Raw genomic sequence first — 55,321 nt, forward strand, 5'->3', positions numbered from 1 at the left:
GTCGAGCCCGATCACCGGGCGGCCGAAGAACTCCTGCGCCTCGCCGTGCGAGAGCGGGCTGGCCCGGAAGCCGCGCCCGGCAAGCAGGTACGAGGCGGTGACGGCGAAGTCGCCCTCGCCCTCGTTGATGTGGGCGGGTTCGTGGATCTCGGGGTAGCCGTGCCCCCTGAACCACTCCAGGTGGGCGGCGGCCTCCTCCTCGCGCTCGCGGTAGGCGAAGCGCGCGCCGAGCACGCGGCCCTCGACGACGGTCGCGCCGTTGGCGGCGAAGACCATGTCCGGCAGGCCGGCTCTGGGGGTGAGCTCCTCGACGGTGTGGCCGAGTGAGCGGTACCGGTCGCGCAGGTCCTCCCACTGGGCGATGGCGAGCGGCACGTCGACCGGCTTGGCGGGGTCCATCCAGGGGTTGATGGAGTACGTGACCTTGAAGTGTGCCGGCGGGCACATCAGATAGCGCCGGGGTGTGGCGCACCGAGGAGAGCGAGGAAAACGGGACAACGAAGGCTCCTCACGTACCGCAGGGTCAGCTGCTCCCCGTGTGGGGGGCAGTTGCTGCCCATAGTGCGGTGTGCGGAGCCTTCGCGCTGTGCACCGAACGGGTGGTTGCGGCACCACCCGGTCCACGGTTCATGACCTGCCGTGCGTCTCGCGGCCTTCCCTGAGCTTGCGCAGCAGCTCACGCTTCTGCTCCTGGGGGCTGAGCCCGCCGCCGACCCGGCCGTCGCGGCCGCCGCCGCGCAGGGTCGTGCGGGAGAGATTGCTGCGCGTGCCGCCGACGCCCAGCATGTTTCCGGATCCGCCTCGCGTCATCGTCGTACCTCCGTGTCGGGAAAATCAGCGAGACGGTTCGTCTCGCTTCGCCCTCCACTTTGAACGAGACGATTCGTCTTGTCAAGACGGAACGTCTCGCCTCGCTCGCTGCTACATTCGACGGCATGGCCCAGAAACCAGCCCCAGACTCCACGCGCCGCAGCGAACGCTCGCGCCGCGCGATCTACGACGCCGCCCTCGCCCTCGTCGGCGAGGTCGGCTACGGCAAGCTGACCATCGAGGCCATCGCGGCCCGCGCGGGCGTCGGCAAGCAGACGATCTACCGCTGGTGGTCCTCCAAGGGCGCCGTCCTGCTCGACGCCTTCCTCGACCTCGCCGAACAGGCCTCCAGGGAAGCCAGTGAGAACGCGGGCCGGGAGGAGATCGCCACCGAGATCCCGGACTCCGGTGATCTCGAAGCCGACCTCAAGTACGTGATGCGGGCCACCGTCGACGAGTTCAACGACCCCAGGTACGACGCGCCCTACCGCGCACTCGCCGCCGAGGGCCTGCTCAACCCCGAACTGGGCGCCGAGTTCGTCGAGAAGCTCCTCGAACCCCAGCTCCAGCTCTTCGTGAAGCGGGTGCGCAGGGCCCAGGACGCCGGCCAGGTCGCGCCCGGCGTCGACCCGCGCATCGCCCTCGAACTGTGGGCGGGCCCGCTCGCCCAGCGCTGGCTGATGCGCTCGGGCCCGCTCACCCACGCCTACACGGACAAGCTCGTCGAGTACGCGCTGTACGGCATCACGCCGCGCCCCGCCGCGCCCTGATCGCCGCCGTCACCGACGCGTCGACCGGGGTGCGCGCGAGCAGCCCCGGCGCGTCCGTGATGATGCCGTTGCAGCCGAGCCGCAGCGCCCTGTCGCGCTGCTTGGGCGTGGTCACCGTGTGCGCCCAGACCCGCGGGACGCCCGAGTTCACCGCGCGCACCAGATCGCCGTCGCGCGCCTTGTAGTCCACGTCGAGCACGTCCACGTACGACGACCAGCGCTCGGGGCTGTCCGTGCGCATCTGCGTCTTGGAGCGCCACAACTGCGCCAGCAGGCCCAGCTGGTGGGCGCGCCTGGCCACCGAGGGGTTGTTGGAGTTCACGAAGACCGAACGGGTCAGGCCGCGCATCCGGATCAGCTGGGCAAGCCGCTTGAGGCTCTGCGGGTCCTTGGCCTCCAGCATCAGCATGATGCGGCCGCCGAACCGGTCGAGCACCTCGGCGACCGTCGGCGGGCGCTCCGGGCTCCAGTACCCCGGCAGATCGAAGCTCGGCCGCACCAGGACGTCCTGCCACTCCGCGGCGTCCAGCATCCGCACGGGGCCCGTCTCGTACGTCGTGCGGTCCAGGGTCGCGTCGTGCATCACCACCAGCGTTCCGTCGCGCAGTATCCGGGTGTCGAAATCGATGACCTGCGCCGTGCCGCGCCGGTACGCCGCCAGAAGGCCCGACATGCTGTTCTCGGGCACCTCCAGGGCGCCGCCCCGGTGCGCGGTGTAGACGACGCTCGGGAGCGCGTCCACGGTCAGGGGGCCGCCGCCCCATTCGATCGGGGCGAGGAAGCCGTTCGGTGCCGTGAGGGTCAGCGCCGTGAGGGCGCTCAGCACAGTCCTGATGACCATGGCGCTTACCGTAGGCGGGTAAATCCCCTCTTAGTACGCAATGACGCGCGAAGCGGCCCGGCGCCTTGGATCACCCCAGGTACCCCGGTTGTGGGCTCCGGCCTCCCGGGGCGCAGGATGGTGGGACCATGGGTCATGCTTTCGGCACAACGGCGAGGTGAGGGGCTAGATGGGCGCGGAGTACGGTAGCCGGTCCGGCGTACAGGGCAGGATTTCCCAGTGGCTCCGGCGTCGCCCCAAGGACACCGTGGACGACGAGCGGGTCCGCGAGGACCTGCTGCTCGCCGCGGCGGCGGCAGGGCTGCCGCTCGCACCGGCCGCGTATCCCTCGGGCTACCGGTGTTCCTGCGACCGCATCGGCTGTCCCACCCCCGCCCGGCACCCCGTCTCCTTCGCCTGGCAGACGCAGTCCACGACCGACCGCGGCCAGATCGAGCGGTGGGCGCGGCACCAGCCGCAGGCCAACTTCATCACCGCCACCGGCATGGTCCACGACGTCCTCGACGTGCCGCTGAGCGCCGGGCAGCAGGCCCTGGAGCGGCTGCTCGCCGCGGGGATCGACGTCGGCCCCGTCGCGCGGTCCGGCGACGACCGGATGCTCTTCTACACCGCCACCCGGGGCACCCCCGAGGACGAGGACGAGTGGTGGCCCTGCGAGCTGGACTGCCACCCCGAGACGATGGACGAGCACCCCGGCCTGCGCTGGCACTGCCGCGGTTCGTACGTCCTGGTGCCGCCCGCCAAGCTCCCCGGTGAGCTGGACGTGCGCTGGGTGCGCGGCCCCGAGCACCCGCTGCCCGACCCGCTGACGCTCCTGGAGACGCTCACCGACGAGTGCGCCAGGGTCGCGGGCGAACCGCAGAACGACGTCGCGGCCTGGCCCTCGCGGGGCTGAGCGCGGCACGGGCCGGGCCCGCGGGCCCCTTACTCGCCCTTGGCGCCCGTGAGTCCCTGGATGCGGCCAAGGAACGCGACCTTCTCGCCGCCCGACTTCTTCGGGTCGAGGACCACCTGGTTGGACATCCTGTTCAGCGTCAGGGACTGCTTGACCTCGCCCTTGAGCAGGGCCTTCGCGTCCGCGTCGACCTTCGGGCTCAGGCCCTTGGACGCGGTCTGGCGCTCGTAGTGGCGGGTGGAAAAGAACACCAGCGCGCCGCCGTCCTCGGTGCGCAGCCCCAGCGGCGCGAACGTGCCGCCGTTCTGCGGCTCGTCGATGTACTGCACGGCCAGGCCCGCCCGCTGGGAGTTCCGGTCGCGGAACGCCTTCCAGCGCGTGGTGTGGTCGCCCGGCGCGAACGCGTCGCCGCCGGACTTCAGGTACGACGTGTACCGCTCGCCGAGGTCGGACGGCGCGAGCGCGAGATCCTTCGCACCCGTCGTCACCGGCTGCGCCCAGCCGTCCGCGTCCTTCTTCAGGGCGGGCATCTTCTGCGGCGAGACCAGGTTCAGATAGGTCGCGCGCCACTGCTCGTCGGGGCCGTTCTTGGTGAAGACCCAGAGCCAGCGCAGGTCCGCGCGGCGGGTGGCCTTGGAGTCGGCGAGGAACCAGCGCGGCCAGCCGGCCTTCTTCGGGATCGCGTACTTCACGTCCGTCAGCTCCAGCGGCACCGCGCGCGGATTGCCGCCCGGGTGCTGCACGCCGCGCGACTTCAGGCCCGCCTGGTTGATGGCGCCCAGCGGGCCGGTGATCCGGGGGGCGTCCAGGGCCGGGTCGTACGCCTTGTCCGCCTTGTTGTACGCGGTGAGGAAGTCCTTGAGGGCCTTGGCGGCCTCGGACTTGGTGGCCGAAGGCACGACTTCACGCTCGCCGTGCACGGTCACGCATCCGCTCGCCGTCAGCGCGAGGGCCGACACCGCCGCCGACGCCACGAGAGGCCGATTGAGACCGCGAACCCTGCGAACCTTGCTCATCGGAATTCCTTCACCTACCCCTTCCGGGGCCGAACCTTATCCGGCCCCGGGAAAGGGCGTGCGGTGCGGGTCAGTTCTCCTGGAGGAGCATGCCGTCGACCCAGCCGCGCTTGCTGGTGCCCGGCAGATCGCCGTAGTACCACTGGGTGCCGCGCTTGACGGTGTAGCAGCGGACGTAGACCTGGTCGAACCACTGCAGGCTCTTCACCTTGTGGTACCCGTTGCCCGGTCCCGTGCGCGCGGTGGCGCCCACGTTGATGACCATCATCTTGTGGTTCTTGACGTTCTTGGTGCAGGCGCTGCCGCCGACCGCGGATGCCGTGGGGGCGGTCATGAGCGAGGCGCCGAGGGCGACCGCGGTGGCCGCGGTCAGCGTGGCGAGACTCTTCCCGAGACGGGAGTTACGCATGGGGGGATCCTCAGATGTCGAACAACTGGTGAACGGCGATCATAGGCACGGGAGTTCGGATCGCCGCCCGCCGGGTCAGCCCTGTTCCGGAACCGTTGCCTTCTCCGTCGCCGGGGCCTTGTCACGGGCCGCCCGCCGCCCCGGCGCGAAGAAGAACGCCAGCGTCGGCACCAGGTAGAGCAGCCAGATCACGACCTGCAACACCGTCGGATCGGGCTGGAAGTTGAAGACGCCCTTCAGGAGCGTGCCGTACCAGCTGTCCGGCGGGACCGTCGCGCTGATGTCGAACGCCTTGTCCCGCAGGCCGCCGATGAACTCCGCCTCCTGCAAGTCGTGCACGCCGTACGCGAGGACGCCCGCGGCCACCACGACCAGCATCGCGCCGGTCCAGGTGAAGAACTTCGCGAGGTTGATGCGGACCGTGCCCTTGTAGAACAGCCAGCCGAGCGCGATCGCGGTCAGCAGCCCGAGGACCACGCCGATCAGCGGCGCGTGCGAGCCGTCGCTGGAGGCGCGCACCGACGCCCAGACGAACAGGGCCGTCTCCAGGCCCTCCCTGCCCACCGCGAGGAACGCGGTCGCCACCAGCGCGGCCGTGCCCATCTGCAGGGCCGCGTCCAGCTTGGCGCCCAGCTCCGCCTTCAAGTGCCGCGCGGTGCGCCGCATCCAGAAGACCATCCACGTCACCAGGCCCACCGCGACGATCGACAGGGAGCCGCCCAGCGCCTCCTGCGCCTCGAACGTCAGCTCCTGCGAGCCGAAGGTGAGCGCGCAGCCGAAGCCGAGCGCGAGAGCCACCGCGACGCCGATGCCGATCCAGATGGGCAGCAGCGCGTCCCGCCGCCCGGTCTTCACCAGGTACGCGATGAGGATGCAGACGACGAGGCTGGCCTCCAGCCCCTCGCGCAGACCGATCAGATAGTTGCCGAACATCGGCTCACGCCTCCCGGGTGAACAGGCCCCTGCCCCACCAGTCGTCCTTGTCGCGGACGCCCGGCGGGACCGCGAAGACCGCGGAACCCACGTGCTGGATGTACTCGTTGAGCGCGTCGGAGCGCGCCAGGTTGCGCTGGACGGGGATGAACCCCTTGCGCACGTCCCGCTGGTAGGCGAGGAAGAAGAGCCCCGCGTCCAGGCGGCCGAGGCCGTCGGTGCCGTCCGTGAAGGAGTAGCCGCGGCGCAGGATCGTCGCCCCGTCGTTGGTGTCGGGATGGGCGAGGCGGACGTGCGCGTCCGGCTTCATCGCCTTCAGGAACGGCTCGTCGCGCTCCTTCGCCTTGCCGACGGGGGCGCCCTCGCCCTTGTCGCGGCCGAAGACGTCCTCCTGCTCCTGGAGCGACGTCCGGTCCCACGTCTCGATGTTCATCCGGATCCGGCGGGCCACCAGATAGGAGCCGCCCGCCATCCAGCCAGGACCGTCCTGCCGCCCGACCCACACGTGTTTGACGAGCGCGTCGGCGTCGGTGCCCGCGACGTTCCTCGTGCCGTCCTTGAAGCCCATCATGTTGCGCGGCGTCTGGGCCTCGGGCGTCGTCGACGAGGTCTTGCCGAAGCCGAGCTGGGACCAGCGCACCGCGACCTTGCCGAAGCCGATGCGCGCGAGGTTGCGGATGGCGTGCACCGCGACCTGCGGGTCGTCCGCGCACGCCTGGACGCACAGGTCGCCGCCGCTGCGCGCCTTGTCGAGGTTGTCGCCGGGGAACTTGGGGAGGTCGACCAGCGCGTCGGGCCGTTCGTCCTCGAGCCCGAACTTCTCGAACAAGGAAGGCCCGAAGCCGATCGTCAGGGTCAGCCGGGACGGCCTGAGGCCGAGCGCCTCGCCGGTGTCGTCCGGCGGCGCCTCGACGAGCCCGCCGTACGCGCCCTCGCCGACCGTGTGCCCCGCGGTCATCCGCGCGGCGGCCCGCGTCCAGTCCTTGAGGAGCTGCACGAACTCCTCGCGGTCCGCGGTCTTCACGTCGAACGCCGCGAAGTGCAGCCGGTCCTGGACGGCGGTCGCGATGCCGGCCTGGTGCGCGCCGTGGAAGGCGACCGCGGCCCCCGAGTCGGCGGCGGGCGCCACCTCGTCGCCGGACCTGGCCATCGCCACCGCGCCGCCCGCCGCCGCCGCGCCGAGCGCGAGCCCGGCGCCGCCCCAGCCGAGCAGGGAACGTCTGGACGGCGCGGGGGAGCCGCCATCGGCGGGGACCGCTTCGGGCGCGGTCCCCGGCTCGTCCGTGCTGGTGTCGGTCATCGTTCCCCCTGCCGCTACTTGGACTTGGCGACGGCGGCCGCGAGCTTCGACAGCGGCTCCGCGAGCGCGTTGACGCCGTCGGAGAGCTCCTTGCGGTCCGCCTTGCCGACCTTGTCGTACGAGGTGAACTCGTAGGAGTCGGCGCCGCCCTCGCGGTACTTCTCCAGGAGCTTGTCCAGGGCCGCGAACTGCTTGTCGAGCTCCTTGGCCAGCGCCGGGTCGTTCTCGGCGGCGACGGGCTTGAGGAGCTCGTAGGACTTCTCCGCGCCCTCGACATTGGCCTTGAAGTCGACCAGGTCGGTGTGCGAGTAGCGCTCCTCCTCGCCGGTGACCTTGCCGGTGGCGACCTCGTCGAGGAGCTCCTTGGCGCCGTTGGCCATCGAGGTCGGGGTGATCTCCGCCTTGCCGACCCGCTTCTGCCAGTCCAGGAGGTCCTTGTCGAGCTGGGTGGCGAGCGTCTTCTCGCGCGCGCCGATCTTCTTGTCCTGCCACAGGGCCCGCTCCAGACGGTGCCAGCCCGTCCAGTCCTTCTCCGGGTCCTGGCCCTCCTCCAGACCGTCCTCGCGCACGTCGACCTTCGGGTCGATGTCACCGAAGGACTCGGCGACCGGCTCGGTGCGCTCCCAGCCGATGCGGGAGTCGGCGTACGCCTTCTTGGCCGCGGCCAGATCGCCCTTGCGCACGGCGTCGGTGAACGTCTTCGTCTTGGGCAGCGTCTCGTCGGCCTGCGCCTGCGCGTAGGCGCGGTACTCGGCGACGGCCTTGTCCAGGCGCGGGTCACGCTTCGCGGTCTTGCCGCCGCCGGTGACCGTGACCTTCTGGCGGATGCCGTCGCCCTTCATGCCGGGCTTGCAGGCGATCTCGTACGAACCCGCCTTCACCTCGGCGGTCAGCTTCTGCTTGGTGCCGGGGCCGATGTTCTCGCGCTCGCTGACGATCCGGTCGTCGGGGAAGAGGATGTAGACCTCGGTGACCTTGGAGCCCTTGTTCTCGATGGCCAGCTCGACGTGACCGGCGGAGAGCTCCTTCTTGGAGACGTCGCACTTGTCGTCGGTGGCGGTCACGCTGACGCTGTTCGCCCCGCCGCTCTTGGCGTCGCTCTTCTCCGTGCAGCCGGTGACGGCGGTCAGGGCCGCCGCGGTGGCGACGGCGGTGACGACGGAGACACGGGCGGGTCGCACGGGTCGCATAGAGGACTCCAAGACGGTTCACGAACGGGCGCACGCCCCACCGGGGGCCGGTGAGGCGGACCTAACTTAACCGAGCCTTACCTCAGTGATACCCGCCCGTTCCGTGATTCAGCTCTCAAGCCGCCGCGCCGCTCACGGAGCGATCACGGACCGCCGATGGGGCGCCCATGACCTGGTAAAGCGACGGTCAAGATGCCGGGTCCGGGCCCCTGAGCGGGGCGACCACGGGGGCGCCGGTGCGCGGGTGCGGGAAGACCTCGACCGGCTGCCGGTACACCTCGGAGAGCAGTTCCGCCTCGAACACCTCGGCGGGCGGGCCCTCCGCGGCGACGCTCCCCGCGCGCAGCACCGCGACCCGGTCCGCGTACGCCGCGGCGAGCCCCAGATCGTGCAGGACCACCACCACCGCGTCGCCCGCCGCGGCCCGCTCCCGGCAGATCCGCAGGACCAGCTCCTGGTGGCGCAGGTCGAGCGCGGCGGTCGGCTCGTCGAGCAGCAGCAGCGGGGTGCGCTGGGCGAGCACCCTGGCCAGCGCGACCCGGGCCCGCTCGCCGCCGCTGAGCGCCGAGAAGGGGCGGGCGGCGAAGTCGCCCACCTCGGTGGCGGCCATCGCGTCGCGCACGATCCGGTCGTCGTCCTCGGCGAGCCGCGTCCCGGCCCAGGGCGCGCGGCCCATCCGGACGACGTCCTCGACGGCGAAGGGGAAGGAGAGCGCGGCGGACTGCGGCAACACCGCGCGCCGCAGGGCGAGTTCGGCGGCGGGCCACTGCGCGGTGGACCTGCCGCAGACGCGCACGACGCCCCCGTCGGCGGGCAGGTCCGCGGCCAGCGCCGCCAACAGGGTCGACTTCCCCGCCCCGTTGGGCCCCACCAGGGCGAGCACCTCACCGGCGCGGGCCGCGAGCGAGACCCCGCCGAGCACCTCGCGTCCGCCGAGCCGCACCCGCAGGTCCTCGGCCTCGGCGAGCACCTCACCCGGCGTACCGGGCCCCGGCAGCGCGCGCTCGCGCCCCGCGAAGAGCCGTCTGCTCAGCTGCCCGATCATGCCCAACCACCTTGCTTGCGACGGGTCCTGCGCAGCAGCCAGAAGAAGAACGGGCTGCCGAAGAGAGCGGTGAGCACGCCGAGCGGCAGCTCGGCGGGCGCGGCCACGGTGCGCGCGGCCAGATCGGCCGCGACCAGGACGAGCGCCCCGCCCAGCGCGCTGCCCGGCACCAGGAAGCGGTGTCCTGGACCCGCGGCCATCCGCAGCAGGTGCGGCACGAGGAGCCCCACGAAGGTGATGATCCCGGCGACGGCCACCGCGGCCGCGGTGAGCAGCGCCACCACCAGGACCAGCACCAGGCGCAGCCGCTCCACGTCCACGCCCAGGTGGCGCGCGGGGCGCTCGCCGAGCGCGAGCAGGTCCAGCTTGCGGGAGTAGAAGGGCGCCACCGCGAGCCCGAGCAGCGCGCACGGCAGCACCGCGAGCACCTTGGGCCAGGTGGCCTGGGCGAGCGAGCCGAGCTGCCAGAAGGTGATCTGGCTGATCTGCGCGTTGTCCGCGAAGAAGATGCACAGTCCGATCAGCGCGCCCGCGAACGCGTTCACCGCGATGCCGGTGAGGATCAGCGTGACGACTTCCGTACGGCCGCCCTCGCGCGACATCGCGTACACGAGGAGTACGGTCGCGAGCCCCGCGACGAACGCGCAGACTGTGATGGTCCAGTTGCCGAAGAAGTTGAGGCCGAGCGCGATCGAGGCGACCGCGCCGACCGCCGCGCCCGAGGAGATCCCGATCACGCCGGGCTCGGCCAGCGGATTGCCGAACACGCCCTGCATCAGCGCGCCCGCGCAGCCCAGCGAGGCGCCGACGAGGAGCGCGAGCACGACGCGCGGCAGGCGCACGTTCCACAGCACGCTCTCGCCGACCCGGTCGAGCGCGGCCCCGCCGAGCCCGACCCGGTGCTGCACGGAGGCGAGCACGTCGCCGAGCGGGATGCGGTAGGCGCCGGTGCCCGCGGAGATCAGACAGAGGAGTACGAGGACGGTCACCAGGCCCACGGTCAGCGGGAGCGCGGTGCCGCGCCGGCGGCGCGGGGCTTCGGCGGGCGGCGTGGGGGCCGTGGCGCCGGCCGTCTTGGTCAGGACGCTCACCTGGCGTCCCCGTAGAGCTGTGTCACCAGGGACTTGAGCACCTGGTCGGTGCGCGGACCGTAGTTGAGGAGTACGCCGTCGTCGATCGAGACGATGCGCCGGTCGAGGCCCGCCGGGGTCTCGGCGACGCCGGGCACCTTGAGCAGTCCGTCGACGCCGTCCACCGACTCCAGTCCCTTGCGCATCACCAGGATCGCGTCGGGCGCCGCCTTGGCGAGGGCCTCGCTGGTGATCGCGGTGAAGTCCTTCTTCAGGCCTGACTCCTTGCCCGCGTCGACCGCGCCCGCCGCCTCCAGGAGCGAACTGGCCCCGGATTCGCGGCCGCCGAGCAGATAGACGGAGGCCGAGCCGCGCAGATAGAGGAAGGCGACCCGGGGCTTCTTCTTGCCTTCGCCCGCGGGGATGTCCGCGCGGACCGCCGCGATCCGCCGCTCGGTCCGCTTGGTCAGTTCGGTGCCCGACTTCTCCACGCCCAGGGTCTTGGCGACCGCCTCGATGCGCGGGCTCACGTCGTCCAGGCCCTTGGCCGGGTCGAACACGACGAGCGGGATGCCCGCGTCCCTGATCTGGTCGACGGCCTCGGTGGGCCCGGTCGTGGTGTCGGCGAGGACGACGGTCGGCCGCAGCGAGAGGACGCTCTCCGCAGAGACGTCGTGGGCACGTGTCACCACCGGCAGCTTCTTCGCCTGGTCGAAGGTGGCGGTGATGTCGCGCGCCACCACGTTCTCACCGAGCCCGAGCGTGAACACGATCTCGTTGAGGCTGCCGGTGAGCGGCACGATCCTGCTGGTGTCCTTCACCGTCACCTCGTGCCCGTCGGCGGAGGTGACGGTGGCGGGAAGGGCGGGCTTGGGCGCGGCCTTCAGGGGCTCGACCCGGTCGGGAGCGGCCGCCTTCGCCTGCGCCTTCGGTGCCACCGTGCCGCCGCCGTCCGATGTCTGGCACCCCGTGAGGCCGAGGGCGAGTACGGCGGCCCACGCGCCTGTGATCCGGAGTGAGCGCGGCATACGCACCGAAGTCCACCGTCCTGTCGTGCTGTTGAGGTCCGAGGTGCCGGGGTTCCCGGTGGTGGGGTTCCGGCAAGGATGATCGTAGTTTAGGTTAGCCTTACCTCATTAGCTAGACCTGGAGGGGTCCCCATGCCGTCGTCGAGACAGGCGCGCGCCACCGCCCGCGCCGGATCCGTGGCCGTCCTGACCGCACTCGTCGGAGCACTGCTCCCGGCGGCCACCGCACACGCGGAGAGCCGCACGGTGCAGGGCGGACGGCTCGACTGGGGCATCAAATCCTCTTTCCAGAGCTACGTCACCGGGCCCATCGCCCAGGGCGGTTCGACGCTCCAGGGCGGCGCCGCCACGGTCGGCGGCAGCCAGTTCCGCTTCCACTCGGCGAAGGGCTCGTACGACCCGGACGGCGGCGCCTTCAGTGCGGGATTCTCCGGCGGGGTGCGCTTCACCGGGCACAAGAAGGGCGGCTCGTACGAGCTCGACCTCACGATCAGCCGCCCCACCGTCAAGATCTCCGGCGGCTCCGGCACGCTCTACGCCGACATGGTCAGCAAGCAGAAGGGCAGTGGCAAGGTCACCTCGACCGCGCAGATGCCGCTCGCCTCGCTGAACATCTCGGGGATCAACATGAAGGGCGGCACGGGGCCGATCGCCCTCAACAACCTGCCCGCGACGCTCACTTCCCAGGGCGCGAAGGCCTTCGCCGGCTACTACACGGCGGGCACCGCGCTCGACCCGGTGAGCCTGTCCACGGACCTGGCCGCCGCGAAGCCCTCCGGCAGCGATGACCCCGAGGACGACAAGGGCAAGAAGTCGTCCGACAAGGATTCCGACAAGCAGGAGCCCGGCAAGAAGAAGGCGAAGGCGGGCCGCATCGAGGACGCCGCCGTCGACTGGGGCGTGCGCCGCACCTTCCGTGAGTACGTCACCGGATCCATCGCCAAGGGCGAGTGGAAACTGACCGCAGGGGCCCAGGACGGCGGCGCGCTCTTCCGCTTCCCCAAGGGCGAGGGGACGTACGACGAGAAGAGGGGCACGCTCACCGCTGACTTCGCGGGCACCGTCCGCTTCACCGGCGAGCACGGCCTCGACCTCGCGCTCGGCGACGTCGCCGTCCAGGTGAAGGACGGCAAGGGCACGCTCCTCGCCGACGTCGAGAGCAAGGGCGACAAGGGCGTCTCGCTGAAGAAGGCGCCGCTGGTCACCTTCGCCGCCCCGGCCGAGGACCTGAAGCCCGCCGACGGCCTGGTCGCGCTCACCGAGGTGCCCTCCGAGCTGACCGCCGACGGCGCCAAGGCGTTCGGCGGCATGTACAAGGCGGGCTCCGCCATGGACCCGCTCTCGCTCGCCGTCGCGCTCGACGGCGACGCGAAGCTGCCCGCGCTGCCCGACCTCGGCTCGTCCGCGAAGCCCACGCCGGAGCCGGCGAAGGCCGCGGAGCCGAAGACCGAGAACGCCGCCGAGTCCTCCGACTCCTCGTCGAACGCCGTGCCGATCGGCATCGGCGCGGGAGTGGCCCTGCTGCTCGCCGCGGCGGTCGCGTTCGGCGTCGTACGCAAGAAGCGCGGGGCGCCGGACGCCCCGACGTCCGCGGACTCCTGACCGCCCACCCGCCACGACCCGCCCACGGGTCGCCCCCTCACCTCCCCGTATCTCTCAAGGAGAAGCCTGAACATGGCCGCCAACCGTCGACCCATAACCCTCGCGGCAGCCGTCGCCACCGCCGTGACGCTCGGCGCGAGCGCCCTCGCGCTCCCGGCGCTCGCCGCCGACGGCGACAAGGCCGCGCCGCCGAAGCTGGAACTGAAGAACGGCACGCTGGACTGGGGGCTCAAGGAGTCCTTCCGCAAGTACGTCGCGGGCACGGCGCACGGCACCATCGAGGCCACGGACGGCGCCAAGCAGGCCCCGGACAACGGGGTGTTCACCTTCACCGAGGGCAAGGGGACGTACGACACCGGCCCGACGCACGCCGTGAACACCGCGTTCAAGGGCAGCCTGCGCTTCGTGTCCAAGATCCACACCTTCGACATCAAGATCGCCGATGTGAAGGTCCGCACGGAGGGCAAGAAGGGCGCGATCCAGGCCGACGTCACCCTCAACGGCGCCACCCAGAACGACATCGACCTCGCCGCGCTCGACCTGAGCACGGTCCGCCCGGGTGCGGGCGAGGGCGGCGCGATGGTCTTCAAGGACATCCCCGCGACGCTCACCGCGGACGGCGCCAAGGCGTTCAACGGCATGTACGCGGCGGGCGAGAAGCTCGACCCGGCCACGCTCACCGTGACGGCGGGCGGCCCGGTGACCGAGGAGCCGACCAAGCCTCCGACCGACAAGCCGACCGAGCCCACCGAGCCCCCGAAGCCGACGGACAAGCCGACCGACAAGCCGACGGACAAGCCGACCGAGCCCACCGCCAAGCCCACGTCCGGCACCGAGCGGCCCGCGGACAAGATCGTCGAAGGCAGCCTCTCCTGGGGTCTGAAGGAGAGCTTCCGCAAGTACATCTCCGCCGGTGGCAGCGTCTCCGTCGCGGGCGGCGCCAAGAAGGCCGCGAACGGCTACACGTTCCCGTACGCCAAGGCCGACGTGGACTCCGACGCCAAGAAGATCGACGCGTCCTTCGGGGGCAGCGTCCGCTTCGCCTACAAGGCGCACGGCATCGACATGAAGTTCAGCGACCTCAAGGTCAAGGCGAACGGCTCCGCAGGCACCCTGCTCGTCGACGTCACCACGCCCCAAGGCACCAAGAACGACGTGGAGTTCGCGAAGCTCGACCTCGCCAACGCCTCGTACACACCGAAGAACGACGTCGTCGTGCTCGACAAGGTCCCCGCGACCCTCACCGAGGCGGGCGCGCAGCAGTTCGCCAACCGCGGCAGCCGCCCCTACGAGCCCGGCGAGAAGCTCGACCCGGTGACGGTCGCCCTCTCCTCCAAGGCCGGCGCGGACCTCCCGGCGGGCGGCGGCGAGGTGGGCGACAAGACCCCCATGGGCGGCTCGGGCAGCACGGGCTCGGGATCCGTGGGCGGCGGCTCGGTCGGCGGCGGAAGCGGCGACACGGGCTCCCTGGCCTCCACCGGCGCCTCGATCCCCTCGACCGCGCTGCTCGGCGCGGCGGGCGCGGCGATGGCGGCAGGCGCGGCAGCGGTCTTCGTGGCCCGCCGCAACCGCAAGACGGAAACGGCCTGATACACGACGACGCCGGAGGGGCTGAGAAATCAGCCCCTCCGGCGGTCTGGTAAATCAGCCCCTCCGGCGGTCTGGTAAATCAGCCCCTCCGGCGTTTGAGGAGCGGGGGCCCGGGGGCGGAGCCCCCGAGACACCAGCCCCCTCAGGCAGAGAGCGGAAACTCTTCCCCGAGCTCCCGGAACACCGCCGTATTCAAAGCGAAAGCGTTCTTGCACTCGTCCACCATCCGCTTCCTCTCCAGCTCGTCCGTCACCACGGAGTCGATGCCGTCCAGCAGCTCGCGGTAACCCCGCTTGAACGCGGCCGGGTTGGAGATGCCGTCGAAGACGTAGAAGCGGACGCCGTCGCCCTTGCGGTCGAAGCCCCAGGTCTGCTCGGCCTTGCCTCTGATGATCTGGCCGCCGGAGAGGTCGCCGAGGTAGCGGGTGTAGTGGTGGGCGACATAGCCGCCGGGCCAGCTGCGCGCGCACTCGGCGACGCGGTCCGCGTAGGCGGCGGTGGCGGGCAGCGGGGTGAGGCCCGTGCGCCAGTCGGCACCGCGCAGGTGCGTGAGGTCGCGCTCCAGGGCGCTCACGCGCAGCAGTTCGGGCTGTATGAAGGGGCCGGCGACCGGGTCGTCGCGCAGGGCCTGGGCGCCGTCCTCCAGGGCGCGGTACACGAACCACAGCTGTTCCGTGTAGCGCGTGTAGGCGTCCACGCCGAGCCTGCCGCCGAGCAGGTCGCTCATGAACGTGGAGGTCTCGGCCTCGGTGTGCTGCTCGTGCGAAGCGGTGCGGATGACCGTGGAGAAGGGCGTGAGCGGCGTGTCCATGAGGGACCTCCTGAGGGAGCCGGGCGATGACGGGATGGCGGGAACCGGTGCGACCCCTGCAGATCATGGCAAGTTAGGCTTACCTAAGTCAACTGGTTCCCGACGTCCTGTCGGTAAAAAAGTTACCCGCTCCCCGCCCCCGGAACCACGAAGATCCGGATCCTGGGCGGATCCGGATCTTCGACGGGTGTTCCCGGACGGGGCGCCCGCGGCGGGGCGGGTCGACTCAGGGCAGCGTGAGGATCTCCGCGCCGGTGTCGGTCACCACGAGCGTGTGCTCGAACTGGGCGGTCCGCTTGCGGTCCTTGGTGACGACGGTCCAGCCGTCCTCCCACATGTCGTACTCGTGCGTGCCGAGCGTCAGCATCGGCTCGATCGTGAACGTCATGCCGGGCTGGATGGTGGTCGTCGCGTGCGGGCTGTCGTAGTGCGGGACGATCAGCCCGGAGTGGAAGGACGTGTTGATGCCGTGGCCGGTGAAGTCGCGCACCACCCCGTAGCCGAAGCGCTTGGCGTACGACTCGATGACCCGGCCGATGATGTTGATCTGCCGGCCGGGCTTCACGGCCTTGATGGCGCGGCTGAGGGACTCGCGGGTCCGCTCGACGAGCAGCTTCGACTCCTCGTCGACGTCGCCGACGAGGTAGGTGGCGTTGTTGTCGCCGTGCACGCCGCCGATGTACGCCGTGACGTCGAGGTTGATGATGTCCCCGTCGTTCAGGACGGTGGAGTCGGGGATCCCGTGGCAGATGACCTCGTTGACCGAGCTGCACAGCGACTTGGGGAAGCCGCGGTAGCCCAGCGTCGAGGGGTAGGCACCGTGGTCGCACATGTACTCGTGCGCGACGCGGTCCAGCTCATCGGTGGTCACGCCGGGCGCGATGTGCTTCGCGGCCTCTTCCATGGCACGGGCGGCGATGCGGCCCGCGGTGCGCATCAGCTCGATGGTCTCGGGGGTCTGCACCTCGGGCCCCGTGTACGGGGTCGGCGCGGGTTTCCCCACGTACTCCGGGCGCCTGATGCTGCCGGGTACGGAACGGACGGGGGAGAGCTCCCCTGGGACGAGCGGTGACTGGCCAGACATGCCAGCGAGTCTAGCCAGCCGACGTGGGGCAGCATGGCGTCAGAGAACGCGTGACGAGAGGAGCGGGTCATGGCGCTGTTCAAGAAGCGGACGGTCGGCAAGCCGGGCGAGTGGTTCTACTGCCTGGAGCACCACAAGGTCGAGGAGGGCCCGGACTGCCCCGGCAAGGACCGGATGGGGCCTTACGCCTCTCGGCAGGAGGCGGAGCACGCGATGCAGACCGCTCAGGAGCGGAACCTCGAGTGGGAGAACGATCCCAAGTGGCACGACGCCGCTGCTCGCGGGGAGGGTGACGAGTAGCCTCCCGCGGGCCGCGGGCCGCGGGGCCTGTGCGGCCCGCATGGCCCGCAGGGGCGGAGGGGCTTCTGGGGCTCGGGGATATCCGCGGGCCGGATGGGGCTGGTCGCGCAGTTCCCCGCGCCCCTTACGGGGCCCGAGCTCGCAGTTCTCCGTGCCCGCTACGGGGCCACCTGCTCCGGCGTGCCCGTTGTGCCGCGTTCCTTGCGGCGCAACGCGTCCGGGTCCGTCGTCGCGTCGTACGAGACCAGGCGCGGCAGGGCCGCCGCCAGGATGCCCACCGAAGCCACGCAGGCCAGGCCGCCGGACCAGATGGCCGAGCGGGTGCCGGTCCAGCCCGCCGCCGCGCCCGCGCGGACCTGGCCGAGCTGTGGGCCCACGCTGTAGGAGAGGACCTCGATCCCGGCGAGCCTGCCGCGCAGCTCGTCGGGGATCGTCTGGTTCCAGATGGTCGAGCGGCCGAGCCCGCTCAGCATGTCGCCCGCGCCCGCGAAGGCGAGACAGCACAGGACCACCCAGACGTTCGAGAACCAGCCCGCCGCCGTGATGGCGAGGCCCCAGCCCGTCGCGCCGAAGATCACGAGCAGCCCGTGCCGCCGCACCCGCGAGGTCCACCCGCTGGTGAGGCTGAGCAGCAGCGAGCCGACCGCACCCGCCGCGTACATCAGGCCGAGCGACCACTCCGCGTCCAGGTCGTCCGCGAGGAACGGGAAGATCGTGTTCGGGAAGGCGAAGAACATCGCCGCCATGTCGATCGCGTAGGTGCCGAGCAGCACGGGCCGCGACCACGCGTACCGCGCGCCCTCCGCGAGACCCCTCAGCGACGGCTTCTCCGCGTCGTGCGCGGCGGGCGCGGGGGAGATGCGGGTGCACAGCGCGACCGAGACGGCGAAGCAGCAGGCCGTGATCGCGTACGCCGACGCGTGGCCCGCGTACGCCACGACGATGCCCGCGAGGGACGGCGCGGCGATCGCGCCCACGTTCCAGCGCAGCGAGTTCAGCGCGGCGGCCGCCGTCAGCTGGTCGTGCGGCACGATCCGCGCCATCAGCGAGTCCAGGGCGGGCCGTTGCAGCCCGGCGAGCGCGGAGACACCGGCCGCCACGACGTACAGCGGCCACAGCAGCGGCTCCGCGAGCAGCGCGTTCACCAGCAGGACGACGGCGAGCAGCCCGAGGCCCGCCTCGGTGAGGAGGATCACCTTGCGCCGGTCCACGGCGTCGGCGAGCGCTCCGCCGTACAGTCCGAAGACGATCAGCGGCACGAGCTCCACCGCGCCCATCGCGCCGACGGCGACCGGCGATTCGGTCAGCTCCTTGATCTGCAGCGGCAGGGCGACCAGGGCCATGAAACTGCCGAACGTGGTGACGAGACCCTGCACCCACAGCAGACGGAAGTCACGGGTGGACCGCCAGGGGGAGAGGTCGGGCAGTATCGCGGAGAGAGGCACGAGAAGCCATGCTCAGCGGCTCCACGTGCGCGGGCAACTCAATTAACGCCGCAGAGGCGGCCGCGCGCGTCACCAGCGGGTCGGCGGCGGCGCCGTCAGCTGGTCGGCGAGGCGCGAGAGCCGGTCCCTGAAGCGGCGCCGGGTACGGGCCGCGGGCAGCGCGTTCTCCCCGGTCGCCGCACTCACCAGGTGCTGGACCGTGTCGAGATCGAGGTCCGTGCCGTCCGGCACGGCGAGCGCCTCGTGCGAGAGCGCGTCCAGGTCCCGGTCGCCGGAGCCGAGCGCGAGGACCGTCGCCCCGGCCCGCCGCGCGTCGTGCACGCGCGTGAGCAGCTCCGGGTCCGGCGCGTCCGGCGCCACCACGAGCAGCGTCTCGCCGCGCCGCGCCGCCTCGATCCGGCCGAGCCCGGTCGACAGCTGCGCGGGATCGCCGGGCAGCACCCGGTGCCGCACCAGCGTCGGGGTCAGCTCGGGCGTGCCCGACCAGGCCGCCTCGTCCACCAGGTGCGCCGCCATGTGCCACGGCTCGTACGCCCGGGTGCCCACGAGCAGCAGTCCGCCGCCGTGCGGCAGCACGCTGGAGCGCAGCGTCCCCGCGAAGCGGCGGGTGGCGCCCGGCCACTCGGTCCCTGCGAGCACTTCGCGCAGCAGCGCGACCCGTACGGCGTCCATGGCGTCGCATCCTGCCCGAACGGGCCAGTCGTGACCGGGAGTTCACCGGGAATTCCCCCGGAGCGGGGAAGGGCGGGGGATGACTGTTGAGACATCTGTTCCCTTCCGGGCGGGCCGCGAGGGATACGCGAGCTTCCGCATCCCCGCCGTCGTGAGAACCGCCGCAGGCACCGTCCTCGCCTTCTGCGAGGGCCGCGTCGGCTCCCAGGACGACTTCGGCAACATCGACGTCGTCCTCAAGCGCTCCGCCGACGGCGGCCGCACCTGGGGCCCGCTCCAGATCGTCGGCAAGAACGGCGCCGACCTCGCGGGCAACCCCGCCCCCGTCGTCCTGGACACCGGACGCGTCCTGCTCGTCCAGGTCAGGAACGCCGCCGCGGCCACCGAGGACGCCATCAGGCGCGGCAAGGTGTCGGCGGCCGACGGGCGCCGCGTCTGGGTGCAGCACAGCGACGACGACGGGCTCACCTGGTCGACCGCGCGCGAGATCACCGGCCAGGTGAAGAAGGCGAGTTGGCGGTGGTACGCGACCACGCCGGGGCACGCCGTCCAGCTGACCACCGGCCGCGTCGTGGTCCCCGCCAACCACTCCCTGCCCCCGAGCGGCACCGACACCGGCACCGAGGGCAAGTACAACGGCGGCCACTGCCTGCTCAGCGACGACGCGGGCGCCACCTGGCGCATCGGCTACATCGACGACAACGTCGACGGCTACGTCAACGTGAACGAGACCACCGCGGCCGAACTCCCCGACGGGCGGCTCTACTTCAACACCCGCAACGACTCCCCGGCCCCCGGCAACCGCGCCGACGCGTACTCGGCCGACGGCGGCCAGAGCCTGGTGAAACCCTTCCGGCCGCAGGCGGGCCTCACCGGACCCGTCGTCGAGGGCAGCGTCCTCCAGCTCGGCGACCCCGACGTGCTGCTCTTCTCGGGCCCCGCCGACCCCGGCTTCCGCGCCCTGCTGACCGTGCGCCGCAGCGCCGACTCGGGCACCACCTGGGAGACCGCGCACACGGTAGACGGGCTGCCCGCCGCGTACTCCGATCTCGCACGCGTCGACGACGACACGGTCGGACTGCTCTACGAGACGGGAGACTTCAGCGCGTACGAGACGATCACTTTCCGGCGGATACCCGTGCCCCGGCTGACCGGGGCGACCGGTGAGTAAGGTCGCCCCATGACCTCTACAGACAGTGCGCAGAACGCCCCCGCGAAGGCCCCCGCCAAGGACCCCTGGGAGCTGCCCGACGTCTCCGGCCTGGTCGTCGGTGTCCTCGGCGGCACCGGCGACCAGGGGCGCGGGCTCGCCTACCGGCTCGCCAGGGCCGGCCAGCAGGTGATCATCGGCTCGCGCGCCGCGGACCGGGCGCGGACCGCCGCCGACGAGCTCGGCCTCGGCGTCCAGGGCGCCGAGAACGCGGAGTGCGCGCGGCGCAGCGACATCGTGATCGTCGCCGTGCCGTGGGACGGCCACGCCAAGACCCTGGAGTCCCTGCGCGAGGAACTGGTCGGCAAGCTCGTCGTCGACTGCGTCAACCCGCTCGGCTTCGACAAGAAGGGCGCCTACGCCCTCAAGCCCGAGGAGGGCAGCGCCGCCGAGCAGGCCGCCGCCCTGCTGCCGGAGTCACGGGTCACCGCCGCCTTCCACCACCTCTCCGCCGTCCTGCTCCAGGACGCGTCGGTCGAGGAGATCGACACCGATGTGATGGTGCTCGGCGAGAGCCGCGCCGACACGGACGCGGTGCAGGCGCTCGCCGCCCGCATCCCCGGCATGCGGGGCGTCTTCGCGGGCCGACTGCGGGGCGCCCACCAGGTCGAGTCGCTCGTCGCCAACCTGATCTCCGTCAACCGCCGCTACAAGGCGCACGCGGGCCTGCGGGTCACCGACGTATAGGGACGTGCGGGTCACCGACGTATAGGGACGTGCGGGTCACCGACGTATAGGGACGTGCGGGACGCCGGCGGGCATGGGGGACACTGGACGCGTACGCATCCACGCTTCATCGACAGGAGCCGACCCCCATGCCCCGCCTCGCCCTCTACGCCCTCGTGGTCTGCGCACTCGCCGTGACCGCGGCCGTGATCTCCTTCGCCCAGGGCAGCTGGCTCGGCATCGTCTGGGTGCTGCTCGCGGGGCTCTCCTCGAACATGGCGTGGTTCTACCTGCGCAAGGAGAAGGCCCGGCGGGCGGCGTCCTCGCCTACTGGATGATCCCGGAGGGCGAGGGGATCTCCTGCGAGCCCTCCCAGAAGCGGTACAGCTGCTGGCCCCAGTAGGTGTCCCAGTCGCTGACGCCGAGCCCGCGCAGGATCGCGTCGATCGCGTCGAAGAACACGTGGTTGACCTCCGGGATCCACAGGATGCCGAAGACCGCGATGAGACCGAACGGCGCGAACGGCTCCACCTGGCGGCGGACCTTGTACGAGAGCCAGGGCTCGATGACGCCGTACCCGTCCAGGCCCGGGATGGGCAGGGAGTTCAGGATGGCCGCCGTCACCTGGAGCAGCGCGAGGAACGCGAGCGCGTAGCGGAACGCGTCCGGCACGCCGTCCAGGGCGTCGAGCCAGAACGGCGCGGTGCACACCACGGCGAACAGCACGTTCGTCAGCGGGCCCGCCGCCGAGATCAGGCTGTGCTTCCACCGGCCGCGGATCCGGCCCCGCTCGATGAAGACCGCGCCGCCGGGCAGGCCGATGCCGCCCATGATCACGAAGAGCACCGGCAGCACGATGCTCAGGAGCGCGTGCGTGTACTTGAGCGGATTGAGCGTCAAGTACCCCTTCGCGCCGATGGAGATGTCGCCGCTGTGCAGCGCCGTACGCGCGTGCGCGTACTCGTGCAGGCAGAGCGAGACGATCCAGGCGGCCGTCACGAAGAGGAAGACGGCGACACCCGGATTGTCGGCGAAACCGGTCCAGGTGGCCCAGCCGGCGACGGCCGTGACGGCGGCGATCCCCAGGAAGACCGGACTGATCCGCCGGTCACTGCTGCGGGTGGGGGCGGTGGTCATGGGGTGGGGCTCCTGGAGTGCGAGGGCCTGGCCTGCCCGACCGTACCGGGCCTACGCGGAAAACGTCTCGCACTCGGCCCTGAGTTCCGGGGAGGCTTGGAGTCATGACACTGCGCCGGGTGTGGAAGGTCAGTTACGCGGACTGGCAGATGGAGTGCTGCGGGACACCGTTCGCCGTGGGGGACGAGGTGGCGTGGCCGCTGCTCGTCCTGAAGGACGCGGGCAGGGGCTGGGAGGAGGAGTTCAGCGAGATCGAGGGGCGCGTGGTGGCGCTGGACCCCGAGGACGACGGGGGCGACGAGGAGCCGTGTGAGGAGGCCGCCGTCGTACGGGCGCACGGGGTGACGGTCCCGTGGAACCACGCGCCCCCGTGGCCCGAGCGGACCACGCTCAGGGGCCTGCTCTCCGTGGAGCGCCACGGCGGCCGCTGGCCGGACACGGTCGGCAGGGTCCGTGCCCTCCACGTGGTGACCCAGGGCTTCGCGGAGACGTCCGAGGGATCGAGGACGTACGAGCCGGTGCCCGGCGAGCGGTGGCTGCGCCCGGTCGAGCTCTGCCCGAAGTGGTTCCAGGAAGAACGTCTCTCGCGGACGTCGCAGGGGCCGGGATACCGGCGGAGCGAGACCGGGGTGCTGGTGGAGCTGGAGGTCGCGGTGGACGAGGGGGATGCGGGGGGCGCGGGGGACGCGGGCTGAGTACGGGGGACAGGGGCGGTCGGGGCCGAGGGGGAGACGGGGGACCGGGGTGGGCCGGAAGTGCGGGGGACGGCGGGGTGAGCGACCGCGGCGCGGCCGGTGCGCGGGAGGCGTGCGCGGGGCCGGGCGGAGTCCGCGGGGCCGGTGTCCCGGGAGCGGGGACGAGGAGGTGAACGGGCGGATGGACCCACAGGTGGACGTGCGGCGCTCCGGGGACGGGGACAATGGGTCGGTGCGCTACCGCGTCCTCGGCACCACCCAGGCCCTGCGCCCCGACGGCACCGTCCTGCCCGTCGGCGGCGCGCGTCTGCGCGCCCTCCTGACGGTGCTCGCGCTGCGCGCGGGCCGTACCGTCTCCGCCGCCGTCCTGGTCGGCGAGGTCTGGGCGGACAGCCCGCCCGCCGACGCGACGGGGGCGCTCCAGGCGCTGGCCGGGCGGCTCCGCAGGGCCCTCGGCGCGGACGCGCTGGCCTCGGCGGACGGCGGCTACCGGCTGTGCGCGGCGCCGGACGACGTGGACGTGTTCCGCTTCGACCGGCTCGTCGGCGAGGGCACGCGGGCCCTGGCGGACGGCGACGCGGCGAAGGCGGCCGCCGTCCTGGACGACGCGCTCGCCCTGTGGACCGGCGAACCGCTGCCCGACCTGCCCGAGCGCACGGCGGAGGCGGCGCGCTGGGCGGCCCGCCGGGTCGACGCGCACCGCGCGCGGGTGACGGCGGCGCTCGCGCTCGGCGAGGCGGAGCAGGTGCTTCCCGAGCTGACCGCGCTGTGCGACGGCCATCCGCTGGACGAACCGCTGCAGGCCCTGCGGCTGCGCGCCCTGCGCGACGCGGGCCGCCCCGCGGAAGCGCTCGCGGCCTACGAAGACATCCGCACGGTCCTCGCGGACCGCCTCGGCACGGATCCGGGTCCTGAACTGCGGGCGCTGCACCAGGAGTTGCTGTGCGGGGACCGGGACGGGGGCGGGGACGGGGACAGAGGTGCGGCCGGGGGGTCCGGGCGCGGGCCTGACGCATCGACCGGACCTGCCGTACGCGCCGCAAGCGCCGTACACGCCGCACCTGCCGCTCCCGTCGCGCCCGGCAGCGCTTCTCCCGGGCCCCGCACGCCGCCCATGTCCGGTACGCCGAGCGGCAGTTACGCCAGCACCGGGACCGGGACCGGGACCAGCACCACCCCCCGAACCCCCCGGTCCCCCCGAACCCCCCGCCCGCCCGGCAACCTCCGTGCCCGGCTCACCTCCTTCGTCGGGCGGGAGGCGGACATCGGGGCGCTGCGCGGGGACCTCGGGCAGGCCCGCCTCGTGACGCTGATCGGGGCCGGCGGGGCCGGGAAGACGCGGCTCTCGCAAGAGGCCGCGGAGACCGTCGCCGCGGACGTGCCCGACGGCGTGTGGCTGGCCGAACTCGCGCCGGTCGAGGACCCTGCCGACGTGCCCGCGGCCGTCCTCACCGCGCTCGGTGCCCGCGAGACCGTGCTGCGCGGCGCCGGTGCCGAGGAGCTGCGGGTGATCTCGGAGCGGAGCGGCGAGGACCCCCTCGCCCGGCTCGTCGAGCACTGCGCGGCCCGCCGCATGCTGATCATCCTGGACAACTGCGAGCACGTCATCGACGCGGCGGCCCGGCTCGCCGAGGAGCTCCTCGCCCGCTGCCCAGGTCTTACGGTCCTGGCGACGAGCCGCGAACCCCTGGGCGTACCGGGCGAGTTGCTCCGGCCCGTCGAGCCGCTGCCCGCGCCGGTCGCGCTGCGGCTCTTCGCCGAGCGCGGCGCCGCGGCGCGGCCCGGGTTCACGGCGGCGGGCGATCCCGCGGCCGTCGCCGAGATCTGCCGCCGCCTGGACGGTCTGCCGCTCGCCATCGAACTGGCCGCGGCCCGGCTGCGGATGCTCACGCCGCGCCAGATCGCCGACCGGCTCGACGACCGCTTCCGGCTGCTCACCAGCGGCGCCCGCACGGTGCTGCCCCGCCAGCAGACGCTGCGCGCCGTCGTCGACTGGTCCTGGGACCTGCTCGACGCGCCCGAACGGGCCGTACTGCGCAGGCTGTCGGTCTTCGCGGGCGGCTGCGACCTGACCGCGGCGGAGGAGGTGTGCGCCGCCGAGGGCGACGCGCACGAGGTCGCGGGGCTGCTCGGCTCGCTCGTCGACAAGTCCCTCGTCGTCGCGGCCCCTTCCCCGGTGTCCGGCGGCGGCATGCGCTACCGGCTCCTGGAGACCGTCTCGGAGTACGCGGGGGAGCGGCTCGACGAGGCGGGCGACCGCGCGGCGGCCGAGCGCGCGCACCTCGTGCACTACCGGGAGGTCGCGCGGACCACCGACCCCGAGCTGCGCGGCCACGGGCAGTACGCGGCGGTGGAGCGCCTGGAGGTGGAGTACGAGAACCTGCGCACCGCCCTGCGGCACGCGGTCGCCGCCGGGGACGAGCAGGAGGCGCTCTGCCTCGTCCTGTCCCTCTCCTGGTACTGGCAGATCCGCGGCCTGCGCATGGAGACCCGCAACTGGTCGCTCGACGTCATGTCCCTGGGCCCCGACCCGTTCGTGCGCCCGGTCACCCCCGCGCCCCCGCTGGAAGAGCCGTGCACGGCCAAGCCGCCGCCGATGAGCCCCGAGGTCCTCGCGGAGGCCCGTCGTGGCGCGCACCTGCTCCACCTCTCCTGCATGGACATGGAGGTGGACGTGACGCACTGGCAGTCGCCCGAGGCCCAGCGGAAGCTGCTCGGGATCAAGGAGGCCTACCGTCCCGGCCTCCCGCAGACCTGCCGTGCGCCCGGCAACCTCTGGTTCTTCGCCGTGCTGCTCAGCGGCGACATGGGGATGCTGCGCGAGATGATCGACGAGACCGTCGCCGCCTGCCGCGCGTTCGGCTACGAGTGGGAGCTCGCCGCGGCCCTTCAGATGCGCGCCAACATGCTCGCCAACCGCAGCGACTGGACGGGCGACGCCATGCGCGACGCCGACGAGGCGCTCGGCGTGTTCCAGCGACTCGGCGATCTGTGGGGTGTCGCGGAGGCGCTCTCCGCGCGCGGCGAGGCACGGGAGCGGCGCGGTGAACTGGGCCTGGCCGCACAGGACTTCTGGGCCGCCGTCGAGTACGCCGAACAGGTCGGCGCGCCGACCCAGGTGGCCCTGCTCAAGGCGCGCCTCGGCTCGCTCCTGACGGACGTGCCGGAGCGGCGCGACGACTTCGCGCGGGGCGAGGCGATGCTGCGGGAGGTGATCGACAACCCCGGCCGCCAGCACACCGGCGAGGCGCTGCCCGCCGCCCGGATCTATCTGACCATCGCGCTCGGCCGCACCGGCAGGCTCGACGAGGCGCGCGAGCATCTGCGGCTCCTCGGCATGGAGTTCAGCGCGATCGGCTACGCGGTCTTCGAGAGTTCGGTGCTCGGCATCGGGGCCTGGCTCGACGCGCTGGACGGGCGGTACGAGGAGAGCGTCGCCAGGATCGGCGAGGCCTTCACGAAGGCGCTCGACCCGCTGTCGCGGATGGTGGCCCCGCAGATGGTCTCCGTCCATCTGTGGGTGGCCGCGTTCGCCCTCGCGGGGGCGGACGACGGCGCCCGCGCGGACGACGCGGCCAGACTCCTGGGGATGGCCGCCCGCGAACTGCCGCCCGCACACGTGGCGAACAGCATGGAGCGGGAGATCCGCGCGGCGGCGGAGCGGGCGGCGCGGGCCGCGCTCGGGGACCAGGCGTACGAGGCGGCGTACGCGCGGGGAGGCGGCCTCACCGTCGATGAGGCCGCCGCCCTGTGTGGAGTGCCGTCCGGCTGATCCGGTGACCGGGGGCCCGGTCCGGGCCGAGGCCGGTGTGCCGGTCAGCTCTTCGTGCGGAACTTGTGGATCGCGATGGGCGCCATCACCAGCGTGAGCGCCACGGACCAGCCGACCGTCACCCACAGGTCGTGCGCGACGGGGCCGCCGACCATCAGGCCGCGCGCGGAGTCCGCGAGCGAGGACAGCGGGTTGTAGTCGGTGAAGCCCTGGAGCCAGCCCGGCATCGACTGGGTCGGCGCGAAGATCGACGAGCCGAACTGGAGCGGCATCAGGACCAGGAAGCCCATCGCCTGCACGGACTGGGCGCTCTTCATGGAGACGCCGAGGACCAGGAAGATCCACATGATCGACGTGCCGAACAGGGCGGAGAGGCCCACGGCGGCGAACAGACCGCCCCAGTTGGTGATGTCGAAGCCCACCAGGACACCGACGATCATCATGATCGTCGTCGCGATGAGGAGCCGCATCAGCTCCACCACGATCTTGGCGAAGAGGACCGAACCCTGGCCGATCGGCAGGGTCCTGAAGCGGTCCATGATGCCGTTCTGGAAGTCCTGGTTGAAGCCGGTGCCGACGGCCATGGCGATGTTCATGCTCATCATCGCCATCATGCCGGGCACCACGTACTGCACGTACTGGTCCTGACCGCCGCCGAGGGCCTGGCCGATGGAACCGCCGAACACGTACACGAACAGGAGCGTGAAGACGATCGGCATCAGGACCGCGTCGAACATCGACTCGGGGTCCTGGCGGATCCAGAGCAGATTGCGGCGGACCAGGGCGCTGGTGTGCCGGACGTGACCGCGCAGGCCGATCCGGGCGTCGGCCTGCCCCGCCTTGAGGGGGGCCGCGAGAGTGGTGGCGCTCATACGGCGGCCCCTTCGAGTTCGTTTTCGCTGGGGCGGGCGTCCTGCGGGGCACTGGCCTTCTGGCCGGTGATCGACAGGAACACTTCGTCCAGGCTGGGGAGTTCGGTGGCTATGGAGCCGATCGTGATGCCGCGCGCGGTGACCGCGCCGACCACGGCGGTCAGCTGCTCGTCGCTGAGGATCGGCACCAGGACCGTGCCGGACTCGGGGTCCACCGTGGAGGTGGCGATGCCGGTCAGGCCCAGGTCGTCCAGCGCGTTCGCCAGCGGGTGGAGCTCCAGCGGGTCGGCCGGGCGGACCCGCAGGGTGCGGCCTCCGACCTTCGCCTTGAGCTCGTCGATGCCGCCGTTGGCGATGACCTTGCCGCGGTCGATGACGGTCAGCTCGGAGGCCAACTGCTCGGCCTCCTCCATGTACTGGGTGGTGAGCAGCACGGTCACGCCGTCGTTGACCATGCGCTTGACCTCGCTCCACACCTCGTTACGCGTACGGGGGTCGAGGCCGGTGGTCGGCTCGTCCAGATAGAGGACGGCCGGGCTGCCGATCATCGACGCCGCGAGGTCGAGGCGGCGGCGCATGCCGCCGGAGTAGGTGCTCGCCGGGCGCTTGGCCGCCTCGGTCAGCGAGAACCGCTCGAGCAGGCCGTCGGCGCGGGCCCTGGCGTCCTTGCGGGACAGGTCGAGCAGCCGCCCGATCATGTAGAGGTTCTCGCGGCCCGAGAGCTTCTCGTCCACCGCCGCGTACTGGCCGGTCAGGCCGATCACGCGGCGCAGTTGACGGGGCTGCTTCAGCACGTCGTAACCGGCTACGAAGGCGGTGCCCGAGTCCGGGGTGACGAGGGTGGAGAGGCAGCGTACGAGTGTGGTCTTGCCGGCGCCGTTGGGGCCGAGCACGCCGAGGACGGTGCCCTCGCGTACGTCGACGTCCACGCCGTCCAGTGCCTTGGTCTCGCCGTAGTGCTTGACCAGTCCCCTCACGGTGACGGCACTCTCTGCGCCGCCGGGGTTCTTGTCGATTCGCGTCATGGGTACAAGGTGCCATCCCCCACCGACAAACCACCGACATCCTGCCGACAGGGGCCCGGGGGGCCGGGGGCGGGGTGGGGGGCTTCTCGGTGACGGGGGGTGCTGGGCCTGCGGGTTCCTGGCTCGGCGAGGCGGTCCCATGCCCCCCCCGTGGACCGACCAGTGGCTCACCCCCACCCGATCCCTCTACTCGACCGGGGCTGGCCCCCCCCCGCCGCTCCGCGACGGTTTCCCCCACCCACCCCTCTCCGCACCGGGCTTGCGCGTGCGTGGTCCTGCGAGGACGGTCCCATGCCCTCCGTGGACCGACCAGCGGTTCACCCCACCCGCTCCCTCGGCTCGACCGGGGCTGCTCCACCTCGCCGCTCCGCGGCGGTTTCCCCCACCCACCCACCCACCCCTCTCCGCACCGGGCTTGCGTATGCCTGGTCCGCGCCTGCCCCCTCGGCTCGACCGGGGCGGGTCTTCCCCACCCACCCACCCACCCACCCGGCGCTCGGCACCGAGCGGCTCTGTAGGCGCAACGCCGGTGCGGAGAAGGGGTGGGCGGGCGGGAAAAACCGCCGCGGAGCGGCGAAAAAGCCAGCGACGGCCCTGCACCGGGCAGCTGCCGGGGACCCAAGATATGCCCGCCCAACGCCCCCGGCAGCCGCCGGGAACCCGCGACGCGATTAACCCGCACCCGGTAGCCGCCGGGCCTCGTGGAGAGACAAGCCGACCCCCGCCCAACGCCCCCGGCAGCCGCCGGGAACCCGCGACGCGATCAACCCGCACCCGGTAGCCGCCGGGCCCCGTGGAGAGACAGGCCACCCCCCGCCCAACGCCCCCCGGCGAGAGAAAGGCAGCCCGCCGAAGGGGGAATTCGACGGGCTGCCATGGTGCCGCGGTGGTCTAGAGCACGGTGCCGTACATCAGGGCCGCTCCGAAGGAAGGTCCGGAGGGGGACAAGTACGTGCCCCCCGTCCCGGCCGCCGCCCAGGCCTAGTGGACCGCGTGTTCCGCCGCCGGAAACGCCCCGCCCACCACGTCCTCGGCGAACGCCTTGGCCGCGCCGGACATCACGCCCCGCAGATCCGCGTACTGCTTGACGAAGCGCGGCATCTTGCCGCCCGTCAGGCCGAGCATGTCCGTCCAGACGAGGACCTGCGCGTCGCACCCTGCGCCCGCGCCGATGCCGACGGTCGGGATGTGCAGGGAGCGGGTGACCTCGGCCGCGAGTTCCTCGGGGACGAGTTCGAGGACGACGGCGAACGCGCCCGCGTCCTGCGCCGCCTTGGCGTCGTGCAGCAGCCGGTGGGCGGCCTCGTCGCCGCGGCCCTGCACCCGGTAGCCCATGGTGTTCACGGACTGCGGCGTCAGGCCGAGGTGGGACATGACGGGGATGCCGGACTGGACCAGCAACTCGGTCTGCGCCAGGGAGCGTTCGCCGCCCTCCAGCTTGACCGCGCCGACGCCCGCCTCCTTGACCAGGCGGGTGGCCGAGCGGAGTGCCTGGACCGGTCCCTCCTGGTAGGAGCCGAACGGCAGGTCACCGACGATCAGGGCACGCGACGTGCCCCGTACGACGGCGGCCGAGAGCATGGTCATCTCGTCGAGGGTGACGGGCACGGTCGTCTCGTACCCGAGGTGGCAGTTGCCCGCCGAGTCGCCGACGAGCATGACGGGGATGCCCGCCTCGTCGAAGACGGACGCGGTCATCGCGTCGTAGGCGGTGAGCATGGGCCACTTCTCGCCGCGTTCCTTGGCGGCGGTGATGTCGCGCACAGTGATGCGCCGGGTGCCCTTGCCGCCGTACAGCGCCTTGCTGCTGTCGGGGTTCCTGGGGGCGTCGGCACTGTTCTGGGCAGCCGAAAGCTGCGTCATCGCAACGGCTCCTTCTGTCATCTCGAGGCGCCCTGACGGCGTCCCCGGATCCCCTCCATGGTGGCATCACGTGCCGCCCCGGGGCTAGTGGGTCCCCCGGTGGCCCGGGTCCGCGTGGGGGCGGATCCCCGCGCCCACGTGGGTAAAGCAGTTCCGGGGCAGGGGTAAATTCTTTCCAATACGAGACGGTCTCGTATCGAAATCCTTCTAGGCTGATTGCCATGTCAACTCCCGCTGTACCCGTCTCGCCCCGGATACCGGAAGCCGTGCACCGGCGCCGCTGGGCGATCCTCGGGGTGCTCATGCTCAGCCTGCTGATCGTGGTGCTCGACAACTCGATCCTGAACGTCGCCATCAAGACGATCTCGACGCCGGAGCCCACCGGCCTCGGCGCCACCCAGGGCGAGCTCGAATGGGCGATCAACGCCTACACGCTCGTCTTCGCGGGCCTCCTGTTCACCGCGGGACTGCTCGGCGACCGGCTGGGCCGCAAGAAGGTCCTGCTCGGCGGACTCGTCGTGTTCGGCGTCGGCTCGGCGCTCGCCGCGGAGTCCGCCTCGCCCGTCCAGCTCATCGCGTTCCGCGCGCTGATGGGCCTCGGCGCGGCCTTCGTGATGCCCGCGACCCTCGCCATCCTGATGAACGTCTTCGAGCGCGACGAGCAGCCCAAGGCCATCGGCATCTGGGCGGGCGGCGTCGGTCTCGCCATCGCGATCGGCCCGATCACCGGCGGTGTGCTGCTCGACCACTTCTGGTGGGGCTCGGTCTTCTTCGTGAACGTACCGATCGTGCTGATCGCGCTCGCCCTGATGGTCTGGCTGGTGCCCGACTCCCGTGACCCCAATCCCGGCCGGATCGACCTGGTCGGCGTCGGGCTCTCCGTCGTCGGCCTGGTCCTGCTCGTCTACGGCATCATCAAGGGCGGCCAGCTCGCCGACTTCACCGACCCCGCGGTCCTCGGCACCGCCGCGGCGGGCCTCGCCGTACTCGTCGCCTTCGTGCTGTACGAGAAGCGCAGCGACCACCCGTCCATCGACATCGCGTACTTCAAGAACCGGGTGTTCTCCGCGGCGATCAGCGCCATCGCGCTCGTCTTCTTCGCGCTGATGGGCGTCACCTTCTTCTCGGTCTTCTACACCCAGAGCGTGCGCGGCTACTCGCCGCTCCAGACCGGTCTGCTGATGCTGCCGCTGGCCGCCGCCCAGCTCATCTTCGCGCCGCGCGCCCGGCTCGTCGTGGACCGCTTCGGCGTCCGTGCCGTGTGCACCGGCGGTCTGCTCCTCGTGATGGCGATGCTGGTGGCCTTCACGGCCCTGGAGGCCGATACGCCGATCTGGCTCCTGGAAGTCATCTTCTTCCTGATGGGCACCGGCATGGCGCACATCATGACGCCGACCAGCGTCGTGATCATGCAGGCCCTGCCGCGCGAGAAGGCGGGCTCGGCGTCCGCCCTCAGCAACACCTTCCGGCAGGTCGGCGGCGCCCTCGGCATCGCGGTGCTCGGCTCGGTGCTCTCCGCGGCGTACCGCAGCGGCGTCGAGGACAAGCTGACCGCGCTGCCCGCGGGCGCCCGGCACGCGGCGGGCGAGTCGATCGAGGCGACGCTCGGCGTCGCGGCGAAGCTCGGCCCGCGCGGCGAGCCGCTGGTGAGCGCGGCCAACGACTCGTTCCTGCACGCCATGCACGTCACGGCGCTGTGCGGTGCGGGCGTCGCGCTGATCGGCTCGCTGATCGTGTTCCTGTTCCTGCCGGGCCGTACGCCGAAGCCCGACGCGACCAAGGACGAGCCCGAGCCCGTGGGCGCCTCGGAGCACTGAGGCGGACGGTACGCGAGGGCCCTGGGGGAGAATCGGCCCGGCCAGCCGCGCGAAGAGACGGAGATGACGTGGTCCACACCGCCAAGGGAACGCATGCCGCGAACGGGGCGCACGCCGGCGAGGTGCCGCCCGCGGGAAAGGGCGTGCCCGGCGCGCGGGGCGGCCGCGGCCGCCCCCGGAGCGAGGCGGTGGAGCAGGCGATCATCGAGGGCGTGGTGCGGCTCCTGGAGGACGGGGTGTCGCTCACGGAGCTGTCCATCGAGCGGATCGCCCGCACCGCGGGCGTCGGCAAGGCCACCATCTACCGGCGCTGGGACGGCAAGGAGGCACTCTTCGTCGACGTACTCAGCGTCTTCGAGGAGCCGGACCCCGAGCTGCCGGGCACCTCGGTCCGCGCGGACCTGGTGGTCATCCTGGAGGTCCTGCGCAGGCGCGGCCTCAACATCCGCTCCTCCGCGCTGCTGCACAACGTCTTCGCGCAGATGAAGGCGCTGCCCAGGCTGTGGGAGGCGTACCACGCGACGGTCATCGACCCCCGCCGCCGCGCCATGGTCGAGGTGCTGCGGCGGGGCATGGCCGAGGGCGAGCTCCGCACGGACATCGACATCGAGATGGCCAACGACCTGTTCGTCGGTCCCATGCTGCTGCGCACGGTGATGCGCCCCGACGCGCCGCTCGACGACGACCTCGCGGAGCGGATCGTCGACTACGTACTCGAAGGGCTGCGGCCACAGCCCTCCTGACGCCCCGGAGCCCGAACGCGCCCGGCAGGGGCCCGGACGCGCCGGAGCCCGGATGTGCGCATTTCGTCACAGAGGGCCCGCTAGCGGGGCAGGTCAGGAACTCGTCGCGCCGCCTCGTTCGTCCTCGTGCCAGTACGGCCGTCGCGGACGGCAGGGACGCACCCGATCATCGCCTAGGGTTTCACTGGGGCGGGACAGACGGTGTGCACGGCAGGCAGTGAGGCGACGAGAGCATGGCGCAGGCGTACAAGACGGAGACGGGCAACGACGGCTCGGGACCCGAGCGTCCGGGGCCCTGGTTCCGGCGTCTGCTCGACGGCTGGCGCGGTGACCCCGGCATCTGGCGGCGCGGCCTGGTCACCACGGGCGCCGCGCTCCTGATCGCCCTGGTGATGCTCTTCCACGCCCAGATCCCCAACAACATCGGCAACCTCGGCAGCCTGACCGAGACCTTCCTGCCCTGGCTCGGCCTCTTCGTCCCGGTGCTCGTCGTCATCGGGGTGTGGCGCAAGTCCGCCACCGCCCTGATCGCGGTGCTGCTGCCCACGATCATCTGGATCAACCAGTTCGGCGGCCTGATCAGCGACAAGTCGGGCGGCGAGGGCGACCTGACGGTGGCCACGCACAACGTGAACGCGGACAACACCGACCCGACGGGCACGGCCCAGGACGTCGCCGCCTCCGGCGCGGACGTGCTGGCCCTCGAAGAGCTCACCGCGGACGCCGTGCCGACGTACGAGAAGGCGCTCTCGCGGATCTACAAGTACCACTCGGTCAAGGGCACGGTCGGCGTGTGGAGCAAGTACCCGATGGCCGACACCAAGCCCGTGGACATCAAGCTGGGCTGGGTGCGCGCGCTGCGGACCACCGTCGACACCCCCAAGGGCGAGGTCGCCGTCTACGTGGCGCACCTGCCGTCGGTGCGCGTGAAGCTCGACGCGGGCTTCACCGCCAACCAGCGCGACGAGAGCGCCGACGCGCTCGGCGAGGCCATCTCCAAGGAGAGGCTCGGCAAGATCATCCTGCTCGGCGACCTGAACGGCACGATGAACGACCGCGCGCTGAACGGCGTCACCGCCCAGATGCGCTCCACGCAGGGCGCCGCGGGCAACGGCTTCGGCTTCAGCTGGCCCGCTTCGTTCCCGATGGCCCGCATCGACCAGATCATGGTCAAGGGCGTCGAGCCGGTCTCCTCCTGGACGCTGCCGAAGACGAACAGCGACCACCTGCCGATCGCGGCGCGGGTCGAGCTCTCCGAGTAACACCCGCCCCACGGAATACTCGGTGCACGGGGCTTTGTTCCGTACGTAAACTTATGGATTCCCCTCGCCCCTCGCTCCCCCTGCTTCCGTGGAAGGTACCTCCCCATGCCCCTGGCCCTGCTCGCCCTCGCCGTGGGCGCCTTCGGCATCGGCACGACCGAGTTCGTGATGATGGGCCTGCTGCCCAACGTCGCCGACGACCTGCACATATCCATCCCGACCGCGGGCCACCTCGTCTCCGCGTACGCGCTCGGCGTCGTCATCGGCGCCCCGCTGCTCGCCGCCGTCACCGCCAAGCTGCCGCGCAGGCGCGTGCTGATCGGCCTGATGGTCCTCTTCGTCGCGGGCAACGCCCTGTCGGCCGCCGCGCCCGACTACCACTGGCTGATGGCCGCCCGCTTCCTCAGCGGACTGCCGCACGGCGCCTTCTTCGGCGTCGGCGCCGTCGTCGCCACCGGCCTCGTCGCCCCCGAGCGCAAGGCCCGCTCGGTCTCCCTGATGTTCCTCGGCCTCACCGTCGCCAACATCGTCGGCGTGCCGGTGGGCACGGCGATGGGGCAACAGCTCGGCTGGCGCGCCACGTTCCTCGGAGTGAGCGCCATCGGCATCGCCGCCGTCGCCGCGCTCGCCCTGCTCGTCCCCGCCGACCACGGCCACGGCGACGCGGTCGGCCTGCGCGGCGAACTGCGGGCGCTGCGCAGCGTGCCGGTCTGGCTCGCGCTCGGTACGACGGTCGCGGGCTTCGGCGCGCTCTTCGCCGCCTACAGCTACATCACGCCGATGCTCACCGACTCGGCCGGCTACGCCGAGTCCAGCGTCACCCTGCTGCTCGCCCTGTTCGGCGTGGGCGCCACCGCGGGCAACCTGCTCGGCGGCCGCCTCGCCGACCACTCGCTGCGGGGCACGCTCTTCGGCGGCCTGACCGCGCTCGCGGTCGTCCTCGCGTTCTTCCCGCTCCTGATGACCACGGGATGGAGCGCGGCGCTCGCCGTGGTGCTGCTCGGCATGGCGGCGTTCACCACCGGCTCGCCCCTCCAGCTGATGGTCATGGAGAAGGCCTCGGCGGCCCCCTCGCTCGCCTCGTCCGCGAACCAGGCGGCGTTCAACCTCGCCAACGCGGGCGGCGCCTGGATCGGCGGCCTCGCCCTCGCGGCGGGCTTCGGCGTCACGTCTCCCGCGGTGACCGGCGCGGTCCTCGCGGTCCTCGGCCTCGCGGTCGCGGGCCTCGCCTACCTGGTGGACCTGCGCTCGCCGACCGCAGGGCAGGAACGCCTGGTGGCGGCGGGGGCCCCGGCCAGGGAGCCGTCCCGCCAGCACTGAGCGGGGCCGCTCAGCCCGTCGCCGACTCCCGCCACCGATTGGTGATCGGCAGACGCCGGTCCTTGCCGAAGCCCTTGGCCGAGATCTTGGTGCCCGGCGGGTACTGGCGGCGCTTGTACTCGGCGGTGTCGACCATCCGCAGCGTCCTGACCACGAGCTCCCTGTCGTAGCCCGCGGCCACGATCGCGTCGGCGCTCTGGTCCCGGTCCACGTAGAGCTCCAGGATCCCGTCGAGCACGGGGTAGTCGGGCAGCGAATCCGTGTCGACCTGGTCGGGCCGCAGCTCCGCGCTCGGCGGCTTGCTGATCGAGTTCTCGGGGATCGGCGGGAGCTGCCCGCGCTCCTCGGCCGCGCGGTTGCGCCACCGCGCGAGCCGGAACACCGAGGTCTTGTAGACGTCCTTGATCGGCCCGTACGCCCCGACGGAGTCGCCGTAGAGCGTCGAATACCCCACCGCCAGCTCGGACTTGTTGCCGGGCGCGAGGACGATGTGGCCCTCCTGGTTGGAGAGCGCCATCAGCATCGTGCCGCGAAGGCGCGACTGGAGGTTCTCCTCGGCGAGCCCGGTCAGACCGAGCGACCCCATGTACGCGTCGAACATCGGGGCGATCGGCACGGTCCGCAGGGGGAGCCCGGTGCGCCGCGCCAGCTCCTCCGCGTCAGCGATCGAGTGGCCCGAGGAGTAGCGGGAGGGCATCGCGACGCCGTGCACGTTCGGCGCCCCGAGCGCGTCGCAGGCGATGGCCGCGGTGAGCGCCGAGTCGATGCCGCCGGAGAGCCCGATCAGGACGCTGCTGAAGCCGTTCTTCGCGGCGTACGCGCGCAGGCCGACCACGAGTGCCGAGTACAGCTCCTCGTCGTCGTCGAGCCGCTCCGCGTACCCGCCGGTGAGCTCCGCCTCGTACGCGGGCAGCGGCTCGGCGGAGACCGTGACGTGCTCGATGCGCAGGCCGTCGTCGACGATGCCCGACGGCACCTCGCCCGCCGCGGGCAGCTCCAGGTCGAGCACCACGCAGCCCTCGGCGAACTGCGGTGCGCGCGCGACGACTTCGCCGTCCTTGTCGACGACGATCGAGTCGCCGTCGAAGACCAGCTCGTCCTGGCCGCCGATCATCGCCAGGTAGGCGGTGGTGCAGCCCGCCTCCTGGGCGCGCTTGCGCACCAGTTCGAGGCGCTGGTCGTCCTTGTTCCGCTCGTACGGCGAGGCGTTGACGGAGAGCAGCAGGCCCGCGCCCGCCGTGCGGGTCGCGGGCACCCGGCCGCCGTCCTGCCAGAGGTCCTCGCAGATGGCCAGGGCCACGTCGATGCCGTGCACGCGCACCACCGGCAGGGTCTCGCCGGGGACGAAGTAGCGGAACTCGTCGAAGACGCCGTAGTTGGGCAGGTGGTGCTTGGAGTAGGTCAGCACGGCCGCGCCGCGGTGCAGCACCGCGCCCGCGTTGCGCGGGGCGCCCGCGGGCTGGCCGAACTTCGGCTTCGCCTCGTCGGTGCGGTCGAGATAGCCGACGACGACCGGCAGCTCGCCGAGGCCCTCGGCGTCGAGCCGCGCGGCGAGCGCGTGCAGCGCGTCCCGCGAGGCCTGGACGAAGGACGACCGCAGGGCGAGGTCCTCCACGGGATACCCGGTGAGGGCCATCTCGGGGAACGCGACGAGATGCGCCCCCTGCTCGGCGGAGTGCCGGGTCCAGCGGACGATCGCCTCGGCGTTCCCGGCGAGATCGCCGACGGTCGAGTCGATCTGATTCAGGGCGAGACGTAGTTGGGGCACGGGGGCAGTCTAATCGTCAGACCGACGTTATGTCCTGCCGGGCGGGGGAGCGGGGGAGCGGGGGCGCGGGGGCGTGAGGGCGCGAGGGCGTGAGGCGCGGGGGCGTTCGGTAACGGGGGCGCCGGAGCGTCTGTCTGCGGTGGCTCGCTTGCGGGTGCGGGCTCGTCGGGGCTGGTCGCGCAGTTCCCCGCGCCCCCGAGGGGCGGCCCCCTGAAGGGGCCGCCGCCGGGCTACTTGCGGTAGCCGAGGACCGTCATCATGCCTGCCTCCGCGTGGTAGACGTTGTGGCAGTGGATCATCCACAGGCCCGGGTTGTCCGCGTCGAAGTCCACCGTCAGCGTGCCGTTCGGCAGGACGATCGCGGTGTCCTTGCGGGGGCCGCCCGCCACGTTCGCCAGGGCGAAGGTGTGGCCGTGCAGATGGACCGGGTGCCACATGGACGTCGAGTTGGCGAAGACCAGGCGGACCCGCTCACCCGCCCGCACCGGGTGGCGCTGCCCGGGGGAGTAGGGCTTCTTGTCGAAGGCCCAGTCGTACTTCGCCATGCCGCCGGTCAGCTGGATCCTGACCGTGCGGTCCGGCTTGCGGGACGTCAGCGCGACGGACTCGTGCGACCGCAGCTTGTCGGCGGTCAGGAGACGGCCCGTCAGCTCCTCGGGGCGGACCGAAGCGGCCGGCGCGGCCCCGCCGCCCGTGCGCAGCACCGCGAGCGCCGTCGCCTTCTTGCCCTCGGCGGCCGCGGTCAGCGGGAAGACGCCGTCGCCCGCGGTGACCAGCACGTCGTACCGCTCGCCCATGCCGAGGAGCAGGGCGTCGGTCTTCGCGTGCGCCACGGGGAAGCCGTCGGTGTGCGTCACCGTCATCTCGTGGCCGCCGAGCGCCACCCGGAAGGCCGTGTCACCGCCCGCGTTGATGATGCGCAGGCGGATGCGGTCGCCGGGGCGGGCGCGGAACTGCGAAGGGTCCTTCGGCGTCCGCCCGTTGACCAGGTAGTGCGGGTAGGCGACGTCGCCCGCGTCACCCCCGAGCAGGTCGCTCTTGGCGCCCATCATCATCCGGGAGGGCCCCGAAGGCTTCGGTGAGGGCGCGGTCCGCGCGGCCGTGTGGGACATGTTCGACATGTCGTGGCCGCCGTGGTCCATGCCGCCCGAGCCGCCGCCGTCACCCCCGCCCATGTCGTGGCCCGCCATGCCCTTGCCGAGCTCGGCGAGCACGCCGTCCGGGGTGGACCCTTCCACCCCGTCGACCCAGTCGTCGAGGACGACCACCCACTCCTTGTCGTACTTCAGGGGCTCCTTGGGGTCCTCGACGATCAGCGGCGCGTACAGCCCCCGGTCCTGCTGGGTGCCGGAGTGCGGGTGGAACCAGTACGTCCCCGGGTGGGGCACCGCGAAGCGGTAGGTGAAGTCGCCGCCGGGCCTGATGTCCTTCTGGGTGAGGCCGGGGACGCCGTCCATGTCGTTGCGCAGGGCGATGCCGTGCCAGTGCAGGGAGGTGGCCTCGGGCAGGTGGTTGGCGAGGGTGAGCGCCAGGGTGTCGCCCGCGGTGACGCGGACCTCCTTGCCGGGCAGCCCGTCCCCGTACGCCCACGTCCTGACCTGGGGGCCGCCCAGGTCGAGCCTGGTCTCCATGGCCGTCAGGCGGACCTCGCGGACCTTGCCGCCGTGGGCGCGCTTCTTCTCCGCGGCGGCGACCTCCGCGCCCGCCGGGTCGACATAGCCGCCGGGGGCGGACGCGCCGCCCTGGCCGTGCCCGCCGCCGTGGCCGCCGGAATCCGAGCCGGAGCAGGCCGACAGGATTCCCGTCCCCGCGACGGCCGCCGCGGCGCCGAGCAGGGTGCGGCGCGAAGGGGCCTGCGGCCCTTCCTCGGGCATGAGTGTTTTACGCATGGCTGTCTTACGCATGACTGGGTGACACCTCGTCGTGATGGTGCGTACGAATGGGCGCGTCCGCTGCTTCTGATACACCGCTCGACCCCTGGGGGTTCCCACCGGAACCGCACGGGTTTTCCGGGCAGCGCGAAGCAGCCGGTGCGGCGGCCTAAATGCGCAGCACGGACAGACGGGCCAGGCGTATCCGGGCAGGCGGCGGATCGGGCCGCGGGCCGTGCGTGAGCCGCCCGGTCGCGGGCAGCCGGGCGAGGATTCCGCCGGGCCGCAGCAGTCCGGCCCGCACCAGCAGGACGAGGGTGAACGCGCCGAGGACGGCCAGACACACGGACAGCGGATCCATGCTCATGCCGTCGTGCCGCTCCGGAGCGGGCGCCGCCTGGTGCGCCCTGTGCGCGCCGCGCCCGTCGGAACCGCGCCCGTCGGAACCGGAACCGTGCTCACCGCCGACGGCGTCCGGGGCGGCCATCCCGCCCATGCCGTGCCGCATCGGCGAAGAGGCGGTGCCGGACGCGGGGACCGGCGCCGCGGCAGCTGCCGGCGCGGACGTGCCCGCGCCCTCGTGGCCGCCCGAAGGGTGCCCCAGCGTATGCATCGTGACGATCCCGAAGAGCAGCGCGGCGAGCAGCAGCAACTGCCCGTACCCCGTGCGGCTCCGCGTCCTCGCCATGCGGCGAACCCTACCCCCGCTGGGTATTCGGCGACATGCGGGCCCCCGGTAGTCGGACGATCATGAGCGCATGACGAGTACGGACGAACCGGCACGAACCGGAGAAGGTGCCCTGCCCGAGCCGGACCCCGCCGTGCCGCGGCAGTTCATCTCCTGGCTGACGCTCGCCCTCATGACCACCGCCTCCGTGGCCAGCCTGCGCCCCTCGCCGTCGATGGCCATCTACGGACTCGCCGCGGTCTTCCTCTATCTGCTGCCCGCCGTCGTCTTCCTGCTGCCCACCGCCCTGGTCGGCGCCGAGCTGGCCTCCGGGTGGTCCGGCGGCATCTACCGGTGGGTGAGCGAGGCGCTCGGCAAGCCGCTCGGGTTCGTCGCCGTGTGGTGCCAGTTCGCCATGACCATCGCGTACTACCCGAGCCTGCTGGCCTACGTCGCGTCGACGTTCGCGTACGTCATCCACCCGAGCCTCGCCGAAAACGGCCTCTACGTAGCGATCGTCATCGTCGTCATCTACTGGACCGGCGTCTGGATCACCTCGCGCGGCACCAGGACCGTCGCGGGGCTCTCCTCGCTCGGGCTCGTCATCGGCACGCTCATCCCCGGCGTCGTCCTCGTCGTGCTCGGCCTCGTCTTCCTGGGGCAGGGCAACGCGTCCGCCGCGCCCATGTCCGCGGGGCACTGGCTGCCGCCGTGGACCGGGCTCGCCAGCCTGGTCCTCATCGTCAACAACTTCCTCTCCTACGCGGGCATGGAGATGAACGGCGTCCACGTGTCGTCGCTGCGCCACCCGCGCTCCGAGTACCCGCGCTCGATCTTCCTCGCCACCGGCCTCGTCCTGCTGATCTTCATCCTTCCGGCCCTGGCCATCAGCTGGGTCATGCCGTCGGAGCAGCTCAGCCTCACCGCGGGTCTCATGCAGGCGTTCCAGGCGTTCTTCGACCACTTCCACATCGGCTGGATGACGAAGATCGTCGGCATCATGCTCGTCATGGCCGCCCTCGGCGGCATGCTCACCTGGCTCGCGGGACCCGCCAAGGGCCTGGTGACGCTCGCCCGGCAGGAGGGCTACCTGCCGCCTTTCCTGCAGAAGTTCAACAAGGCGGGCGTGCCCAGGAACATCATGGTCGCCCAAGGCGTGGTCACCACCCTGATCGGCGTGCTCTACGCCTTCAGCGACGACGTCTCCAGTGCCTACTGGATGTTCTCGGTCATCACCGTGCAGATCTATCTGATCGCCTACCTGCTGATGTTCGTCTCCGTCGTACGGCTGCGGAAGGACCAGCCGCACGTGGCGCGCGGCTTCGTGGTGCCCGCCGTGACGCTCGTCGCGGGCGTCGGGTTCGTCGCCTCGGTCGTCGCGCTCGCCATCGGTTTCGTGCCGCCCGACCAGTTCGGCAAGGGGCCGCTCTGGCGCTATCTGCTGATCGTCGGCGGCGGTCTGCTCGCGCTGGGCGTCCTGGCGCCCGCCGCGTTCCTCAAGTTCCGCAAACCCGGCTGGATCCACCCCGACCACAGGGCACTCGATGGAACCAAATAGCATTTGTCGACCGATGTCATCACCCACGACGGCCGCCACGGCAGTGACGGCGGAGGCGGCTGAGGTCATGCACCCAGGGAACGAGCCGCGCGGCACCCGGCGGCCGCGCTCCGCCGCCGCCCGTGCCGTCGCGTTCCTGCTGCTCCTCGGTGCCCTCGCGTACAGCACCTGGCTGGTGGAGGCCCTCCTGCCCACCGGGCTCTCGACCCTGAGCTCGTACGTCAGTGAGCTCGCGGCCGAGGACCAGCCCTACGGGACGTTCTTCCGCACGGCCGACCTGCTCGGCGGGCTCTTCGTCCTCATGGGCGCGGTCGCCGCGCTGGTGTGGCTGCCGCGCCGGGCCGTGACCACGGTGGGCTGGGCCGGGCTCGTGCTCTTCGGCGCGGCCACGGTCGCCGACTCGCGGCTGCCGCTGAGCTGCGCGCCGACCGCCGACGCGGCCTGCGTCGCGCGCGAGCGGGCGGGCGAGGTCCCCTGGACGCACGCCGCGCACGCCTTCAGCAGCAGCACCGCGGTCGTCGGCGCGCTGATCGGCATGGTCGTGCTGACGTTCGCGGCCCGGCGCGGGGCCGCGGCCTGGCGGCTGCTGGCGCGCACCGGACCCGCCGTCGTCGCCGTCGAACTGGCCGCCACCGTCTGGACCCTGGCGTCCGTCGCCGCGTTCGACGCGGGCCACGGCACCTGGTGGCTCGGCGTCGCCCAGCGGCTCCAGCTGCTGTCCATCGCGGTCTGGATCGCGCTCCTCGCCTGCTCGCTCCGCTCCGCCGCGGTCCCGGCGGTGCGGCGGGGGTGACGTTCGTACGGATCGGGGGAGTGCCGCACCACGTCGAGGTGACGGGGAGCGGTCCCGTCTGCGTGCTCAGCGCCGGGCTCGGGCTCGGCTGGTTCGACTGGGACCCCGTGGTGCCGCTCCTCGCGCCGACCCGCACCGTGGTCCGCTTCGACCGCCCCGGGCTCGGCCTGAGCGGGCACGCGCGCGTGGCGCCCACCGCACGCGGCGAGGCCGCGCGGATCGGCGCCGTCCTCGACGCGGTGGGGCTCGGCGGGCGGCGGGTCACCGTGGCGGGCCACTCGCTCGCCGGCTTCCACGCGGAGGCGTTCGCACGCCTGTACCCGCAGCGGACGGCGGGCCTCGTCCTGGTCGACTCCAGCGTGGAGGAGCGGCCACGGACGCTCCTGCCGCGCGGCGTGCGCCTGGCGGGCGCGAGGGCGTGCGGAGCCGTACTCGGCGCGGTCGGCGTGCCCCGCGCGGTGGGCCCGCCCCTGCGCCGCCTCCTTGCCCCGGCCCCGCAAGCCTGGGTGTACGGCTTCAGCAGGGTGTGGCGCGCGGCGCTCGTGGAGTACGCGACGTACGGCGACGTGGCGATCGAACTGGACGCGCTGCGCCGCGAGTTCCCGCTGCCGGACGGGGTGCCGGTGACGGTCCTCGCCGCGTACGCGGGCGGCTCCCGCCACTGGCTGACTCGCCAGCGAACCCTGGCCACGACCCTCGCCGCGACGTTCCACGTGGCGGAGCCGTCCGGCCACCTGGTCATACGGGACCGCCCGACAGACGTGGCAGAGGCGATCCTGACGGCGGGCCCCCGATAGGGGGCGTGGTTCCCCGCGCCCCTGACGGGGTGCCCGCTCAGCCGCCCGCGGCGCCCCGCGCTGATCGCACGCTGTCGCGGATGACGATGTGCGTGCCCAGGAGGTGGCGTTCCTGGCCCGCGCGGGGGGAGCCCGAGAGCGCCTGGCGTACGGCGACGCGGCCCATCTCCTCGGCGGGGATGTGCACCGTGGTCAGGCCCGGGGTGATGTCGGCCGCGACGGGGTCGTCGTTGTAGCCGACCACCGACATGTCGTCGGGCACCCGGAGCCCGTACTCGCGCAGCGCGATGATCGCCGCCGCCGCGGCCCGGTCGTCGCCCGCGAAGACCGCGGTGAACTCCGGCTTCCCGTCCGCCTTTTCGAGCAGGTCCCGCATCGCCTGGTAGCCGTTGTTCTGCCCGAAGCCGACCCCGTGGAGGAGGGCGTCGGAGCGCGGCACGCCGTGGTCCGCGAGCGCGCGGAGGTAGCCGACGACGCGGTCCTCGCCCGTGGTGTTCCCCGGCTGGTAGCCGAGCAGCGCGATCCGCCGGTGGCCCGCGCCCAGGAGGTGGCTGGTGACGGCGTGGGCGCCCGCCTCGTTGTCGTACTCCACGACGAGCGCGGGCACGTCGGGCGCGGGCGCGGGCCTGCCGCACAGCACGAGCCGGGAGCCCGCCGCCGCGAGCGCCTCGGCGTAGCGCGCCATGCGCTGGCGGTACTCGTCGTCCTGGATGACGCCGCCCACCAACACCACGGCCTCGGCGGCCTGTTCGCGCATCATCTGGACGAGCGCCAGCTCACGGGCGGGATCGCTGCCCGTGGAGGAGACCAGGGTGAGCCGGCCGCGCTGGGCGGCCTCCATCTCCACGCCCTGCGCGACGCCCGCGTAGAACGCGCCGACCACGTCGAACATGAGCACCGCGATCGTCTTGCGCCCCGCGCCCGCCAACGCGCGCGCGTGCGCGTTGGCGACGTAGTCCAGATCCTTGACCGCCCGCAGCACCTTGGCGCGCGACGCCGTCGACGTCGGGTAGTTGCCCGCGAGCACCCGCGAGACGGTCGCTACCGAGACGCCCGCCCGCGCGGCCACTTCGCGGATGGTGACCCGCTCGCCCATGTCTCTCCCTCATCCGCAACCAGCTTGATCCGGGGCGGAGTTGCCCCACGGTGCGTCCCGCCCCGGACCCATCATCCCGCGCTCCGCCGCCCTGTCAGCGCGCGGCCTCGTACTCCTTGAGGAACTCCTCCGCGGAGCGCTTGCCGCCCTGCGACTGCCACTTCTGGTGGACGGCGTCCCAGTCGGAGAGCTTCTTGCGCCCCGAGACGATCGCCGTGACGCCGTCCTCGATGATCTGCTGCATCGAGGCGCCCTGCCGGTTGTACGTGTCCGACATCAGGCCCCAGTGGTCGTCGGGCACCAGGAGCGGCACGACCTTCTTCTCCCAGGCGTGCAGCCGCTCGGTGAGGTCGGGGAAGCCGGGGAAGTACAGCGGCTGCGGCGCGTCCATCAGGTACGGGAAGGGGAGGTTGGTCTTGGAGTCGACGAGGCCCACCTCGGTGGCGACCGGGTCGCCGTCCTTGTCGTACGTGAAGTGGGTGCCCTCCACGCCGTAGTGCATCAGCTCGTACTCCTTCGAACCGAAGGGCGAGGCAAGCCAGTTGAGCACCCGCAGCATCAGCTTGACGCGCTCCTTGGAGGCCTTCTTGATGACGGTGTAGCCGAAGCAGCCGCGGTTCTGCTGGTAGACGGGCGTGACGCCGTCGACCGCGTAGGGCTCGGCGACGTCCAGGGTGAACTCCTTCTTGATGCCCTGGGCGTTGGAGATGACGGCGCCCCAGCCGTCGGTCATCGAGCGGACGGTGCCGTTGTAGAACTGGGTCTTCAGGTCCACCTGGGAGATCGAGGTGGCGTCCGGGTTGTACGAGCCGTCCTTGCGCATCTTGGCCATGAATTCGAGCGCGGCCCTGAACTCGTCGGTCCCGTACATGTCGGTGACCTTGCCGCCCTTAATCTGCCACTGGTTGGGCGCGCCGTGCCACATCGCGTGGTAGAGGTAGCCGAAGAAGCCGACGGTGGACGCGCCGAGCGCGAACTTCCGCCCCTGTGACGCCTCTTGGGCCATCGCCTGGAAGTCGGGTCCTGACATGCCGGGCTTGTAGCCGGCCTTGTCGAAGGCCTCGCGGTTGATGAACATCGCGCCCTGCACCTTGGCGCGCTCGATCGGCAGGCCGTAGATGCGCCCGGCGATGTGCCCCATGCCCTCCCAGGCGTACGTGGGGATGTTGGCCAGGTTGGGGTATTCGTTGACGGCGTCGCCCGAGAGGTGGTCGCTCAGATCGGCGCACCGGGACTTCACGAACTGCGACTCGCGCGGCAGCACGTACCCGCCACCGAAGTTGATCATGTCGGGCAGGTCGTCGCCGGACATCAGCGTGGACATCTTGGCGCGGAAGTCCGCGTCCGGTACGACGGTGAACTCGACCTCGACGCCCAGCGCTTCGTTGACGGCCTGCCAGTACTTGTTGTCGCCCACCGGCTTCGGCGGAGTGCCGTAGGTGATGGTCATGACCTTGATCTTCTGCTTGCCGTCGCCGGGCTTCTCGGCCATCGCCCGCACCAGCTTCTCCGGGTACTTCGTGTACCCGGGCTGCACGCCCTCGGCGGTCGGCGCCAGATCGGGGGTGGGGCCCTTGGCGGGGGTGTACTTCGGCCAGGGCACCACCTTCTTGCCCGCGTTGGAGACGTTGCCGCCGCCGCTGGAGTCGGTGGAGCAGGCGGTGAGGAAGGACGGGGCGGCGAGCGCGGCGCCGCCGACGGCTATGGAGCGGAGCAGGGTGCGCCGCGACATCGAGGAACCGGACACGTGAATGAGCCCTTCTGGACGACGAGTTGAGGACTGCGAGCTGGAGGACGGCTCAGCTCTTGATGGCGCCGGTGAGCACGCCCTTGGTGAAGTACTTCTGGAGGAAGGGGTAGACGAGCAGGATCGGCACGGTGGCGATCACCAGGACGGCCATCTGCGTCGTCTGCGGGGCGGAGACCATGCCGGCCTCGCTCAGCCCGGTGTCGGCGATCTGCGAGCCGCCGATGACGTAGGTGCGCAGCACCTGGGAGAGCGGCCAGTGGTCGGACTCCATGTAGATGGAGGCATGGAACCAGGCGTTTCAGTAGCTCACCGCGTAGAACAGGGAGACCACCGCGAGGGCCGCCTTGGAGAGCGGGAGCACGATCCGCCACAGGATCTGCCAGTCCCCGGCGCCGTCGAGCCGCGCCGCCTCGTACAGCTCCTCGGGTATCCCCTGGAAGAAGCCGCGCAGCACGATCAGATTGAAGACGTTGATGAGGACGGGCGCGACAAGCGCCGCATACGTATCCATCATCCCCATGCCCTTGACCAGCAGGAACGCGGGGATCATGCCGGGCGGGAAGAGGAAGGTGAAGAGGATGAGCAGCAGTACGGGCTTGCCGCCGAAGACGCCGGGGCGGGCCAGCGCGTAGGCCAGGAACGTGGTGCACGCGAGCGAGAAGAGCGTGCCGAGGACCGTGAGTCCGACGCTCACCCCGAGCGCCTTGGTGACGATGCCGCCCTCCAGGATGTTCCGGTAGGCGCGCAGCGTCGGATCGCTCGGCCAGAGCACCCAGCCGCCGTTGTCCACGACCTCCCGGTTGGAGGCGAGCGACGTCGAGATGATCACCAGGAACGGGATGAGCACGAGGCCGAGTACGACGACGACGGCGACGCCCTTCGCGACCTTGGTCGCGAACCGGGGCTTCTCCATCCAGGCCGGACGCGTTGCTTGACTGGCACTCACTTGTAGACCCCCTGCTCGCCGAGCCGGTGGGCGACCCGGTTGGCGGTGAAGACGAGCGCCGCGCCGACGACGCCCTTGAAGAGACCGGCGGCCGCCGCGTATCCGGTGTCGCCGCCGACGATGCCCTGCCAGAAGACGAAGGTGTCGAGGACCTCGCCGACCTCGGGTCCCACCGACTGCCGCTGGAGCAGCATCTGTTCGAAGCCGACCGAGAGGATGTCGCCGAGCCGCATGATCAGCAGCAGGATGATGATGGGCCGGATGCTGGGCAGCGTGACGTGCCAGAAGCGGCGCCAGGGTCCCGCCCCGTCGATGGCCGCGGCCTCGTACTGCTGCTCGTCGACCTGCATCAGCGCGGCGAGGAAGATGATCGTCCCCCACCCGGCGTCCTTCCAGATCACCTCGATGACCACGAGCGGTTTGTACGCGTCCGGGTTGCCGATGATGTCGACGGTGTGCAGCCCCGAGTCGCTCAGGAAGGTGTTCAAAAGCCCCGTGTCACTGAGTACTTGCTGGAAGAGCGCGACCACGACGACCCACGACAGGAAGTGCGGCAGATAGATCACGGACTGCGTGAAGCGGCGCAGCAGGTCCGAGGTCAGGCTGTGCAGCAGCAGGGCCAGGGCGAGCGGCGCGGGGAAGAAGAAGACCAGCTGCAGTACGGCGATGAAGAGGGTGTTCCACGTCGCGTGCCAGAAGTCCGGATCGCCGAACATCCGCGAGAAGTTCTCCGTGCCCACCCAAGGGCTGGCCCACAGGCCGTCGAAGGGCACGTACTCCTTGAAGGCCACGGCGTTGGCGATGAACGCGCCGTAGTGGAAGACCAGGAAGTACGCGAGCCCCGGCAGCATGAGCAGCACCAGGAAGCGCGTGCTCTGAAACCGCTTCCACAGCTCACCACGCCCGTTTTTCCCACCATTTGAGCCAGTATGATTTCGCCTCGGCGGCTTCACCGCCTCGGTTTCCGCCCGGTCCTTCGTCACCGTCGGCACGGCAACCCCTCCGTCGTCGGAATAAGGTGCCCGGAATCTAAAGCGGTTACTGTCCTTGGTCAACCCCCTTCACCCGCCTGTCTCTTGACCACCCTCCCGGATTGGTCCTAGCCTCCAGTGCGCTGGTGAGTAACCGGTTACTACGAGGGACGGTCACGCGTGGCAGAACAGGCAGAGGCGAAACGGGGACCGGTCGCGGCCCTGGCCATGGGCGTCGAGGTCGCGGAGCGCGTGTTCGCACCCGATCTGCGCGAACGGCTCGCCCGCAGCGTCGAGTTGAGCCCGGACGTCCTCGCCGACGGGCTCACCACTCCCGCGGCCCGCGCGGTGCTCGCCCGGACGGAGATCCTGGTCACCGGCTGGGAGTGCCCGCCGCTCACCGCGGAGGTACTGGCCCACGCGCCCCGCCTCCGCGCGGTCGTGCACGCCGCGGGCTCGGTCAAGCCGATGGTGACGGACGCGGTGTGGGACCGCGGCATCGTGGTCTCCTCCGCGGCGGACGCCAACGCGGATCCGGTGGTGGCGTTCACGCTGGCGGCGATCACGTTCGGGGCGAAGGGGGTGCTGCCGGCGGCGGCGGACTACGCGGCGGGCTGGCCGTCGTTCACCGACCGCGCCGGGGCGGACGCGCGGACGATCGGGGTGATCGGCGCGTCGCGGATCGGGCGCCGGGTGATCGCGGCGCTGCGGGCGTCGGACGCGGGCTACCGGATCCTCCTCACGGACCCCTATGTGACGCCCGCGGAAGCGGAGTCACTGGGGGCGGAGCTCACGGACCTCCCCGAACTCTGCCGCCGCAGCAGCATCGTGACGATCCACGCCCCGCAACTCCCGGAAACCCGCGGCCTCTTGAGCGCCGCGATGCTCCGCCTCATCCCCGACGGAGGGGTGGTCATCAACACGGCGCGTGGCTCTCTGGTCGATACGGAGGCGTTGGCGCGGGAGTGTGCGTTGGGGCGCCTGGACGCGTTCCTCGACGTGACGGATCCCGAGCCGCTGCCTGCCGGGCACGCGCTGCTCCACCTGCGGAACGTGCTGGTGACTCCTCATGTGGCCGGGGCCCAGGGGAGCGAGGTCCGGCGCCTCGGCGAGTACGCGGTCGCGGAGGTGGAACGCGTGACCCGCGACGAGCCACTCCAGGGCCGCCTGCACCGCGCGGACCTCCCCCGCCTGGCGTAGGCCCTGAAGCCTCAACGGCCCCGTGCCTGGCGCCCCCCGCCCCGCCCCTCCTCCACCGCGCCTCTGCTCCCCCGCACCGTGACCTTCGCCCCCGCCCCGCCCCTCAGCACCGTGGCTCTGCCCCCCCCGCACCGTGCCTGCTGCCCCCGTCCCCGCCCCTCAGCACCGTGGGCTGTGCCCACCCGTGCCGCCCAGCGGCACGATTGCCCACAGCGGCGGGTCCCCTGGTTCGCAGGGGGCGGAGGGTGGGTGGGGGGGGCACCTTCCAGCGGCCGGCCGGCCGGCCGTCGCGAGCGTGCTTGAGGGGCGGGGGAGGACCCTCACCGGGCCGCAGTTGCGAGCGTGCCTGAGGGGCGAGGGGGCCCTCACCGGGCCGCAGCTGCGAGCGTGCCCGAGGGGCGAGGTGCGACCCCACCGGCCCGCAGTCGCGAGCGATACGCGAGGGGACGCGGCGGTATGTCTGCCCGGAGCACTGGTGGCCACGAGCCGAGGTGCATGACGATGACGGTTCACCGGGATAGCGAGGACGGACATACCGCCGCGGCCCCGCCCCACAACCGCACCCGAGGCGAGACCCACGCCCCCTCGGCCCCGAGGCGCCCCCGCCCCGCAACCGAACCCGAGGCACCCCCGCCCCGCAACCGAACCCGAGGCACCCCCGGCCCGGCCTGGGCCGAGGCGAACCCCACCCCGCCCCAGCCCAGTGCAACGTCACGCCTTGGCGCCCCGCGCCCTCAACATCGTCCCCATCAGCGAAATCTCCGACTCCTGAGACTCCACCATCCCCCGCGCCAACCTCCGCTCCACCTCAACCCCGCACCGCTCCACACACCCCTCAGCCATATGCACCCCACCCCGGTGATGCCGCGTCATCAACTGCAGATACAGCACCTCCGCCTTCTTCCCCTTCAGCTCACCCAGCCGCGCCAGCTCCGTGTTCGTCGCCATGCCCGGCATCAGCGCCCCGTCCTCCCCGGGCGGCGCGTCCCCCATCCCCATCCACTCCATCGGCGCCCCCTCGGGCACCTTCGGCAGCTCCCACAGGTCCAGCCACCCCAGCAGCATCCCGCGCTGGTTCGCCTGGGTCTGCGCGATGTCGTACGCGAGCCGCCGCACCTCATCGTCGTCGGTGCGGTCGCGCACGATGTACGACATCTCCACGGCCTGCTGGTGGTGGACGGCCATGTCCCGCGCGAAGCCCGCGTCGGCCGACGAACTCGCGGGCGCCGCACCGGAGTCGGAGCCGTCCGTGGCGGCGACCGCGGCGGTGATGCCGCCCGCGACGAGGACCGCCCCGGCGACCGCCCCGACGATCCAGTTCGTGCGCGTGGTCGTGCCCCGCCTCACTGCGCCATGCCGTTGGTGCAGGCCGCACCCGGCTCGGGCGTCTGCTTGCCCTGGACGTACTTGGAGAAGAACTCCTTGACCTTGGGGTCGTCCGCCCCGGTCACCGTCCGCTGGTGCGCCCACGCGGTCAGCATGACGGGGTCCTTCTGGTCCTTGACGGGGCTCATCAGCGAGTACGGCGTGGCCTTGACCTTGGCCGCCAGCTTCTTCAGGTCGGCCGGCTTCGCCTTGTCGTTGTAGGTGACCCAGACGGCTCCGTGCTCCAGCGAGTGCACGGCGTTCACCTCGGGGAGTTCCTTCTCGTAGACGTCGCCGTTGCAGTTCATCCAGACCTGGTTGTGGTCACCGCCGACCGGAGGCGTCATCGGGTAGTCGACCTTCTTCGCCACATGCGTACGCCCGAGCTTGCCCCAGACCTTCTCGCCGTCCTCGGACACCTTCGCCGCGGGCCACGCCTTCGAGTCCGTCGAGGAACCGTCGTCGTCGGACGCCTTGGAGAACAGGACGAAGCCGCCCACGCCGAGCGCCGCGACGACGACCGCGCTGACGGTCACCGTGAGGACCCGCCCCCGGCGCTCGCGCGCGCGGTCCGCCCGCCGCATCTCCTCTATCCGGGCCTTGCGGGACGCGTTTCTCGTGTTCTTGGCGGCACCCATGGTGTGTCCTTCGGCGGCAGAAGCGAACGGGACGTAGAACAAGTCAGCTGATCGTAGTGGCGATGGGTGCCGCGGCCGTAGGCTCTCCGAAATTTGAACCCCGGATGCGTATTACCTACGCTCGCGGAATGCGCCTCATGCGATCCACCGACCTGGCCCTGCGCGCCCTGATGCGCCTGGCCGTCGCGGGCGACAAGGCCCCCACCACGCGCGAGGTGGCCGCCGACATGGCGGTGGCGTACACGCACGCGGCGAAGGTCGTCGCCGAGCTCCAGAAGCTGGGCCTGCTGGCGGCCCGCCGGGGCAGGGGCGGCGGGCTCACGCTGACGGAGGCGGGCCGTACGGCGTCGGTGGGCGCGCTGGTGCGGGCCTTCGAGGGCGAGGGCGACGTGGTGGACTGCGAGGGCTCCACGCCCTGCCCGCTGAACTCCGCGTGCCGGCTGCGCGGGGCCCTGCGCCAGGCCCAGGAGGCGTTCTACGCCTCGCTGGACCCGCTCACGGTCGAGGACATCGTCGGCACCCCGACGGGCCCCCTGCTTCTGGACATCACGACCAGAACCGAATCCTGAAACCGCGCCCCACCCCAGCGGCTACGCCCTCCTCAGCCCTGCCCCAGCCAGAGATCAGGCCCGAACACCTCGTAGTGGACGTCGGCCGGAGCCACGCCGCGCCCGATGAGCTGGGCCCGCACCTCCCGCATGAAGGGCAGCGGCCCGCACAGGTACGCGCGCGTGCCGGGTTCGAGGGGCGGCAGGACGGCGAGGTCGACGCGCCCGGTGAGCGCGGCGGGGTGCCCCTGCTCGGGCCGCTCGTAGAAGAAGTGCGCCGCGGCGTCCGGGAGTTTGCCCGCGTACGCCGCGTGGTCGGCCCGCAGCGCGTGCTCGGCGGGGGAGCGGTCGGCGTGCACGACGGTGACGGGCGCCCGGTGCCCGGCGGCGGCCAGCTGCTCCAGCATGGCGATCATCGGGGTGACGCCGATGCCCGCGGAGGCCAGCAGGAGGGGCGTGTCGGCGTCGCTCTCGTCGAGGACGAGATCCCCGTAGGGGGCGGAGAGCCGCAGCACCGCACCTTCCCGTACGTGCGCGTGGAGGTGCCCCGAGACCTCGCCGTCCGGTGAAGGCCCGCCGCCCCGCACCCGCTTGACGCTGATCTGCCGCAGCGGTGAGCCGGGCGCGGCGGAGAGGCTGTACTGCCGTATCTGCCGTGCGCCGTCGGGCAGTTGGACCTGCACGGAGACGTACTGCCCCGGCCGGAAGTCCGGCACCGCGGGGGCTCCTGCCGCCGCGCTTCCCACGCCCCCGCTTCCCGCGACTCCGCTCTCCGCGGCGGCGGGCCGTAGCTGGAACGTGGCGACGTCCGCCGTCTCCTCGACGCGCCCCACGACCTCCCAGTCGCGCCAGGTGTCGGCCGCGGTGACGCCCTGCTCGGCGTAGAGGCGGGCCTCGATGGCGATGAGGGCGTTGGCCATCAGCCAGTAGACCTCGTCCCAGGCGGCGGCGACCTCGGGGGTGACCGCGTCGCCGAGCACCTCGGCGATGGCCGCGAAGAGGTGCCGGTGCACCACCGGGTACTGGTCGGGGGCGACGCCGAGGGAGGCGTGCTTGTGCGCGATGCGCCGCAGCATCACGTCGGGCCGCTCGTCGGGGTGCTCCACCAGGTACGTGGCGAAGGCGGCGATGGACCCGGCGAGGGCCTGGCGCTGGGTGCCCGCGGCCTGGTTGCCGCGGTTGAAGAGGTCGCGCAGGAGCTCGGGGTGGGCGGTGAAGAGCCGGTCGTAGAAGCGCTCGGTGATGTCGCCGATGGCCCCGCCCACGACGGGGAGCGTGGCGCGGACGGTCGTGGCGGACGGTTCTGACAGCAACGGGACTCCTCGGGGCCGGGCGAGAGGGGCGGATAACCACCCTCTTGTCGGTTTCTGACCGTATGAAAGTTGCATCTGAGATGCAAATTATAGAGGCATGGTCCCGGAGGGTCGCAGGAGCGGGGGCGGCCCGCTGTTACAGAGGCGCGGTTCAGCAGGCACTATGGGCACAGGGCGGCACGGCACGGGCGGGTACGCGATCTGCAACGCGCTCGAAACGGTGTGGTGGGATGCTCATGTGCCCCGAAGTGTCCGTTGCGCGGGCGCGGGCGGCCTGACCAGCAAGGATGGGTGGAATCGGAAGATGGACAAGCAGCAGGAATTCGTGCTCAGGACCCTTGAGGAGCGCGACATCCGGTTCGTACGCCTGTGGTTCACGGACGTCCTCGGCTTCCTGAAGTCGGTGGCCGTGGCCCCGGCCGAGCTGGAGCAGGCGTTCGACGAGGGCATCGGCTTCGACGGCTCGGCCATCGAGGGTTTCGCCCGGGTGTACGAGTCCGACATGATCGCCAAGCCGGACCCCTCGACCTTCCAGGTGCTGCCCTGGCGCGCCGAGGCCCCCGGCACCGCCCGGATGTTCTGCGACATCCTGATGCCGGACGGCTCCCCGTCCTTCGCGGACCCGCGCTACGTGCTCAAGCGTGCCCTCGCCAAGACCTCCGACCTCGGCTTCACCTTCTACACCCACCCCGAGATCGAGTTCTTCCTGCTCAAGGACAAGCCGCTGGACGGCTCGCGGCCCACCCCCGCGGACAACTCCGGCTACTTCGACCACACCCCGCAGAACGTCGGCATGGACTTCCGCCGCCAGGCCATCACGATGCTCGAATCCATGGGCATCTCGGTCGAGTTCAGCCACCACGAGGGCGCGCCCGGCCAGCAGGAGATCGACCTGCGCTACGCCGACGCGCTCTCCACCGCCGACAACATCATGACGTTCCGCCTGGTCATGAAGCAGGTCGCGCTGGAGCAGGGGGTCAACGCGACCTTCATGCCCAAGCCGTTCTCCGAACACCCCGGTTCGGGCATGCACACCCACCTCTCCCTCTTCGAGGGCGACCGCAACGCGTTCTACGAGTCGGGCGCCGAGTACCAGCTCTCCAAGGTCGGCCGCTCCTTCATCGCGGGCCTGCTCAAGCACGCCGCGGAGATCTCCGCCGTCACCAACCAGTGGGTGAACTCCTACAAGCGCATCTGGGGCGGCTCCGAGCGCACGGCCGGTGCGGGCGGCGAGGCCCCCTCGTACATCTGCTGGGGTCACAACAACCGCTCGGCGCTGATCCGCGTGCCCATGTACAAGCCCGGCAAGACGGGCTCGGCGCGGGTCGAGGTCCGCTCGATCGACTCGGGCGCGAACCCCTACCTGACGTACGCGGTGCTGCTCGCGGCCGGCCTCAAGGGCATCGAGGAGGGCTACGAGCTGCCGCCGGGCGCCGACGACGACGTGTGGGCCCTCTCCGACGCCGAGCGCCGCGCGATGGGCATCGAGCCGCTCCCGCAGAACCTCGGCGAGGCGATCGCGCTGATGGAGCGCAGCGAACTCGTCGCCGAGACGCTCGGCGAGCACGTGTACGACTTCTTCCTGCGGAACAAGAAGCAGGAGTGGGAGGAGTACCGCTCCGAGGTCACGGCCTTCGAACTCCGCAAGAACCTTCCGGTTCTGTAGAGCCCCGTAAGGGGCGCGGGGCCGTCACATTTGCAGCTCCGCCGCGTGGGCGCGCTCAGCCCAGAAGAAGCCGCAGTCGCGTCTGCCGGATCACCGAGCAGACGCGACTGCGGCTCTTCTGTGGTTGCTCGCGCAGTTCCCCGCGCCCCTTACGGGGCGCTGATGATCGCCTCCCGCAAAGGCGTCGTCGCACGGACCCGGTACTCCTGGATCGCCCACCCGTTGCCGTCGGGATCCTTGAAGTACATGAACGTGCCCCCGTCCTGCGGGGCATGTGCCACGGGCTCACTGATGTCGAGCCCCCGCGAGGCCAGCTCCACGTGCGCGGCCTTCGCGTCGGCGACGCAGAGCTGGAGGCCCTGGTACGAGCCCGCGGCCGGTGTCGGCCCTTCCATCGTGTCCCAGAGCGTGTCGGCCAGGGCGATGGAGCAGCCCGAGCCGGGCGGGGTCAGCTGGACGATGCGCATGCCCGGCATGATCTCCGCGTCGATGTCGACGTGGAAGCCGAGCTTGTCGCGGTAGAACGCCTTGGACGCGTCGATGTCACTCACGGGCAGCGGAATCACTTCGAGTGTGTACTCCATGTGCCGCAGTACATCAGGGAGTCGGCCCGCCGTCAGCGTGCGAACCGCCACCGCGTCTGACTGAACGGCTCGCCCTTGCCGAAGCCGAACACGGTGCGCGGCCGCACCGCGAAGACGTGGGCGTGCCCCGCGCCGTGGTGGAAGCAGCCGTCCCTGACCTCGTAGTGCCAGAAGCTGCCGTACTTCTCCTCCCACGCGGCGGCGAGACGGCGCAGCTCCGCGTCCTCGGTGACGCGCACCGCCGCGCCCTCCACGACCAGGTCGTAGCCCTTGTCCCAGACGTTCACGCCGGTGGTCAGGACCGTCTCGGGGTTGGCGGCGAGATTGCGGGCCTTGCGCTCCTCGGGTCCTGTGGCGAAGTGCAGCGCGCCGTCCAGCCAGACCGCGGGCAGCGGCGTGACGTGCGGGCGGCCCTCCGGCCGCACGGTCGAGATCCAGAACAGTTCGGCCGCCGCGAGGCGCGCCTCGGCCTCGGCCCACGGCGTGGCGGCCGCCGTCGGATCGCTGTACCTGGTGTCCAGTTCGGCGCGGGGTTCCTCGCTCGGCATCGGTGTCCTCCTGGGGTCGTCTTCATGGTCCCTTCCGAGGACGGACCGC

At 71.7% G+C, this 55,321-nt stretch carries 50 protein-coding genes and 1 pseudogene (1 of these 51 only partly in view); 20 read left to right on the plus strand and 31 right to left on the minus strand.

The annotated features are described in order from the left end of the window. Positions 1-498: the 5' portion of a dimethylargininase gene (gene ddaH / locus ACIO9J_RS18940; protein ID WP_402000267.1), read on the minus strand. 336 nt of this gene lie to the left of the window's left edge; 498 of the gene's 834 nt are visible here — the first part of the coding sequence; it begins with the start codon at positions 496-498; the stop codon falls past the left edge of the window. Between the two features lie 129 nt (positions 499-627). Continuing rightward, positions 628-810, minus strand: a complete 183-nt coding sequence (locus tag ACIO9J_RS18945; protein ID WP_402000270.1) for a DUF6243 family protein — start codon at positions 808-810, stop codon at positions 628-630. A gap of 125 nt (positions 811-935) precedes the next feature. Here ACIO9J_RS18945 and ACIO9J_RS18950 point away from each other — a divergent pair, with 125 nt between their 5' ends. Then, positions 936-1,580, plus strand: coding sequence for a TetR/AcrR family transcriptional regulator (locus ACIO9J_RS18950; protein WP_402000272.1), 645 nt, complete (start codon positions 936-938; stop codon positions 1,578-1,580). Here ACIO9J_RS18950 and ACIO9J_RS18955 read toward each other — a convergent pair. Next, a complete protein-coding gene (locus ACIO9J_RS18955; protein ID WP_402000275.1) occupies positions 1,555-2,421 on the minus strand; it encodes a glycerophosphodiester phosphodiesterase in 867 nt (288 codons plus the stop codon). The genes ACIO9J_RS18950 and ACIO9J_RS18955 overlap by 26 nt on opposite strands. Positions 2,422-2,590: 169 nt before the next feature. On the opposite strand from ACIO9J_RS18955, the gene ACIO9J_RS18960 reads away from it, so the two are divergent. Beyond that, on the plus strand, positions 2,591-3,316 hold the full coding sequence (locus ACIO9J_RS18960) for a bifunctional DNA primase/polymerase (protein ID WP_402000278.1): 726 nt from the start codon (positions 2,591-2,593) through the stop codon (positions 3,314-3,316). 29 nt (positions 3,317-3,345) lie between these two features. Here the strand turns inward: ACIO9J_RS18960 and ACIO9J_RS18965 are convergent, their stop codons facing one another. The 8 genes from ACIO9J_RS18965 to ACIO9J_RS19000 all read right to left on the minus strand — a co-directional run bounded on the left by ACIO9J_RS18965 (position 3,346) and on the right by ACIO9J_RS19000 (position 11,307). Continuing rightward, complete coding sequence (locus ACIO9J_RS18965) at positions 3,346-4,332, minus strand: hypothetical protein (RefSeq protein ID WP_402000281.1); 987 nt, start codon at positions 4,330-4,332, stop codon at positions 3,346-3,348. Between the two features lie 70 nt (positions 4,333-4,402). Next, positions 4,403-4,741, minus strand: coding sequence for a hypothetical protein (locus tag ACIO9J_RS18970; protein ID WP_402000284.1), 339 nt, complete (start codon positions 4,739-4,741; stop codon positions 4,403-4,405). 75 nt (positions 4,742-4,816) lie between these two features. Further along, positions 4,817-5,674, minus strand: a complete 858-nt coding sequence (efeU, locus tag ACIO9J_RS18975; protein ID WP_402000287.1) for an iron uptake transporter permease EfeU — start codon at positions 5,672-5,674, stop codon at positions 4,817-4,819. Between the two features lie 4 nt (positions 5,675-5,678). Next, on the minus strand, positions 5,679-6,974 hold the full coding sequence (gene efeB, locus ACIO9J_RS18980) for an iron uptake transporter deferrochelatase/peroxidase subunit (protein WP_402000290.1): 1,296 nt from the start codon (positions 6,972-6,974) through the stop codon (positions 5,679-5,681). 14 nt (positions 6,975-6,988) lie between these two features. Further along, complete coding sequence (efeO, locus tag ACIO9J_RS18985) at positions 6,989-8,155, minus strand: iron uptake system protein EfeO (RefSeq protein WP_402001109.1); 1,167 nt, start codon at positions 8,153-8,155, stop codon at positions 6,989-6,991. A gap of 196 nt (positions 8,156-8,351) precedes the next feature. Next, on the minus strand, positions 8,352-9,209 hold the full coding sequence (locus ACIO9J_RS18990) for a heme ABC transporter ATP-binding protein (RefSeq protein WP_402000293.1): 858 nt from the start codon (positions 9,207-9,209) through the stop codon (positions 8,352-8,354). Next, complete coding sequence (locus tag ACIO9J_RS18995; protein WP_402000296.1) at positions 9,206-10,300, minus strand: FecCD family ABC transporter permease; 1,095 nt, start codon at positions 10,298-10,300, stop codon at positions 9,206-9,208. The genes ACIO9J_RS18990 and ACIO9J_RS18995 overlap by 4 nt, the downstream gene beginning before the upstream one ends. Further along, the gene (locus ACIO9J_RS19000) at positions 10,297-11,307 is read right to left on the minus strand and encodes a hemin ABC transporter substrate-binding protein (RefSeq protein ID WP_402000299.1); all 1,011 of its coding nucleotides are present in this window, start codon (positions 11,305-11,307) and stop codon (positions 10,297-10,299) included. Before ACIO9J_RS19000 ends, ACIO9J_RS18995 begins: the two co-directional genes overlap by 4 nt. Before the next feature lie 132 nt (positions 11,308-11,439). On the opposite strand from ACIO9J_RS19000, the gene ACIO9J_RS19005 reads away from it, so the two are divergent. After that, the gene (locus ACIO9J_RS19005) at positions 11,440-12,909 is read left to right on the plus strand and encodes an HtaA domain-containing protein (RefSeq protein WP_402000302.1); all 1,470 of its coding nucleotides are present in this window, start codon (positions 11,440-11,442) and stop codon (positions 12,907-12,909) included. A 72-nt stretch (positions 12,910-12,981) separates the two neighbouring features. Beyond that, the gene (locus tag ACIO9J_RS19010; protein ID WP_402000305.1) at positions 12,982-14,499 is read left to right on the plus strand and encodes an HtaA domain-containing protein; all 1,518 of its coding nucleotides are present in this window, start codon (positions 12,982-12,984) and stop codon (positions 14,497-14,499) included. A gap of 142 nt (positions 14,500-14,641) precedes the next feature. On the opposite strand, the gene ACIO9J_RS19015 is transcribed toward ACIO9J_RS19010, so the two are convergent. Together ACIO9J_RS19015 and map are read right to left on the minus strand one after the other, a co-directional pair. Then, entirely contained in the window at positions 14,642-15,310 is a 669-nt protein-coding gene (locus ACIO9J_RS19015) for a heme oxygenase (biliverdin-producing) (protein ID WP_402000307.1), read from the minus strand. 226 nt (positions 15,311-15,536) lie between these two features. Then, a complete protein-coding gene (gene map / locus ACIO9J_RS19020) occupies positions 15,537-16,394 on the minus strand; it encodes a type I methionyl aminopeptidase (RefSeq protein WP_402000310.1) in 858 nt (285 codons plus the stop codon). Positions 16,395-16,463: 69 nt separating this feature from the next. Between map and ACIO9J_RS19025 the strand changes: the two genes are divergently transcribed. Further along, positions 16,464-16,694 carry a hypothetical protein gene (locus tag ACIO9J_RS19025; protein ID WP_402000313.1) on the plus strand — a complete coding sequence of 77 codons (231 nt, stop codon included), beginning with the start codon at positions 16,464-16,466 and terminating at the stop codon, positions 16,692-16,694. Positions 16,695-16,852: 158 nt separating this feature from the next. Here the strand turns inward: ACIO9J_RS19025 and ACIO9J_RS19030 are convergent, their stop codons facing one another. Together ACIO9J_RS19030 and ACIO9J_RS19035 are read right to left on the minus strand one after the other, a co-directional pair. Further along, the gene (locus ACIO9J_RS19030; protein WP_402000316.1) at positions 16,853-18,139 is read right to left on the minus strand and encodes an MFS transporter; all 1,287 of its coding nucleotides are present in this window, start codon (positions 18,137-18,139) and stop codon (positions 16,853-16,855) included. 69 nt (positions 18,140-18,208) lie between these two features. Further along, complete coding sequence (locus ACIO9J_RS19035; RefSeq protein WP_402000319.1) at positions 18,209-18,811, minus strand: hypothetical protein; 603 nt, start codon at positions 18,809-18,811, stop codon at positions 18,209-18,211. 79 nt (positions 18,812-18,890) lie between these two features. Here ACIO9J_RS19035 and ACIO9J_RS19040 point away from each other — a divergent pair, with 79 nt between their 5' ends. From ACIO9J_RS19040 to ACIO9J_RS19050, 3 genes are all read left to right on the plus strand, one after another. After that, entirely contained in the window at positions 18,891-19,982 is a 1,092-nt protein-coding gene (locus ACIO9J_RS19040; protein ID WP_402000322.1) for an exo-alpha-sialidase, read from the plus strand. 9 nt (positions 19,983-19,991) lie between these two features. Next, positions 19,992-20,708, plus strand: coding sequence for an NADPH-dependent F420 reductase (npdG, locus tag ACIO9J_RS19045; protein ID WP_402000325.1), 717 nt, complete (start codon positions 19,992-19,994; stop codon positions 20,706-20,708). A gap of 128 nt (positions 20,709-20,836) precedes the next feature. Continuing rightward, positions 20,837-21,025: a hypothetical protein gene (locus ACIO9J_RS19050; RefSeq protein ID WP_402000328.1), complete on the plus strand. Its 189-nt coding sequence runs from the start codon at positions 20,837-20,839 to the stop codon at positions 21,023-21,025. On the opposite strand, the gene ACIO9J_RS19055 is transcribed toward ACIO9J_RS19050, so the two are convergent. Further along, the gene (locus ACIO9J_RS19055; RefSeq protein ID WP_402000331.1) at positions 21,015-21,824 is read right to left on the minus strand and encodes a site-2 protease family protein; all 810 of its coding nucleotides are present in this window, start codon (positions 21,822-21,824) and stop codon (positions 21,015-21,017) included. The two genes, ACIO9J_RS19050 and ACIO9J_RS19055, sit on opposite strands and share 11 nt — an antisense overlap. A 104-nt stretch (positions 21,825-21,928) precedes the next feature. On the opposite strand from ACIO9J_RS19055, the gene ACIO9J_RS19060 reads away from it, so the two are divergent. Beyond that, a complete protein-coding gene (locus tag ACIO9J_RS19060) occupies positions 21,929-22,519 on the plus strand; it encodes a DUF6578 domain-containing protein (RefSeq protein WP_402000333.1) in 591 nt (196 codons plus the stop codon). A 181-nt stretch (positions 22,520-22,700) separates the two neighbouring features. Then, complete coding sequence (locus tag ACIO9J_RS19065; RefSeq protein ID WP_402000336.1) at positions 22,701-26,291, plus strand: AfsR/SARP family transcriptional regulator; 3,591 nt, start codon at positions 22,701-22,703, stop codon at positions 26,289-26,291. 44 nt (positions 26,292-26,335) lie between these two features. Here ACIO9J_RS19065 and ACIO9J_RS19070 read toward each other — a convergent pair whose 3' ends face one another. The 3 genes from ACIO9J_RS19070 to panB form a co-directional block, all read right to left on the minus strand. Beyond that, complete coding sequence (locus ACIO9J_RS19070) at positions 26,336-27,163, minus strand: ABC transporter permease (protein ID WP_402000338.1); 828 nt, start codon at positions 27,161-27,163, stop codon at positions 26,336-26,338. Then, positions 27,160-28,188: an ATP-binding cassette domain-containing protein gene (locus ACIO9J_RS19075; protein ID WP_402000341.1), complete on the minus strand. Its 1,029-nt coding sequence runs from the start codon at positions 28,186-28,188 to the stop codon at positions 27,160-27,162. Before ACIO9J_RS19075 ends, ACIO9J_RS19070 begins: the two co-directional genes overlap by 4 nt. A gap of 981 nt (positions 28,189-29,169) precedes the next feature. Continuing rightward, on the minus strand, positions 29,170-30,051 hold the full coding sequence (gene panB, locus ACIO9J_RS19080; protein WP_402000344.1) for a 3-methyl-2-oxobutanoate hydroxymethyltransferase: 882 nt from the start codon (positions 30,049-30,051) through the stop codon (positions 29,170-29,172). 221 nt (positions 30,052-30,272) lie between these two features. On the opposite strand from panB, the gene ACIO9J_RS19085 reads away from it, so the two are divergent. From ACIO9J_RS19085 to ACIO9J_RS19100, 4 genes are all read left to right on the plus strand, one after another. Then, on the plus strand, positions 30,273-31,868 hold the full coding sequence (locus ACIO9J_RS19085; protein ID WP_402000347.1) for an MFS transporter: 1,596 nt from the start codon (positions 30,273-30,275) through the stop codon (positions 31,866-31,868). A gap of 122 nt (positions 31,869-31,990) precedes the next feature. Continuing rightward, positions 31,991-32,611, plus strand: coding sequence for a TetR/AcrR family transcriptional regulator (locus ACIO9J_RS19090; protein ID WP_402001112.1), 621 nt, complete (start codon positions 31,991-31,993; stop codon positions 32,609-32,611). Between the two features lie 233 nt (positions 32,612-32,844). After that, positions 32,845-33,873: an endonuclease/exonuclease/phosphatase family protein gene (locus ACIO9J_RS19095; RefSeq protein WP_402000350.1), complete on the plus strand. Its 1,029-nt coding sequence runs from the start codon at positions 32,845-32,847 to the stop codon at positions 33,871-33,873. A 105-nt stretch (positions 33,874-33,978) separates the two neighbouring features. Then, a complete protein-coding gene (locus ACIO9J_RS19100) occupies positions 33,979-35,193 on the plus strand; it encodes an MFS transporter (RefSeq protein WP_402000353.1) in 1,215 nt (404 codons plus the stop codon). 10 nt (positions 35,194-35,203) lie between these two features. Here the strand turns inward: ACIO9J_RS19100 and ACIO9J_RS19105 are convergent, their stop codons facing one another. The 3 genes from ACIO9J_RS19105 to ACIO9J_RS19115 form a co-directional block, all read right to left on the minus strand. Further along, the gene (locus ACIO9J_RS19105) at positions 35,204-36,961 is read right to left on the minus strand and encodes an NAD+ synthase (protein ID WP_402000355.1); all 1,758 of its coding nucleotides are present in this window, start codon (positions 36,959-36,961) and stop codon (positions 35,204-35,206) included. 230 nt (positions 36,962-37,191) lie between these two features. Beyond that, a complete protein-coding gene (locus ACIO9J_RS19110) occupies positions 37,192-38,850 on the minus strand; it encodes a multicopper oxidase family protein (protein ID WP_402000358.1) in 1,659 nt (552 codons plus the stop codon). 151 nt (positions 38,851-39,001) lie between these two features. Next, positions 39,002-39,520 carry a hypothetical protein gene (locus tag ACIO9J_RS19115; RefSeq protein ID WP_402000361.1) on the minus strand — a complete coding sequence of 173 codons (519 nt, stop codon included), beginning with the start codon at positions 39,518-39,520 and terminating at the stop codon, positions 39,002-39,004. A gap of 70 nt (positions 39,521-39,590) precedes the next feature. Between ACIO9J_RS19115 and ACIO9J_RS19120 the strand changes: the two genes are divergently transcribed. From ACIO9J_RS19120 to ACIO9J_RS19130, 3 genes are all read left to right on the plus strand, one after another. Beyond that, entirely contained in the window at positions 39,591-41,057 is a 1,467-nt protein-coding gene (locus ACIO9J_RS19120; protein WP_402000364.1) for an APC family permease, read from the plus strand. Positions 41,058-41,124: 67 nt separating this feature from the next. Then, positions 41,125-41,850, plus strand: a complete 726-nt coding sequence (locus tag ACIO9J_RS19125) for a DUF998 domain-containing protein (protein WP_402000366.1) — start codon at positions 41,125-41,127, stop codon at positions 41,848-41,850. Further along, positions 41,847-42,647 carry an alpha/beta fold hydrolase gene (locus tag ACIO9J_RS19130; protein WP_402000368.1) on the plus strand — a complete coding sequence of 267 codons (801 nt, stop codon included), beginning with the start codon at positions 41,847-41,849 and terminating at the stop codon, positions 42,645-42,647. The genes ACIO9J_RS19125 and ACIO9J_RS19130 overlap by 4 nt, the downstream gene beginning before the upstream one ends. Before the next feature lie 37 nt (positions 42,648-42,684). Here ACIO9J_RS19130 and ACIO9J_RS19135 read toward each other — a convergent pair whose 3' ends face one another. The 4 genes and pseudogenes from ACIO9J_RS19135 to ACIO9J_RS19150 all read right to left on the minus strand — a co-directional run bounded on the left by ACIO9J_RS19135 (position 42,685) and on the right by ACIO9J_RS19150 (position 47,290). After that, positions 42,685-43,743, minus strand: a complete 1,059-nt coding sequence (locus ACIO9J_RS19135) for a LacI family DNA-binding transcriptional regulator (protein ID WP_402000371.1) — start codon at positions 43,741-43,743, stop codon at positions 42,685-42,687. A gap of 94 nt (positions 43,744-43,837) precedes the next feature. Further along, a complete protein-coding gene (locus ACIO9J_RS19140; RefSeq protein ID WP_402000374.1) occupies positions 43,838-45,475 on the minus strand; it encodes an extracellular solute-binding protein in 1,638 nt (545 codons plus the stop codon). A gap of 67 nt (positions 45,476-45,542) precedes the next feature. After that, positions 45,543-46,406 (minus strand): annotated as a pseudogene (locus ACIO9J_RS19145) (carbohydrate ABC transporter permease). Positions 46,407-46,435: 29 nt separating this feature from the next. Continuing rightward, entirely contained in the window at positions 46,436-47,290 is an 855-nt protein-coding gene (locus ACIO9J_RS19150; RefSeq protein ID WP_402001115.1) for an ABC transporter permease, read from the minus strand. A gap of 348 nt (positions 47,291-47,638) precedes the next feature. Between ACIO9J_RS19150 and ACIO9J_RS19155 the strand changes: the two genes are divergently transcribed. After that, complete coding sequence (locus ACIO9J_RS19155; protein WP_402001118.1) at positions 47,639-48,610, plus strand: hydroxyacid dehydrogenase; 972 nt, start codon at positions 47,639-47,641, stop codon at positions 48,608-48,610. Between the two features lie 711 nt (positions 48,611-49,321). Here the strand turns inward: ACIO9J_RS19155 and ACIO9J_RS19160 are convergent. Both ACIO9J_RS19160 and ACIO9J_RS19165 read right to left on the minus strand, forming a co-directional pair. Beyond that, on the minus strand, positions 49,322-49,957 hold the full coding sequence (locus ACIO9J_RS19160) for a DUF305 domain-containing protein (RefSeq protein ID WP_402000377.1): 636 nt from the start codon (positions 49,955-49,957) through the stop codon (positions 49,322-49,324). After that, complete coding sequence (locus tag ACIO9J_RS19165; RefSeq protein ID WP_402000380.1) at positions 49,954-50,613, minus strand: DUF3105 domain-containing protein; 660 nt, start codon at positions 50,611-50,613, stop codon at positions 49,954-49,956. The genes ACIO9J_RS19160 and ACIO9J_RS19165 overlap by 4 nt, the downstream gene beginning before the upstream one ends. 128 nt (positions 50,614-50,741) lie before the next feature. Between ACIO9J_RS19165 and ACIO9J_RS19170 the strand changes: the two genes are divergently transcribed. Beyond that, positions 50,742-51,182: an RrF2 family transcriptional regulator gene (locus ACIO9J_RS19170; RefSeq protein ID WP_402000383.1), complete on the plus strand. Its 441-nt coding sequence runs from the start codon at positions 50,742-50,744 to the stop codon at positions 51,180-51,182. 32 nt (positions 51,183-51,214) lie between these two features. Here ACIO9J_RS19170 and ACIO9J_RS19175 read toward each other — a convergent pair whose 3' ends face one another. Continuing rightward, complete coding sequence (locus ACIO9J_RS19175) at positions 51,215-52,474, minus strand: globin domain-containing protein (protein WP_402000386.1); 1,260 nt, start codon at positions 52,472-52,474, stop codon at positions 51,215-51,217. Between the two features lie 304 nt (positions 52,475-52,778). On the opposite strand from ACIO9J_RS19175, the gene ACIO9J_RS19180 reads away from it, so the two are divergent. Further along, positions 52,779-54,140, plus strand: a complete 1,362-nt coding sequence (locus ACIO9J_RS19180; protein WP_402000389.1) for a glutamine synthetase family protein — start codon at positions 52,779-52,781, stop codon at positions 54,138-54,140. Positions 54,141-54,289: 149 nt separating this feature from the next. Here ACIO9J_RS19180 and ACIO9J_RS19185 read toward each other — a convergent pair whose 3' ends face one another. Then, positions 54,290-54,724, minus strand: a complete 435-nt coding sequence (locus tag ACIO9J_RS19185; protein WP_402000392.1) for a VOC family protein — start codon at positions 54,722-54,724, stop codon at positions 54,290-54,292. 32 nt (positions 54,725-54,756) lie between these two features. Continuing rightward, the gene (locus tag ACIO9J_RS19190) at positions 54,757-55,272 is read right to left on the minus strand and encodes a pyridoxamine 5'-phosphate oxidase family protein (protein WP_402000395.1); all 516 of its coding nucleotides are present in this window, start codon (positions 55,270-55,272) and stop codon (positions 54,757-54,759) included. Between the last annotated feature and the right edge of the window lie 49 nt (positions 55,273-55,321).

It is taken from the genome of Streptomyces sp. NPDC087300, from assembly GCF_044744425.1.
GTDB lineage: Bacteria > Actinomycetota > Actinomycetes > Streptomycetales > Streptomycetaceae > Streptomyces.

Excerpts from the sequence above, each read along its gene's own strand:
- ACIO9J_RS18945 (WP_402000270.1), bottom strand. The coding sequence starts at position 810 with ATGACGCGAGGCGGATCCGGAAACATGCTGGGCGTCGGCGGCACGCGC.
- ACIO9J_RS18950 (WP_402000272.1), top strand. The coding sequence starts at position 936 with ATGGCCCAGAAACCAGCCCCAGACTCCACGCGCCGCAGCGAACGCTCG.
- ACIO9J_RS18955 (WP_402000275.1), bottom strand. The coding sequence starts at position 2,421 with ATGGTCATCAGGACTGTGCTGAGCGCCCTCACGGCGCTGACCCTCACG.
- ACIO9J_RS18960 (WP_402000278.1), top strand. The coding sequence starts at position 2,591 with ATGGGCGCGGAGTACGGTAGCCGGTCCGGCGTACAGGGCAGGATTTCC.
- ACIO9J_RS18965 (WP_402000281.1), bottom strand. The coding sequence starts at position 4,332 with ATGAGCAAGGTTCGCAGGGTTCGCGGTCTCAATCGGCCTCTCGTGGCG.
- ACIO9J_RS18970 (WP_402000284.1), bottom strand. The coding sequence starts at position 4,741 with ATGCGTAACTCCCGTCTCGGGAAGAGTCTCGCCACGCTGACCGCGGCC.
- efeU (WP_402000287.1), bottom strand. The coding sequence starts at position 5,674 with ATGTTCGGCAACTATCTGATCGGTCTGCGCGAGGGGCTGGAGGCCAGC.
- efeB (WP_402000290.1), bottom strand. The coding sequence starts at position 6,974 with ATGACCGACACCAGCACGGACGAGCCGGGGACCGCGCCCGAAGCGGTC.
- ACIO9J_RS18990 (WP_402000293.1), bottom strand. The coding sequence starts at position 9,209 with ATGATCGGGCAGCTGAGCAGACGGCTCTTCGCGGGGCGCGAGCGCGCG.
- ACIO9J_RS19000 (WP_402000299.1), bottom strand. The coding sequence starts at position 11,307 with ATGCCGCGCTCACTCCGGATCACAGGCGCGTGGGCCGCCGTACTCGCC.
- ACIO9J_RS19005 (WP_402000302.1), top strand. The coding sequence starts at position 11,440 with ATGCCGTCGTCGAGACAGGCGCGCGCCACCGCCCGCGCCGGATCCGTG.
- ACIO9J_RS19010 (WP_402000305.1), top strand. The coding sequence starts at position 12,982 with ATGGCCGCCAACCGTCGACCCATAACCCTCGCGGCAGCCGTCGCCACC.
- ACIO9J_RS19015 (WP_402000307.1), bottom strand. The coding sequence starts at position 15,310 with ATGGACACGCCGCTCACGCCCTTCTCCACGGTCATCCGCACCGCTTCG.
- map (WP_402000310.1), bottom strand. The coding sequence starts at position 16,394 with ATGTCTGGCCAGTCACCGCTCGTCCCAGGGGAGCTCTCCCCCGTCCGT.
- ACIO9J_RS19025 (WP_402000313.1), top strand. The coding sequence starts at position 16,464 with ATGGCGCTGTTCAAGAAGCGGACGGTCGGCAAGCCGGGCGAGTGGTTC.
- ACIO9J_RS19035 (WP_402000319.1), bottom strand. The coding sequence starts at position 18,811 with ATGGACGCCGTACGGGTCGCGCTGCTGCGCGAAGTGCTCGCAGGGACC.
- ACIO9J_RS19040 (WP_402000322.1), top strand. The coding sequence starts at position 18,891 with ATGACTGTTGAGACATCTGTTCCCTTCCGGGCGGGCCGCGAGGGATAC.
- npdG (WP_402000325.1), top strand. The coding sequence starts at position 19,992 with ATGACCTCTACAGACAGTGCGCAGAACGCCCCCGCGAAGGCCCCCGCC.
- ACIO9J_RS19050 (WP_402000328.1), top strand. The coding sequence starts at position 20,837 with ATGCCCCGCCTCGCCCTCTACGCCCTCGTGGTCTGCGCACTCGCCGTG.
- ACIO9J_RS19055 (WP_402000331.1), bottom strand. The coding sequence starts at position 21,824 with ATGACCACCGCCCCCACCCGCAGCAGTGACCGGCGGATCAGTCCGGTC.
- ACIO9J_RS19060 (WP_402000333.1), top strand. The coding sequence starts at position 21,929 with ATGACACTGCGCCGGGTGTGGAAGGTCAGTTACGCGGACTGGCAGATG.
- ACIO9J_RS19065 (WP_402000336.1), top strand. The coding sequence starts at position 22,701 with ATGGACCCACAGGTGGACGTGCGGCGCTCCGGGGACGGGGACAATGGG.
- ACIO9J_RS19070 (WP_402000338.1), bottom strand. The coding sequence starts at position 27,163 with ATGAGCGCCACCACTCTCGCGGCCCCCCTCAAGGCGGGGCAGGCCGAC.
- ACIO9J_RS19075 (WP_402000341.1), bottom strand. The coding sequence starts at position 28,188 with ATGACGCGAATCGACAAGAACCCCGGCGGCGCAGAGAGTGCCGTCACC.
- panB (WP_402000344.1), bottom strand. The coding sequence starts at position 30,051 with ATGACGCAGCTTTCGGCTGCCCAGAACAGTGCCGACGCCCCCAGGAAC.
- ACIO9J_RS19085 (WP_402000347.1), top strand. The coding sequence starts at position 30,273 with ATGTCAACTCCCGCTGTACCCGTCTCGCCCCGGATACCGGAAGCCGTG.
- ACIO9J_RS19095 (WP_402000350.1), top strand. The coding sequence starts at position 32,845 with ATGGCGCAGGCGTACAAGACGGAGACGGGCAACGACGGCTCGGGACCC.
- ACIO9J_RS19100 (WP_402000353.1), top strand. The coding sequence starts at position 33,979 with ATGCCCCTGGCCCTGCTCGCCCTCGCCGTGGGCGCCTTCGGCATCGGC.
- ACIO9J_RS19110 (WP_402000358.1), bottom strand. The coding sequence starts at position 38,850 with ATGCGTAAAACACTCATGCCCGAGGAAGGGCCGCAGGCCCCTTCGCGC.
- ACIO9J_RS19115 (WP_402000361.1), bottom strand. The coding sequence starts at position 39,520 with ATGGCGAGGACGCGGAGCCGCACGGGGTACGGGCAGTTGCTGCTGCTC.
- ACIO9J_RS19120 (WP_402000364.1), top strand. The coding sequence starts at position 39,591 with ATGACGAGTACGGACGAACCGGCACGAACCGGAGAAGGTGCCCTGCCC.
- ACIO9J_RS19125 (WP_402000366.1), top strand. The coding sequence starts at position 41,125 with ATGCACCCAGGGAACGAGCCGCGCGGCACCCGGCGGCCGCGCTCCGCC.
- ACIO9J_RS19135 (WP_402000371.1), bottom strand. The coding sequence starts at position 43,743 with ATGGGCGAGCGGGTCACCATCCGCGAAGTGGCCGCGCGGGCGGGCGTC.
- ACIO9J_RS19140 (WP_402000374.1), bottom strand. The coding sequence starts at position 45,475 with ATGTCGCGGCGCACCCTGCTCCGCTCCATAGCCGTCGGCGGCGCCGCG.
- ACIO9J_RS19150 (WP_402001115.1), bottom strand. The coding sequence starts at position 47,290 with ATGCTGCCGGGGCTCGCGTACTTCCTGGTCTTCCACTACGGCGCGTTC.
- ACIO9J_RS19155 (WP_402001118.1), top strand. The coding sequence starts at position 47,639 with ATGGGCGTCGAGGTCGCGGAGCGCGTGTTCGCACCCGATCTGCGCGAA.
- ACIO9J_RS19165 (WP_402000380.1), bottom strand. The coding sequence starts at position 50,613 with ATGGGTGCCGCCAAGAACACGAGAAACGCGTCCCGCAAGGCCCGGATA.
- ACIO9J_RS19170 (WP_402000383.1), top strand. The coding sequence starts at position 50,742 with ATGCGCCTCATGCGATCCACCGACCTGGCCCTGCGCGCCCTGATGCGC.
- ACIO9J_RS19180 (WP_402000389.1), top strand. The coding sequence starts at position 52,779 with ATGGACAAGCAGCAGGAATTCGTGCTCAGGACCCTTGAGGAGCGCGAC.
- ACIO9J_RS19185 (WP_402000392.1), bottom strand. The coding sequence starts at position 54,724 with ATGGAGTACACACTCGAAGTGATTCCGCTGCCCGTGAGTGACATCGAC.
- ACIO9J_RS19190 (WP_402000395.1), bottom strand. The coding sequence starts at position 55,272 with ATGCCGAGCGAGGAACCCCGCGCCGAACTGGACACCAGGTACAGCGAT.